The organism is Exiguobacterium sp. TNDT2 (assembly GCF_003331145.1).
Taxonomy (GTDB): domain Bacteria; phylum Bacillota; class Bacilli; order Exiguobacteriales; family Exiguobacteriaceae; genus Exiguobacterium.
Genome location: NZ_QLVE01000002.1, coordinates 224,212 through 270,960, shown reverse-complemented (window position 1 = coordinate 270,960; position 46,749 = coordinate 224,212). Strand labels below are relative to the sequence as shown.

The 46,749-nt window shown below is 51.7% G+C and carries 61 protein-coding genes and 1 riboswitch (1 of these 62 only partly in view); of the genes, 44 read left to right on the top strand and 17 right to left on the bottom strand.

The annotated features are described in order from the left end of the window. Positions 1 to 53: 53 nt before the first annotated feature. The 7 genes from DPV68_RS03080 (at position 54) to DPV68_RS03050 (ending at position 5,807) form a co-directional block, all read left to right on the top strand. Entirely contained in the window at positions 54 to 1,025 is a 972-nt protein-coding gene (locus DPV68_RS03080; RefSeq protein ID WP_232819470.1) for a tetratricopeptide repeat protein, read from the top strand. 135 nt (positions 1,026 to 1,160) lie between these two features. Next, positions 1,161 to 1,592: a MarR family winged helix-turn-helix transcriptional regulator gene (locus DPV68_RS03075; RefSeq protein ID WP_114165364.1), complete on the top strand. Its 432-nt coding sequence runs from the start codon at positions 1,161 to 1,163 to the stop codon at positions 1,590 to 1,592. A 40-nt stretch (positions 1,593 to 1,632) separates the two neighbouring features. Further along, positions 1,633 to 2,625, top strand: a complete 993-nt coding sequence (locus tag DPV68_RS03070; protein ID WP_114165363.1) for a ring-cleaving dioxygenase — start codon at positions 1,633 to 1,635, stop codon at positions 2,623 to 2,625. Beyond that, positions 2,622 to 3,251: an NADPH-dependent FMN reductase gene (locus tag DPV68_RS03065; RefSeq protein ID WP_034779702.1), complete on the top strand. Its 630-nt coding sequence runs from the start codon at positions 2,622 to 2,624 to the stop codon at positions 3,249 to 3,251. The genes DPV68_RS03070 and DPV68_RS03065 overlap by 4 nt, the downstream gene beginning before the upstream one ends. Before the next feature lie 89 nt (positions 3,252 to 3,340). Next, positions 3,341 to 3,817 carry a hypothetical protein gene (locus DPV68_RS03060; protein ID WP_114165362.1) on the top strand — a complete coding sequence of 159 codons (477 nt, stop codon included), beginning with the start codon at positions 3,341 to 3,343 and terminating at the stop codon, positions 3,815 to 3,817. A 60-nt stretch (positions 3,818 to 3,877) separates the two neighbouring features. After that, on the top strand, positions 3,878 to 4,945 hold the full coding sequence (locus DPV68_RS03055) for a saccharopine dehydrogenase family protein (RefSeq protein ID WP_114165361.1): 1,068 nt from the start codon (positions 3,878 to 3,880) through the stop codon (positions 4,943 to 4,945). 67 nt (positions 4,946 to 5,012) lie between these two features. Continuing rightward, positions 5,013 to 5,807, top strand: coding sequence for a GNAT family N-acetyltransferase (locus DPV68_RS03050; protein ID WP_114165360.1), 795 nt, complete (start codon positions 5,013 to 5,015; stop codon positions 5,805 to 5,807). Between the two features lie 32 nt (positions 5,808 to 5,839). On the opposite strand, the gene DPV68_RS03045 is transcribed toward DPV68_RS03050, so the two are convergent. Then, complete coding sequence (locus DPV68_RS03045) at positions 5,840 to 6,625, bottom strand: SDR family oxidoreductase (protein WP_114165359.1); 786 nt, start codon at positions 6,623 to 6,625, stop codon at positions 5,840 to 5,842. A gap of 85 nt (positions 6,626 to 6,710) precedes the next feature. After that, complete coding sequence (locus DPV68_RS03040; RefSeq protein WP_114165358.1) at positions 6,711 to 7,025, bottom strand: hypothetical protein; 315 nt, start codon at positions 7,023 to 7,025, stop codon at positions 6,711 to 6,713. Positions 7,026 to 7,171: 146 nt separating this feature from the next. Between DPV68_RS03040 and DPV68_RS03035 the strand changes: the two genes are divergently transcribed. Together DPV68_RS03035 and DPV68_RS03030 are read left to right on the top strand one after the other, a co-directional pair. Further along, positions 7,172 to 7,477 (top strand): hypothetical protein, encoded by a 306-nt coding sequence (locus DPV68_RS03035; protein ID WP_157964134.1) that lies wholly within the window; start codon positions 7,172 to 7,174, stop codon positions 7,475 to 7,477. Between the two features lie 137 nt (positions 7,478 to 7,614). Beyond that, positions 7,615 to 7,995 (top strand): GNAT family N-acetyltransferase, encoded by a 381-nt coding sequence (locus tag DPV68_RS03030; protein ID WP_232819469.1) that lies wholly within the window; start codon positions 7,615 to 7,617, stop codon positions 7,993 to 7,995. Here DPV68_RS03030 and DPV68_RS03025 read toward each other — a convergent pair. Further along, the gene (locus tag DPV68_RS03025) at positions 7,976 to 8,440 is read right to left on the bottom strand and encodes a GNAT family N-acetyltransferase (RefSeq protein WP_114165356.1); all 465 of its coding nucleotides are present in this window, start codon (positions 8,438 to 8,440) and stop codon (positions 7,976 to 7,978) included. The two genes, DPV68_RS03030 and DPV68_RS03025, sit on opposite strands and share 20 nt — an antisense overlap. A 70-nt stretch (positions 8,441 to 8,510) precedes the next feature. On the opposite strand from DPV68_RS03025, the gene DPV68_RS03020 reads away from it, so the two are divergent. From DPV68_RS03020 to DPV68_RS03010, 3 genes are all read left to right on the top strand, one after another. Continuing rightward, positions 8,511 to 9,311, top strand: a complete 801-nt coding sequence (locus DPV68_RS03020; protein WP_114165355.1) for a GNAT family N-acetyltransferase — start codon at positions 8,511 to 8,513, stop codon at positions 9,309 to 9,311. Next, positions 9,308 to 9,490 carry a hypothetical protein gene (locus DPV68_RS03015; RefSeq protein ID WP_157964133.1) on the top strand — a complete coding sequence of 61 codons (183 nt, stop codon included), beginning with the start codon at positions 9,308 to 9,310 and terminating at the stop codon, positions 9,488 to 9,490. Before DPV68_RS03020 ends, DPV68_RS03015 begins: the two co-directional genes overlap by 4 nt. A gap of 180 nt (positions 9,491 to 9,670) precedes the next feature. After that, positions 9,671 to 10,663, top strand: coding sequence for a M23 family metallopeptidase (locus tag DPV68_RS03010; RefSeq protein WP_114165353.1), 993 nt, complete (start codon positions 9,671 to 9,673; stop codon positions 10,661 to 10,663). Positions 10,664 to 10,701: 38 nt separating this feature from the next. On the opposite strand, the gene DPV68_RS03005 is transcribed toward DPV68_RS03010, so the two are convergent. Continuing rightward, positions 10,702 to 11,169 carry a helix-turn-helix transcriptional regulator gene (locus DPV68_RS03005; protein ID WP_114165352.1) on the bottom strand — a complete coding sequence of 156 codons (468 nt, stop codon included), beginning with the start codon at positions 11,167 to 11,169 and terminating at the stop codon, positions 10,702 to 10,704. Between the two features lie 121 nt (positions 11,170 to 11,290). Then, positions 11,291 to 11,833, bottom strand: a complete 543-nt coding sequence (locus tag DPV68_RS03000; protein ID WP_114165351.1) for a TraR/DksA C4-type zinc finger protein — start codon at positions 11,831 to 11,833, stop codon at positions 11,291 to 11,293. Between the two features lie 155 nt (positions 11,834 to 11,988). On the opposite strand from DPV68_RS03000, the gene DPV68_RS02995 reads away from it, so the two are divergent. Genes DPV68_RS02995 through DPV68_RS02985 form a run of 3 tightly spaced genes read left to right on the top strand, consistent with a single transcriptional unit; the run spans position 11,989 to position 13,228 of the window. Beyond that, positions 11,989 to 12,513, top strand: coding sequence for a GrpB family protein (locus DPV68_RS02995; RefSeq protein WP_114165350.1), 525 nt, complete (start codon positions 11,989 to 11,991; stop codon positions 12,511 to 12,513). 56 nt (positions 12,514 to 12,569) lie between these two features. Continuing rightward, complete coding sequence (locus tag DPV68_RS02990; protein ID WP_114165349.1) at positions 12,570 to 12,890, top strand: hypothetical protein; 321 nt, start codon at positions 12,570 to 12,572, stop codon at positions 12,888 to 12,890. Positions 12,891 to 12,925: 35 nt separating this feature from the next. Further along, on the top strand, positions 12,926 to 13,228 hold the full coding sequence (locus tag DPV68_RS02985) for a hypothetical protein (RefSeq protein WP_114165348.1): 303 nt from the start codon (positions 12,926 to 12,928) through the stop codon (positions 13,226 to 13,228). Positions 13,229 to 13,252: 24 nt separating this feature from the next. Here the strand turns inward: DPV68_RS02985 and DPV68_RS02980 are convergent, their stop codons facing one another. From DPV68_RS02980 to DPV68_RS02970, 3 genes are all read right to left on the bottom strand, one after another. Then, positions 13,253 to 14,110, bottom strand: coding sequence for a pirin family protein (locus DPV68_RS02980; protein ID WP_114165347.1), 858 nt, complete (start codon positions 14,108 to 14,110; stop codon positions 13,253 to 13,255). A 124-nt stretch (positions 14,111 to 14,234) separates the two neighbouring features. Next, positions 14,235 to 15,506 carry a hypothetical protein gene (locus DPV68_RS02975; protein WP_232819468.1) on the bottom strand — a complete coding sequence of 424 codons (1,272 nt, stop codon included), beginning with the start codon at positions 15,504 to 15,506 and terminating at the stop codon, positions 14,235 to 14,237. Between the two features lie 288 nt (positions 15,507 to 15,794). Then, entirely contained in the window at positions 15,795 to 16,691 is an 897-nt protein-coding gene (locus DPV68_RS02970) for an aldo/keto reductase (protein ID WP_114165346.1), read from the bottom strand. A gap of 153 nt (positions 16,692 to 16,844) precedes the next feature. Between DPV68_RS02970 and DPV68_RS02965 the strand changes: the two genes are divergently transcribed. The 4 genes from DPV68_RS02965 (at position 16,845) to DPV68_RS02950 (ending at position 18,900) form a co-directional block, all read left to right on the top strand. Next, positions 16,845 to 17,456 carry a protein kinase family protein gene (locus tag DPV68_RS02965; RefSeq protein ID WP_114165345.1) on the top strand — a complete coding sequence of 204 codons (612 nt, stop codon included), beginning with the start codon at positions 16,845 to 16,847 and terminating at the stop codon, positions 17,454 to 17,456. Positions 17,457 to 17,539: 83 nt separating this feature from the next. After that, positions 17,540 to 17,869, top strand: coding sequence for a four-helix bundle copper-binding protein (locus DPV68_RS02960; RefSeq protein WP_034779654.1), 330 nt, complete (start codon positions 17,540 to 17,542; stop codon positions 17,867 to 17,869). Positions 17,870 to 17,982: 113 nt separating this feature from the next. Beyond that, the gene (locus tag DPV68_RS02955; RefSeq protein WP_114165344.1) at positions 17,983 to 18,495 is read left to right on the top strand and encodes a GNAT family N-acetyltransferase; all 513 of its coding nucleotides are present in this window, start codon (positions 17,983 to 17,985) and stop codon (positions 18,493 to 18,495) included. Between the two features lie 66 nt (positions 18,496 to 18,561). Then, positions 18,562 to 18,900: a zinc ribbon domain-containing protein YjdM gene (locus tag DPV68_RS02950; RefSeq protein WP_114165343.1), complete on the top strand. Its 339-nt coding sequence runs from the start codon at positions 18,562 to 18,564 to the stop codon at positions 18,898 to 18,900. 45 nt (positions 18,901 to 18,945) lie between these two features. On the opposite strand, the gene DPV68_RS02945 is transcribed toward DPV68_RS02950, so the two are convergent. Beyond that, on the bottom strand, positions 18,946 to 20,403 hold the full coding sequence (locus tag DPV68_RS02945) for an aldehyde dehydrogenase family protein (RefSeq protein WP_114165342.1): 1,458 nt from the start codon (positions 20,401 to 20,403) through the stop codon (positions 18,946 to 18,948). Positions 20,404 to 20,571: 168 nt separating this feature from the next. Here DPV68_RS02945 and DPV68_RS02940 point away from each other — a divergent pair, with 168 nt between their 5' ends. From DPV68_RS02940 to DPV68_RS02925, 4 genes are read left to right on the top strand one after another with little or no spacing between them, the layout of a single operon-like run. Next, positions 20,572 to 20,937: a PadR family transcriptional regulator gene (locus DPV68_RS02940; RefSeq protein ID WP_114165341.1), complete on the top strand. Its 366-nt coding sequence runs from the start codon at positions 20,572 to 20,574 to the stop codon at positions 20,935 to 20,937. Further along, positions 20,900 to 21,655 carry an HAAS domain-containing protein gene (locus tag DPV68_RS02935; RefSeq protein ID WP_114165340.1) on the top strand — a complete coding sequence of 252 codons (756 nt, stop codon included), beginning with the start codon at positions 20,900 to 20,902 and terminating at the stop codon, positions 21,653 to 21,655. The genes DPV68_RS02940 and DPV68_RS02935 overlap by 38 nt, the downstream gene beginning before the upstream one ends. Next, positions 21,655 to 22,011 (top strand): hypothetical protein, encoded by a 357-nt coding sequence (locus DPV68_RS02930; RefSeq protein ID WP_114165339.1) that lies wholly within the window; start codon positions 21,655 to 21,657, stop codon positions 22,009 to 22,011. The genes DPV68_RS02935 and DPV68_RS02930 overlap by 1 nt, the downstream gene beginning before the upstream one ends. A gap of 59 nt (positions 22,012 to 22,070) precedes the next feature. Next, the gene (locus DPV68_RS02925) at positions 22,071 to 23,015 is read left to right on the top strand and encodes an alpha/beta hydrolase (protein WP_114165338.1); all 945 of its coding nucleotides are present in this window, start codon (positions 22,071 to 22,073) and stop codon (positions 23,013 to 23,015) included. Between the two features lie 10 nt (positions 23,016 to 23,025). Here the strand turns inward: DPV68_RS02925 and DPV68_RS02920 are convergent, their stop codons facing one another. Then, a complete protein-coding gene (locus DPV68_RS02920; protein ID WP_114165337.1) occupies positions 23,026 to 23,868 on the bottom strand; it encodes a GNAT family N-acetyltransferase in 843 nt (280 codons plus the stop codon). A 71-nt stretch (positions 23,869 to 23,939) separates the two neighbouring features. Between DPV68_RS02920 and DPV68_RS02915 the strand changes: the two genes are divergently transcribed. After that, positions 23,940 to 24,650: a YjjG family noncanonical pyrimidine nucleotidase gene (locus DPV68_RS02915; protein ID WP_114165336.1), complete on the top strand. Its 711-nt coding sequence runs from the start codon at positions 23,940 to 23,942 to the stop codon at positions 24,648 to 24,650. Here DPV68_RS02915 and DPV68_RS02910 read toward each other — a convergent pair. After that, the gene (locus tag DPV68_RS02910; RefSeq protein WP_114165335.1) at positions 24,621 to 25,067 is read right to left on the bottom strand and encodes an NUDIX hydrolase; all 447 of its coding nucleotides are present in this window, start codon (positions 25,065 to 25,067) and stop codon (positions 24,621 to 24,623) included. The genes DPV68_RS02915 and DPV68_RS02910 overlap by 30 nt on opposite strands. Positions 25,068 to 25,120: 53 nt before the next feature. On the opposite strand from DPV68_RS02910, the gene DPV68_RS02905 reads away from it, so the two are divergent. The 3 genes from DPV68_RS02905 to DPV68_RS14945 are packed head-to-tail and all read left to right on the top strand — an operon-like array spanning position 25,121 to position 26,759. Continuing rightward, on the top strand, positions 25,121 to 25,723 hold the full coding sequence (locus tag DPV68_RS02905) for a pentapeptide repeat-containing protein (protein ID WP_114165334.1): 603 nt from the start codon (positions 25,121 to 25,123) through the stop codon (positions 25,721 to 25,723). Then, entirely contained in the window at positions 25,720 to 26,559 is an 840-nt protein-coding gene (locus DPV68_RS02900) for an aminoglycoside 6-adenylyltransferase (protein ID WP_114165333.1), read from the top strand. The genes DPV68_RS02905 and DPV68_RS02900 overlap by 4 nt, the downstream gene beginning before the upstream one ends. Before the next feature lie 47 nt (positions 26,560 to 26,606). After that, positions 26,607 to 26,759, top strand: coding sequence for a hypothetical protein (locus DPV68_RS14945; protein ID WP_198662227.1), 153 nt, complete (start codon positions 26,607 to 26,609; stop codon positions 26,757 to 26,759). A 13-nt stretch (positions 26,760 to 26,772) separates the two neighbouring features. Here DPV68_RS14945 and DPV68_RS02895 read toward each other — a convergent pair whose 3' ends face one another. Further along, positions 26,773 to 27,168, bottom strand: coding sequence for a two pore domain potassium channel family protein (locus DPV68_RS02895; protein WP_198662226.1), 396 nt, complete (start codon positions 27,166 to 27,168; stop codon positions 26,773 to 26,775). A 108-nt stretch (positions 27,169 to 27,276) separates the two neighbouring features. On the opposite strand from DPV68_RS02895, the gene DPV68_RS02890 reads away from it, so the two are divergent. The 16 genes from DPV68_RS02890 to DPV68_RS02825 all read left to right on the top strand — a co-directional run bounded on the left by DPV68_RS02890 (position 27,277) and on the right by DPV68_RS02825 (position 41,584). Continuing rightward, entirely contained in the window at positions 27,277 to 28,104 is an 828-nt protein-coding gene (locus DPV68_RS02890) for a glycoside hydrolase family 191 protein (RefSeq protein WP_232819467.1), read from the top strand. A gap of 174 nt (positions 28,105 to 28,278) precedes the next feature. Next, a complete protein-coding gene (locus tag DPV68_RS02885; RefSeq protein ID WP_157964132.1) occupies positions 28,279 to 29,436 on the top strand; it encodes a GAF domain-containing protein in 1,158 nt (385 codons plus the stop codon). Positions 29,437 to 29,440: 4 nt separating this feature from the next. Further along, a complete protein-coding gene (locus tag DPV68_RS02880; protein ID WP_114165329.1) occupies positions 29,441 to 30,379 on the top strand; it encodes a tetratricopeptide repeat protein in 939 nt (312 codons plus the stop codon). Continuing rightward, positions 30,361 to 32,208, top strand: a complete 1,848-nt coding sequence (locus DPV68_RS02875) for a DUF2194 domain-containing protein (protein ID WP_114165328.1) — start codon at positions 30,361 to 30,363, stop codon at positions 32,206 to 32,208. Before DPV68_RS02880 ends, DPV68_RS02875 begins: the two co-directional genes overlap by 19 nt. Beyond that, a complete protein-coding gene (pelF, locus tag DPV68_RS02870; protein ID WP_114165327.1) occupies positions 32,205 to 33,623 on the top strand; it encodes a GT4 family glycosyltransferase PelF in 1,419 nt (472 codons plus the stop codon). The genes DPV68_RS02875 and pelF overlap by 4 nt, the downstream gene beginning before the upstream one ends. Continuing rightward, positions 33,604 to 35,052: an exopolysaccharide Pel transporter PelG gene (gene pelG / locus DPV68_RS02865; protein WP_114165326.1), complete on the top strand. Its 1,449-nt coding sequence runs from the start codon at positions 33,604 to 33,606 to the stop codon at positions 35,050 to 35,052. Before pelF ends, pelG begins: the two co-directional genes overlap by 20 nt. A gap of 61 nt (positions 35,053 to 35,113) precedes the next feature. After that, positions 35,114 to 35,218: riboswitch (TPP riboswitch) on the top strand. An 82-nt stretch (positions 35,219 to 35,300) separates the two neighbouring features. Next, positions 35,301 to 35,975, top strand: a complete 675-nt coding sequence (gene tenA, locus DPV68_RS02860; RefSeq protein ID WP_114165325.1) for a thiaminase II — start codon at positions 35,301 to 35,303, stop codon at positions 35,973 to 35,975. Beyond that, entirely contained in the window at positions 35,972 to 36,760 is a 789-nt protein-coding gene (gene thiM / locus DPV68_RS02855; protein ID WP_114165324.1) for a hydroxyethylthiazole kinase, read from the top strand. The genes tenA and thiM overlap by 4 nt, the downstream gene beginning before the upstream one ends. Continuing rightward, complete coding sequence (thiD, locus tag DPV68_RS02850; RefSeq protein ID WP_114165323.1) at positions 36,760 to 37,596, top strand: bifunctional hydroxymethylpyrimidine kinase/phosphomethylpyrimidine kinase; 837 nt, start codon at positions 36,760 to 36,762, stop codon at positions 37,594 to 37,596. The genes thiM and thiD overlap by 1 nt, the downstream gene beginning before the upstream one ends. Next, positions 37,568 to 38,206 carry a thiamine phosphate synthase gene (gene thiE / locus DPV68_RS02845; protein ID WP_114165322.1) on the top strand — a complete coding sequence of 213 codons (639 nt, stop codon included), beginning with the start codon at positions 37,568 to 37,570 and terminating at the stop codon, positions 38,204 to 38,206. Before thiD ends, thiE begins: the two co-directional genes overlap by 29 nt. Positions 38,207 to 38,229: 23 nt before the next feature. Then, positions 38,230 to 38,865, top strand: a complete 636-nt coding sequence (locus tag DPV68_RS02840; RefSeq protein WP_114165321.1) for an SDR family oxidoreductase — start codon at positions 38,230 to 38,232, stop codon at positions 38,863 to 38,865. 133 nt (positions 38,866 to 38,998) lie between these two features. Then, positions 38,999 to 39,412 (top strand): hypothetical protein, encoded by a 414-nt coding sequence (locus DPV68_RS15025; protein ID WP_232819466.1) that lies wholly within the window; start codon positions 38,999 to 39,001, stop codon positions 39,410 to 39,412. After that, a complete protein-coding gene (locus tag DPV68_RS15020; protein WP_232819465.1) occupies positions 39,297 to 40,007 on the top strand; it encodes a PAS domain-containing protein in 711 nt (236 codons plus the stop codon). The genes DPV68_RS15025 and DPV68_RS15020 overlap by 116 nt, the downstream gene beginning before the upstream one ends. Then, a complete protein-coding gene (locus DPV68_RS15015) occupies positions 40,004 to 40,564 on the top strand; it encodes a GGDEF domain-containing protein (RefSeq protein ID WP_232819464.1) in 561 nt (186 codons plus the stop codon). The genes DPV68_RS15020 and DPV68_RS15015 overlap by 4 nt, the downstream gene beginning before the upstream one ends. A 45-nt stretch (positions 40,565 to 40,609) precedes the next feature. Continuing rightward, positions 40,610 to 41,059, top strand: a complete 450-nt coding sequence (locus DPV68_RS02830; RefSeq protein ID WP_114165320.1) for an OsmC family protein — start codon at positions 40,610 to 40,612, stop codon at positions 41,057 to 41,059. An 87-nt stretch (positions 41,060 to 41,146) separates the two neighbouring features. Then, entirely contained in the window at positions 41,147 to 41,584 is a 438-nt protein-coding gene (locus tag DPV68_RS02825) for a GNAT family N-acetyltransferase (protein WP_114165319.1), read from the top strand. Here DPV68_RS02825 and DPV68_RS02820 read toward each other — a convergent pair whose 3' ends face one another. Continuing rightward, positions 41,585 to 42,031, bottom strand: a complete 447-nt coding sequence (locus tag DPV68_RS02820; protein ID WP_114165318.1) for a DUF4385 domain-containing protein — start codon at positions 42,029 to 42,031, stop codon at positions 41,585 to 41,587. It abuts the gene before it with no gap. A 67-nt stretch (positions 42,032 to 42,098) separates the two neighbouring features. Between DPV68_RS02820 and DPV68_RS02815 the strand changes: the two genes are divergently transcribed. Beyond that, complete coding sequence (locus DPV68_RS02815) at positions 42,099 to 42,656, top strand: GNAT family N-acetyltransferase (protein ID WP_114165317.1); 558 nt, start codon at positions 42,099 to 42,101, stop codon at positions 42,654 to 42,656. 39 nt (positions 42,657 to 42,695) lie between these two features. Here DPV68_RS02815 and DPV68_RS02810 read toward each other — a convergent pair whose 3' ends face one another. From DPV68_RS02810 to kynB, 4 genes are all read right to left on the bottom strand, one after another. After that, positions 42,696 to 45,212 (bottom strand): YfhO family protein, encoded by a 2,517-nt coding sequence (locus DPV68_RS02810; RefSeq protein WP_198662225.1) that lies wholly within the window; start codon positions 45,210 to 45,212, stop codon positions 42,696 to 42,698. A gap of 8 nt (positions 45,213 to 45,220) precedes the next feature. Continuing rightward, positions 45,221 to 45,532, bottom strand: coding sequence for a GtrA family protein (locus tag DPV68_RS02805; protein WP_232819463.1), 312 nt, complete (start codon positions 45,530 to 45,532; stop codon positions 45,221 to 45,223). Between the two features lie 25 nt (positions 45,533 to 45,557). Further along, positions 45,558 to 46,544: a glycosyltransferase family 2 protein gene (locus DPV68_RS02800; protein WP_114165314.1), complete on the bottom strand. Its 987-nt coding sequence runs from the start codon at positions 46,542 to 46,544 to the stop codon at positions 45,558 to 45,560. A 124-nt stretch (positions 46,545 to 46,668) separates the two neighbouring features. Beyond that, positions 46,669 to 46,749, bottom strand: partial view of an arylformamidase gene (gene kynB, locus DPV68_RS02795; RefSeq protein ID WP_114165313.1) — the 3' portion only. 543 nt of this gene lie beyond the right edge of the window; 81 of the gene's 624 nt are visible here — the last part of the coding sequence; the start codon falls outside the window, past its right edge — the gene reads right to left on this strand; its stop codon occupies positions 46,669 to 46,671.

The following is a 46,749-nucleotide window of genomic DNA, read 5'->3' as shown; positions in this document are numbered from 1 at the left end:
AGCTCCCACTTCAGGTTGCGAAGCAAGCAAGTGGTGAGTAGTTCACACTGTTCTTGTACGGTGCCGTCAAGACGGCGAACGCCATCCCGGAGCTTCGCTACCGAATCCGCGGAGACGAGGTCATCGAGCACGACGTCGTGCATCCATCGTTCACCGTCATGATGGACGATGACGTCTTCAATTTTTGTACGGCTACCTATAAAGACGCGTTCCAGGACTTCATGGGAGAAGTGACGGCCCGGATGAGCGGGGCGAAACGGGAAGTCGTCGTCGGCGATGATGAGCCGGACAGCCTGCTTTACATCACGAGCGTGCCTTGGGTCACATTCACGAGCATCAGCCACCCGACGAATGACCAACAACATGATACGGTGCCGCGCATCGCCTGGGGCAAGTTTACGGAGAATGGTGGCCAGATGACGATGCCGCTCTCGGTCCAAGCCCACCATACCCTAGTCGATGGCGTCCATGTCAGTCACTATTACGAGTTGTTGCAAGCGTGGCTCGATGACTTGAGTGACTTGGAAGTCCAAACCCCAGAAGAGAAGGGGCTCGACGAAGCGATTCGTCTCCGTGAGAACGGAGAGCTCGAACGGGCGAAGCAGCTGTTGCTCATGTTGCTCCGTCAAGACGAGAAGAATCCACGCCTACATGTCCATTGTGCCTGGTGTTATGATTCGCTCGGGGAAGAACGTCAAGCCGTCCCGCATTACGAACGGGCAATTCGGCTCGGACTCTCGGGTGAAGAGCTCCAGGAGACGTATATCGGACTTGGCAGCACGTATCGGGCGCTTGGCCGCTACGAAGACGCTGAGGCGTTGTTCGCCAAGGCGATTGAACAGTTCCCAGACATCGGGGCGCTCAAAGCGTTCCAGGCGATGACCCATTACAATCTCGGACGCCACAGTGAGGCGACCGGTACGTTGCTCGAATTGCTCGCAAGCTCGGAGCCGGATGACAGCATCAAACGGTATCGTCGCGCCATCGCATTTTATGCGCGGAATCTTGACGAGACGTACGACTGAAATGACGAGACGAGGCAACTCGTCTTTTTTTGAGTTAAATGGATTGACCAACAAAACTTGTCATGTTATATTTATCTCGAATTAAAGATATTTAAATTTAAAGTATTGTTTTCTCTCAGCAAAGGAGGGGAACACATGGAAGAACGGAAAACCTTAAAAGCGATCACAGTGTTGCTTCGAGCCTCGCAATCGATTCAAGACGTGGTCAAGCACGAAGTCGCCGATTACGGACTGAATCCGACCGAGTTCTCGGTCCTTGAACTGCTCTACCATAAAGGCGACCAACCGATTCAAATCATCGGGAAGAAGGTCCTTCTGTCGAGCGGGAGTGTGACGTATATCGTCGATCGGCTCGAATCGAAAGGTTACTTGATTCGAAAAGCGTGTCCGAGCGACCGTCGTGTCACGTATGCGGCACTGACTGAGGAAGGACAGACACTTATGTCATCTATCTTTCCAGCCCACGAAAAACGAATGGACGAGTTGTTCGATGGACTCGATTTAGATGAAACGATCACTCAATTGAAGACGATCGGCAAACGTGCTGAGGCGTCAAAAATTTTTTAATCAATTATCTCGAAATCAAGATTTTGAAGGAGCGATTCGAATGAACCATGTAAAAGGAATTCACCACGTGACGGCGATTACGAGCAGCGCCGAAAAGAACTACGATTTCTTCACGAACGTCCTTGGAATGCGTCTCGTCAAAAAGACGGTCAACCAAGACGACATTCAAACGTACCACTTATTTTTCGCCGATGACAAAGGCAGCGCCGGGACAGATATGACGTTCTTTGATTTCCCTGGCATCCCAAAAGGCGTGCATGGGACGAACGAGATCGCCAAGACGTCGTTCCGTGTCCCGACCGATGAGGCGCTCACGTATTGGGAACGTCGCTTCGACCGCCTCGGCGTGAAGCATGAAGGCATCGCCGAGCAGTTCGGCAAGAAGACGCTTTCGTTCGTTGACTTCGACGAACAGGCGTACCAGCTCATCTCAGATGAGTTTAACGTCGGCGTCGCGTCAGGCGAACCGTGGAAAAATGGCCCGGTGCCACTTGAGTACGCCATCACGGGTCTCGGTCCAATCTTCATCCGCATCGCGGACTTTACGTATTTCAAACAAGTGATGGAGCAAGTCATGTTGTTCAAAGAAATCGGACAAGAAGGCGACGCGCATCTCTTTGAAGGAGGTGAGGGTGGAAACGGAGCGCAAGTCGTCGTCATTCATGACGAGACGTCACCAGTCGCGCGCCAAGGGTTCGGAACGGTGCATCACGTCGCTTTCCGTGTCGATGACCGCAGTGTCCTCGATGAATGGACGGCACGATTGCAACAGTTCGGGTTACCGACGTCAGGCTATGTCGACCGCTTCTTCTTCGAATCGTCTTATGCCCGGGTCGCGCCGCAAATCCTGTTTGAATGGGCAACAGACGGACCAGGATTCATGGGCGATGAGCCGTATGAGACGGTCGGTGAAAAATTGTCACTCCCGCCGTTCTTAGAACCGAAGCGGGAACAGATTGAAGCAATGGTCCGACCGATTGATACGGTCAGAAGTACAAAAACGTTTGAGAAAGAATATGAGGGCATGAAATGAGCTTTTTGAATCGTTTATTCGGTAAACAAGAAGAACCAACCAACTCACAAGGAGGAACTAACATGTTGAAAATTGGAATCGTACTCGGATCGACTCGTGAAGGACGCGTCAGCCCGCAAGTCGGAGAATGGGTCAAAGAACTCGCGGACAAACGCGGTGACGCCAACTATGAAATCATCGATATCGCAGACTACAGCCTCCCGCTTCTCGGCGAGCCAGGCGGCGACGCAACAGGTGCCGGCGCGTGGTCTGAGAAAATCGCGGAGATGGACGGCTTCGTCTTCATCGTCCAAGAATACAACCACTCGATTACAGGTGCGCTCAAAAACGCCCTCGACTACTTACGCAACGAATGGCATAACAAAGCAGCCGGCATCGTCTCGTACGGTTCGGTCGGCGGCGCACGCGCGACAGAACACTTACGCGGCGTGTTGAGCGAACTTTTGATTGCCCACGTCCGTGTCCACCCAGCGCTCTCGCTCTTCACAGACTTCGAGAACGGCACACATTTCGCACCGAAAGACGTGCAGGTCCAATCGGTCAACGACATGCTCGATCAGCTCGTCCCATGGACAGAAGCGATGCAGACGGTCCGTACGAAAGCGGCAGAAGCTGCGAACAACTAAGTATTTGGCCAGCCTTTAAACAGGCTGGTTTTTTGCGCGCTTTTTTTATGGGTCATGTAAAGTTGGAGTAGAAGAAGGGGGGAATGAGCATGTGGGCTCGGAAAATTGTCGTGGCCTCACTCACGGCCCCGATTTATGCACTCTTGTTGGCGTGTTGGGTAGTCATCCCGCAATATCCGGATAGCGGAGGGGTAGCGGACACGGTGAATGGGCTATTGATGTTGTCGGCAACTTATTTAGCAGTTAGTTTCCCGGTCATCGTCACGTACGGCGTGTTCACGTCGGTGTTCAGCGATTGGGTGACACGCCGGATGTCGAAGCGGTTCGGGCCGCTCGTTTCGTTTGGGTTACATATCGGGTTCGGGCTCGTCTTGCTCTGGCTCAGTTTAGGGGCGGCGCTATTATATTGGGCGATTGATCGCTACTTGACATATAAGGGCTGTCGGTTCGGAACAAGGCAGGTGTGGTCGAGTCTCGTCATCCCCGCCGGTGTCATAGTGACGGCTGTTGGCGTCGTTTATTTGATTGGTGTGATGCAAGACGTGATGCATCGGTTACACGGGTGAAAGTTGACAGGATAGGGAACAAAGAAAAGGTAGGTTTACAGAGTTGAAGGAGGAATCGTGATGAAATGGATGATTTATGGGGCGAACGGCTATACGGGGGAGCTGATCGCGCGGCAAGCGGTGAAACTAGGGATGACCCCCGTGCTCGCGGGTCGGCGTGCGGACGCGATTGCAAAGCTCGGTGAGGAGCTTGCTTGTGAGACGCGTGTCTTCAGTCTGTCACTCGATCAGGCGAAAAGAGAGTTGGTTGACATCGATCTCGTGTTACATTGTGCCGGACCGTTCGTCGACACGAGTCAGCCGATGGTCGAAGCTTGTGTTGCCACGAAGACACATTACTTAGATATTACCGGGGAAATCGAAGTGTTCGAATACATCCACTCGAAGAAACGGGCCAAACTCGCGCAAGAGGCGGGCGTGTTGCTCTGTTCGGGCGTCGGTTTTGACGTCATTCCGACGGATTGTGTGGCACGCAAGTTGAAAGAGCTGATGCCGGACGCGACGAATCTAGCACTTGGCTTCTCGGCGGCCGCCGGTATCTCACGCGGGACGCTGAAAACAGCGATCCGTGGACTCGGGTCGAGCAGTGCCGAACGGAAAGATGGCGAACTGACACCGTTCCCGCTGGGCGAGAAGCGTCGTCACATCGATTTCGGACGCGGCAAGAAAACGGCACTTGCGATTCCATGGGGGGATGTCTCGACCGCCTATTATACGACGGGCATTCCGAACATCACGACGTGGGTCCCGGTCCCGAAGGCTTACGCTTACGGGGCGCGTCTCTTGTCTTGGTTCGGTCCGATTCTCGGCAGCGACGCGGTGCAAGGGAAACTGCTCCGTTATGTTGATGAACATGTGAGCGGACCGGACGAGTCAGAACGGGAACGCTCCTCGACGTATGTCTGGGGCGAGGCGACGAACGTCTCAGGACGTAAAGTGATCGTCCGCATCAAGACGGCGAGCACGTATGCCTTCACCGTGTACGGGGCACTCGAGGTCGTGAAACGTCTTGTCGAATCGGGCCGCGTCATCCCAGGTAGCTTCACGCCGGCGATGCTGTTCGGGTCGCACTTCATCGAAGAAATCGAAGGATCGTCGTCGTTTGTCGTCGATGAAGTCCGGCTGTAACGGAAACATAATCTGTTCACAATTGAAGTGTGGTAAACTCAGGGAAGATTAGTAGGGAGGGAACGAGATGAGACGCTTAGAACTAGCCAGGCGGATCGAACGCATCAAAGCGGAAGGGACGTCTGCCTATATTCGGCATCGGAAACAGACCCCTCCCTATGAAGGTTCGGAATTGATCGTCGAAAACAAGGGCCACGTCTTCCGGATGGGCAATACGAGTTTTGCGGTCGGCTTTGGGTTGAATCGACCGACCAGTTTTTACGATTTGCACCAAATGGAGAAGTGGGTGCGCGGGAAGAACGTGTCCCGCCTCCATGTCGAGGTCTGTCCGCTCGCGGACATGTCGCTCATTCGGTTGTTGCAAGAGCGAAACTATACGCTTGATCACTTCCTTGACGTCTGGTTGCTCGACGTGAACACGTTCGTGTTCCCGGATGTAGAGTATGCGGTCGAACGGGTGAATGCCGAGAACGTGAACGAATGGGCTCGGTCCATCGCGGCCGGTTTCGCCGAGACAGGGACGATTTTACAAGAGACGATTGAGACGGCAAAAGGGTTCTATGCATTACCCGAAAACCAGGCGTTTCTCGTCCGTGAAGGTGAGATGGCCGTCGCCGGTGGCATTCTTGCTATCCAGGACGGGATGGGCGAACTGTTTTTGACGAGCACGATTCCCGCTTACCGTGGCAAAGGCTATCAGACGCAACTCATCTTGGAACGGATTGCGGCCGCGAAAGCAGCCGGTTGCCAGTATGTGACTGTGACGACAAAAGTCGATACGGCCTCGGGCCGTAATATGGAGCGTTTAGGCTTCGTGCCGTTTTATCAGAAATCCGTCATGAAAAGCCCGATTCTCAAATAAACAGGTCGCCTCGCGGGGCGACCTGTTGTCCGTTAAAGTAACGATTCTGCACCGTCGACGTACACTTCAGAGCCGGTGACATGGCTCGACATGTTGCTCGCGAAGAACAACACGACGTCCGCGACTTGTCTGGCCGTTCCTGATTTGCCGGCGAGCGGTTGGTTCCCTTCCGGGTACTCGATCGGGATGACAACTTCTTCAAGTAAGGCGTCGTCTCGGTTCGTCGAGTCATCGATGTTCGTGTCGATTGCTCCGGGACAAATCGAGTTGACGCGAATGCCGAATTGAGCGAGCTCGGCTGCTGCCATTTTAGCAAATCCGGTCTGTCCGGCTTTCGTCGTCGCATAGCCGCTAAAGCCGAAGTTTTTAAAGTAACGGTTCCCGTTGATGGATGAGGTGATGATGACGCTGCCTCCTCGCTCCTTTAAGTAAGGGATAGCATGTTTCACGGTCAAGAACGTGCCGGTCAAGTTCGTCTCGACGACACCGTTCCAATCCTCGAGCGACAAGTGCTCAATCGGCGTAATCGTCCCATTCCGGCCCGCGTTCGCGAAGACGATATCGAGGCGACCAAATCGTTCGATTGTTTGTTCGTACGCCCGTTTCATCTCATCTTCATTCCCCACGTCGGCGCTGATACCGATGGCACGCTCTTCTCCAATCAGGCTCGCAAGTTGCTGGGCATCTTCCAATTTTAAGTCGACGATGGCGACTTTCGCTCCTGCCTGGACAAATCGGATGACGGCGGCGCGTCCGATTCCGGATGCAGCCCCTGTGATGAATGCGACTTTACCTGATAGCAATGTATTTGAAATCATTCAATTCGCTCCTTTCAGCTTCCTGTTCTCATATTCCACCATTCCCAAAAAACTAAGCTTGTTTTCTAAAAAAATGTGAAACGACTCAATCTGATTCGACATGAATCGATACGGCAATTTTAAGCTTGGCGTCCCGGTCGAGTTCTACTGTGACAATTTGTCCCACCCGAAGTTCTTGTATGTCATCTGCGCTCCCAGTCACTTCTGTCTGGTCATTGACTAACACCGTGCGTAATTTGTGTTCGTTCTCTGAGAGCTCGTTTGGACCAATCATTAACTGAGGAATATCAATTCGTTCAATCCGCCCCTCGATTTGATGATCGTTCCACATACTGATCCAATAGACAGCAACTAAAAAAAGACCGATAAATGTCAGAGCAAAGATGAGTCGGGTTCTCATGGTGTTCCTCCTCTGTGTCATTCCGGTAGGATGGTTTCCAATAGTTATTTACCCGGATTGCAGGAATTGTACAGGGTCCTTTTACAGGAATTTGAATCCATGATGCGGAATAAAGCAAGACAACGTGATGAGTGGAGGCGCTGACGATGATCCTGGTCGGGGTGGGCGGTTTGATGGTCTTAGGATTGGTGGCGTTCGGATGGTGGACAATCGGGTTCCCGCGACGGCGAATAAGGGGCGGACTAATGATGTTAGGTGTCGCATTCACCTGCTCGCCATTCATCCTCGTCATGAGCGGAGAACGCTTCGGATTTGATGGCGTCGTCGCAGGATTGGTCGGACTGTTTTGTGTCGTTGCGGGCGGCTTCTTCTTTCTTGCGCTCGGTTGGATCGGTCGGCCGCAGAAAATTCGAAAGGTACGGACACTCTCGGAGGACCCTGATTTGTTTTAAGGCGGGTTGCCAGCCGACGCCTGAACCCCGTACAGTGAATGAAACGAATGTGAAGGAGCGATGATGTTGGGGACAAGGAAACAACCGCCGGCGTTACGGGAAAGAGACAAACACGCAACGTTCAGAAGCATATTTATGTGACAGGCGAGAGTTTTCGGTATCTCATCTTTTTACGGGAGACGGGGACGTTCGTCGGGACGGTCAGCCTGTTTGGGATCGACTGGGACGTGCGAAAGGCTGCCGTTGGCTATTGGCTTCACACGGCATATACCGGTCACGGTTATATGAGCGAGGCGGTCGAGGCGATCGTCCGTTTCGGATTCGCCCACTTCGGCTTCAATCGGATTGAAATCCAATGCGAGTCGACGAACGTGGGAAGTCGAATGATTCCAGAACGACTCGGCTTTCAGTTGGAAGGCACGCTCCGAAACGAGGACTTGTCTGCTGACGGAAAACGCTTGACGGACACGGCCGTCTACAGCATCTTACCCGGCGAACTTATACCTGCAGCGACATGATGCGTTGAGGTCCGACCGGTCCGTCGATCAAGCGGCCGGTGTCGACGAAGCCGACAGTTTGATAGAGCGAGAAAGCTGGCTCATTTTTGAGATTGACTGACAGGACGACCTCGTGTTTATCGGTGAAATGCTCCCGGACATAACTCGGTAAGAGACGGAGCGCCGCTTTGGCATGCCCGTTTCCTTGAGCCGAATGATTGATGGAAAACATCGAGAGCAATAACGCATTTCGCGCCTCCGTGTAAGAAGCGACCCGTTCTGTGTCGTGGAGCAAAAAGAAGCCGACGGGCTCATCGGTCGTGATGACGACAGGGTACACCCCATCTGGCAACTGCGAATCGAGATCTGTTGGGAGCGTCGTATACTTCTCTTGGTCGAGCGGTAGAGAAAATGTCTCCAAGACAGGCCAATGGGCGTCACGGAGTGGTTCGAGTCTGATTGACATCCGGATTCCTCCTCGGTGTAAGTTGTCTCTACTAGTATACTGAACTTTAACTCGAAAGGAACTGAGCACGATGGCGAGACCATTCATTTCTTACGTTCAAAATCCACCACTTACGGATTTATACCATGCCTTCATGGACGGTTTTTCCGATTATATGATTCACTTTGACATGGATGAGGCACAGTTTGAGGCGGTGTTCCTCGTCCGCGATCAAAACCAGCCATCCCGTTCTGTCGTCGCCTATGCGGACGATCGTCCTGTTGCCGTCATGTTGAGCGGCGTGGCGCACCTCGATACGGGGTGGGTCACTCGTTGCGGGGGGTTAGCGGTCGCGCCAGATTATCGACACCTCGGCATCGCGAACGAGTTGATGCGCCGCTTCGATGAACAAGCGATGGGCACACGTCTGCTTGAAGTCATCCAAGGGAACGAACCAGCGCTCGCGCTTTATAAACGGCTCGGCTATGAAACAGTTCGAGAAATTATGTACTTCCAATCTGTACCGACCGAGACGGATGCGTCGCTCGAACCGGAACCGATCACCGAGCTGTTTGATACGTATTATCCATCCGCAACCCACCGACCGATTTGGCAAGTTGACGTCCGCACGACCCAACAACAGACTAAACTCGTTCGAGTCCGTGAGGGCGAGACTTCAGGGGCGCTCCTTTTCCGAGGCGACCTGCTCCTTGATGTATTTGGTCGGGATGAAGATGCGGAATGGTTGTTGCGAGCGGCAGTCGCGGGTGGTCCGATTAAACTGACGCTCACTTCGGATCGTCCGGCCTTGATCGAGGCAGCCCGCCGACTCGGATTCGTGCAGGACGCCATCGCTCAATTCGAGATGGTCAAACCGGGAGGTATCGTGTGATGCATCGTTTCTTGCCCGTCCTGATGGTGTTGCTGATTGTCGGGAATTTGTTCACGATCCTCGGGCTGACGACGAACTTGTCATCAGGCAGTACGCGGTTCTTTCTAATCGGTGGGCCGACCTTGACCGTCTTCGCCGCCATCAGCATCGTCGTGATTGTATTGAAACGAAAACGATGACAAGGATAGGATGTATGAAGTTTGAGTGAAGTTTGTAGAAGAGCGATTCACCGTTTTGACATGTTCGACATACAAATGAAATGCTTCATATATTGAACTTTTCAAACGTGGATGCTATATTCGCCTTTGTAGCTTTTTATATAGCTAGCGAATCATCCTATTTGGAGGTTTTATCAATATATGTGGAAACAACTTCTCGTCACCGTCGGTACAGGCGTCCTGGTTCTGTCAGGAACTTCAGCCGTATCCGCGGATCAAATAACCCCGCAAGATCTCGTCAAAACGACGAAATCGCTTCAACAGACCGAACAACGGCTTCACACCTCGCAACAAGCGGTCGCTAAAGCCGAGCGCCGCGCTGAAGCGACTGAAGCAAAAAGAGACGCGATTCAAAAGAAAATCGATTATGCCCACACGCAACTCGCGTCTTACGAGACGGCCCTGAATTCAGAGACAAATGACCCATCCCTGTTCAAACAAGTTCTAGCGGCCGTGCTCCCGATCGCGAAAGCGGAAGCGGCGGTGTCTGAAAAGATCGAGACCGACTTGAAGATGAAAAAAGCGGCGACGATTCGGTCGTTAGAAAAACTAGAGAACGAACAGGCAGAAATAGAGGCGGAGCACAAAAAGGCCCGCTCATCCCATTCAGCCGCCTACAAACAATTGCAAGGCCAAGCAACGCAATTGAAGGATTTGAAACGACAAACGGCAGCGATGGCACCCGAGAAGTTTATGATGCCGGCAATCGGTCGTCTGTCACAAGGCTACGGTGCGGCGAGCGGTCAGTTCGGATATACGTTCCATAACGGCCTCGATATCGCGGCAAATATCGGCACACCGATTTACGTGGCCGCGGCCGGAACGGTCACCGACGTCAAAGCGGGCGGCCCTTACGGAAAGCACGTCTTCATCGAGCATGAAATCGATGGGCAAAAATGGACGACCGTGTACGCCCATATGCATAAAATCGAAGTGAAAAAAGGACAGGCGTTGCTCCAAGGCGAAGGCATCGGCCAAATCGGCAACACCGGCAACTCCTCAGGCCCTCACCTCCATTTCGAAGTGCATCAAGGTAAATATGCCTATTCATCGAGCTCGGCCGGCAACACGGTCAACCCGATGGATGTCGCCGAAGTGCTCGGTGGCGCGTCGCCCATCAAAACGACGTATTGACGCAACGAAATCGTTGCGTCATTTTTTGTGTCAGTCCATCACATCTGCTCGTGATGGGTCGTGCGCAGTTCAAACAATTTCCGGAACGCCTCATCGCGGTCGAACGTGCTGAACCAGCGGAAGTCGTCGTGGTCAAGAATCCGGTAATGTTGACTGACCATATTCTGTTGAATCCGGTATTTTCCTTGGTGTTCAATCGTCGTCCACCAGACGTGTCCACCCAGCGTCTTTGTCGCGAGGCTAGAGTCAGTATGCGCGACGAGGCGGATAAATTCGATTGGATCGTCTCCAATCAATGAATGCAGATAGGGACTTTGATTGAACAAGGCACAGATGGCGACGGTCGTCGTCCAGTTCGCGTTCGAACGTCGCTTCTCGATTTGAATCAACGTCTTTTTTGAGATGCCGATGAGCGTACATAGTTCTTCTTGCGATAACTCTTGTTCCGTCCGAATTAGTTTGAGTTTGCTAGAAATCAGTTCGGAAAACGTCTCTTTTGTATGCATACCTGCTCCTAAAGTGTATTTTTACACAGTGTATCATGAGGGTTCGAAAGATGGAAGATATCGGATGGGAAAAACAAAAAGCGGAAGAAGTTGGACTCCTTCCGCTCTCGCGATGCCGACCTTATTCTCGTGTCGGGTCGTGATTGCCTTCGCTGTCGGCAATCGTGTCTGAACTCCCGAACTCCTCAACTTGGCTGAACGCGTCGGTGCTTTGGCCAGGCTCATCCGTCCCATCTAGCTGTTTGCGGGCAGCTGTCTCAGACGGATTGAGTACGTCTTCTTCCACAGGACGTTCACGATCAGTCAAGTGCTCGTTCTCTTCTTGCTCACGTGCATGCGTAATACAGAGCGTCGCCTCGGGGATGATTTCTAGACGGTCTAACTCGATATCTTCCCCGCACACTTCACACGTTCCATACGTCCCGTTCTCGATGGCGAGCAGTGCCTTGTCGACGTCATTCAAAAAATCTTCGTCAAGCTCCGTGAGTGCTTGATCGCGTTCACGCAAAAAGAGTTCTTCGCCGGAATCGGCTGGGTGGTTGTCATAGTGTGACAGCTCCCCTTCGTCGTATACTTCTTCCCGATTTTCCATATATCCTTCGGTCTTCGCTTTTTCTTTTAATAGACGTTCTTTGAACGTATCGATTTGCTTTTGTGTCAACATACGGTTCACTCTCCAGTTCTGTTTTCATTAGTATTAGCATTTCCCATTTTGGGTCGTGACAAACCTTCCCTTCGGCGGGGACGGTTTCTAAACGATTCGGAAAACGGGTATGATGAAAGAGAAGAAACGAATTAGCCGAAGGAGGGATTAGGACGATGAGAAAAGTAGAGGTCGTCCCATATGACTCGATATGGGCGACGAAATTTGAAGAAGAGGCGGCCAAGCTCCAGCGATTGTTCGAAAGCGAACTCGTCGCGATTCATCACATTGGCAGCACGTCGGTCCCCGGGCTCGACGCGAAGCCGATTATCGACATCATGCCGGTCGTGCGGCAAATCGAGCGAATCGACGACTGGATCGGTCATATGGAAGCGCTCGGTTATCGGAGTTTTGGCGAACACGGCATCCCGAGACGCCGTTTCTTTGCGAAAGGCGAGGAGGTTCGGACTTTCCACGTCCACATGTTCGAAGACGGGGATGACGGTGTCATCCGGCACCTCGCGTTTCGCGACTACTTGAACACGTTCCCGGACGTGCGTGACGAGTACGCGGCGCTCAAACAGCAGTTGGCACGCCAACATCCGGATGACATCGAAAGTTATATCCAGGGTAAACAAGATTGGGTGTCAGCAACGGAGCGGGCAGCGACAATGTGGTACACGTCTCGTCAACAAATTTGAAACGTTTTTCCGTTTCCTCTCGTAAAGGAAACTAATCAGTTGAAGGGGGTTACGAGATGAAACGATTTCTCGGGAAATGTATCGAATATGCGTTTGTCGCACTTTTATTTGCCGGCTTATTTTTTGGATTGCGCTCTGGCGTCAATTACTTCGTCGGTACAGACGAGATGCATGCCTACGCCTACCTGTTTCTAGGCACCGCCTTTATCATTTTCCCAGTCTCCTTGTTCGGCGGTTACTTCTTGGCCCGTCCGATTCAGCGCCGTTTGAGCGGGAGAGAGGAAGTCAGTTCGAACCACACGTTGCGCGGGTATGAAAAACCGCATGGGGTCACGGAGACACGAGACTATGGGAACGAGGGATCGGGACCGCTATGATGCGCAATTTTTGAAAGGGGAATGAGGATAATTTGATGGAAACAGTCATTTTAGTCATCGGTGTCATCGGGACGATTTCGCTCATGTTATTCATGTCGAACCAATGGCTGGGTTATGGCAAAGGCAACATCGTCATGACGCTAGACGAGCATTATACGAATTTGAATGAGTACGTGCCGGCAATTTTGACGAAGCTGTATGAAGACGGGAAGTCGGCCCATTATCTCGGCGACCGAAAGTTTGAAGTGGACGGGAAACGATATACCCTCGTCGAACGGACCGTCCCGATTGGTCGGATCCCGACGCAACAGACGGTGCTCATGCCGGACAAACAATAAGCCACGCCTCGGGCGCGGCTTATTTTATTTGACGGCTGGGGGACCGAACACTCCGGCGTGATAGTCGCGGAACGCTTGGCGAATCTCATCCTCGGTGTTCATGACGAACGGGCCGTGGGCGATATAGTCTTCGCGAATCGGTTTACCCGAATAGACAAGCAATTTCGTGCGTGACGTCGCTTTTATGCGGAGACTACTCTCACGCTCGGTCGTCTCGTCAAACGTGAGCGTCGCCACGTGCGTCTTCTCGAGCGAAGTCGCAGACGTTCCGAGCTCGACTGAACCGGCGAGGATGTAGATGAAGGCGTTATGGTTCGCCGGGATGACGTGCTCATAGACTGTACCTTCCCGTAAACGGACTTCACTCATCGTGATCGGGACGAGACTGTCCATCGGGCCTGTCGCACCGGCGATCTCACCCGAGTAGACACGGATTTGTCCACCGTCAATCGGAACGACCGGGGCGTCTTCGACGTACACGTTTTGATAAGACGTCGACGTCGTTTTAAGTGCTTTCGGTAGATTGAGCCATAGTTGCAACGTATGGATCAAGTCATCAGCAACGGCCTCCTCGGCGTGTCGGGCCGCCCAGCCCGCGTTCATGTACTGGACGTCTCCGGCATCTAAAATCGAATGGCCGCCATGGTTGTCGATATGTTCGAGTCGTCCGTCAATGACGTAGGTGATCGTTTGGAAACCGCGATGCGGGTGGTCCGAGAACGTGCCACGTTTGAACCAGTCCTCGGCCATCAAGATGAACGGGTCGAACTCGCCTTTTCGCTCAGGGGGCAAGACCCACCCTTGTTGCACGTGTGGATATCCGGGTTGCTTATAGGCGACTTGCCAATGCGTGGCGACGTCGCGCTCGAATCGTTTTGTCATCAAATCCTCTCCTTTACACCGTTTGCTGTCATTGTCGCATAGCGAACGAGGGATGCTTCCTAATTTTGCCTAGAAAACATGCAAAGACAGACTGGCGTGAACCAGTCTGTCTTGAAATTGGGCGTTAGCCCTCTTGTTTATTGAAGAGGTCGTGCCAGCGCTCAGCATCGCTGCGGAGCAGCTTGAAGTGTGACCCTGTCAACGTATTTGTCAAAAAGACATCGTCCTCTTTATAGCTGACATCGAACGTCTGCGCACAAATACCTTCGAAGACAGTTAAATAAGGAATCGGGGCCGGGTTACCGGCCGTGGCGACAGCTTTTGATCGATCGATCGCTTGGAACACGAATTGGACGGTCTCGGCATTGGCGTGATGTAAGAATGGTGCATCTTTGGACTCCGTACCGAGTAGCGCCAAGTCATGCGTCACGACATGCCGGCGATGGGCGAACTGTTGGCGCATTTTCATTTTCAATCGATCGCCGTGAAGCAACGTTTCATCTCGATAAGTGACCGAGACGACTTGTTTGTACGGTTTTCCGTCACGAATGAACGAAAAGCTGAACAAGGGATAGCGCTCATTCGGGATGAGTGTCGTCGGGAGCGCACTTGCCTGGCGAGCGCCAAGCATACGGTCAAAACTCGCATCTTTCGGTCGAAGGACGTCTTCATACAAGGTTTGGTTAGGTGACAAATGAAGTCCGTACTGTTTCGCGTCTTGAGTCACCTCGGTGCCTAGGCCGAGGGAGAGGAAAGGTTGGCGCGATGCTTCGTCAATCGGCAACGTGATCGTCTCACGAGATTCCGGTGATTCGAACGTGAACTCAAAAGAACCGTTGAACGGCATCGTCACGTGAACGAGCGTCTGTTCGAAGGCGCTCCGTTTTGGATACGGCTCATTACCGACGGGTTTGGCCATCTCTTCTGTGAAATGAATCCGTTCGTGCGGTTGGGCGTTTCGTAATTTTGACGTCTTGGGAGAAGGGACGGCTTGGTCACGATACGGAATAAGACTATTCGGTAACGTGTCGATTTGCTTCACATACGTAATCGTATCGGCTTGGCACTGGACGAAGGCTTGATTGTCCACTTCAAAAAAAGTAGCGGTCGGAAATACATCGGTCGAGGATGTCGTGATCAGCGGTTGGGTCAAGGTGACCGTCCCGATCAATTGACGTTCTCCGTCCGGAACTTGGATAATCGCGTCTTCTGGATAGCAGGCATCGAGGACGTTCGTCCGATCGGACTCGGTCATCTCGATTTGTTGCCCTGACGGCAGGGTAGCGCGACCTTGATAGTACTCTGGAGCTGTATGTAAACGAAATGCATGTTCTTCTTCACATCCGAAAAGGAAGAACAACATGGCAATCGTACTAAAAATCAAGTACTTTTTCACGAGAGTGCACTCCTTTGATGATTAACTTTCATCATTTTAGCACCAATTTTTTGTGACTTTAGTCTTAGGAAAATTAATGTGTTTTTTTAAGAAAAAATCAAAAAAACCGCTCAACTTGAACTGAGCGGGCTTGTTTTACACTTATGGATATGAAATGGAATTTCAGGATTTTGAACATGTCGATTTTTGACGAATAAACGTTGAAATGGACATGTTCTCAAAAATGAGGAAACTATTCAAAAAAATCATTGATGGAACTAATCAGGGTTTATTTGTTTATTTTTCCCTTTAATCAACGTCGTGTCCGCGGGCCGCCTTCAAAATTTCGAACCATTCTTCACGTGTGAGCTCGATTCCGAGTGCGTCGACGGCAGTTTTGACTCGGTCAATTTTCCCAGATCCGACAATCGGCATGATCTTGGCCGGGTGCTTTAAGAGCCAAGCGTAAACGACTGCATCGATACCGCCTGCTTGATGCCGCTCGCTAATTTCCTCCAATTTTTCACGAAGCGGTGCATACTTTGACTCGGTGAACAGTTGACCGCCGGCGAGCGGACTCCATGCCATGAGCGGCATCCGTTTCTCGTGGCATAGGTCGACAGAACCATCTTCGAAGTGTTTCAGTTGCATCGGTGAAAGTTCAAGCTGATTCGTCACGAGTTGGAACGGCAAACGTGACTGGAGCAACTGTTGGGTCGCCGGTACGTGGTTCGAGACGCCAAACGTCCGGACTTTTCCGCTTCGTTGCAACGTGATGAACGCCTCGGCAACTTCGTCCGGGTCCATGAGTGGGTCGGGACGATGAATCAACAGCGTGTCAATCTGGTCGATGGCGAGTTCTTTGAGTGAACGTTCGGCTTGACGGATGATATGCTCTTTCGTCGTGTCATAATGGTTGATCGTTTGGCCTGGATTGAAAGAACCCGTTAATTTGATGCCAGTCTTCGTTACAATCTCGATTTGATCGCGAAGTGAAGGATTGAGGCGAAGTGCTTCCCCGAATAGTCCTTCACATGTATAGCCACCGTATATATCGGCGTGGTCGAACGTCGTGATCCCAAGCTCGATACATTGCTCGATGAACGTGAGACGTTCCTGTGGGCTCATGTCCCATTCAGCGAGACGCCACATGCCGTGGATAATCCGTGAGAATGATAGGTCTTCTGTCAGTTCGATGCGTTGCATGATTGATTCCTCCCCATTGTCTGTCGCTTCCATTATAGAGATAATCGTAGGATGCGTCACTTATTGGATGAAGTAGAAGGGCACGGACTGAGTCAAATGTCAGTGGTATCAGTTATTATAGAAAAGAGATGAACCGAAAAAGAGGAGTGCCCAATGAATCATTATAAACAATATGCGAGCGTCACGTTTGAGCGACACGGTCAAGACATGCGTGTGACCGCCTATCATCCTGACCTCGAACTGCACGGGATCGGGCGTAGCGCCGCCGTGTTCCGCATAAAATCTACACGACTCGTCATTAAAGTGTTTTTCCCTGGCTATACGCACATCGCGGCTGAGGAAGCCGTGATTTATCGGAAGCTCGAGGGATTGCCTCAATTCCCGGGTCTGTACGAAGCGGGTCCGACCTATATCGTCATCGACTATATCGAAGGGAAGACACTGTTTGAATGTTTGATTGAAGGCATTTGGATCGACCCCGCGTATATCAGGCAAGTCGATGAGGCGCTCATAGCGGCCCGGCGGCTCGGGTTGACCCCGTCCGATGTCCATTTACGCAACCTCATCCTCACGCCGGACGGCCGCATTTATTTGATTGATTTGGCGCGATTCCGACAAGGGCAGCAAGTCGATCACCAATGGGAAGATTTGAAGCGGATGTATCGGCTCTACCGCCTCCGTTTCATGCCGAAGCGGTATTCGGAGCGCTGGTTGAACGGTGTCGCCTACCTATATCGTACGTTCGTGAACGACCCGAGACGTTAGTCGACGGTCGTTTTTCTTTTGAAGATTAGGGAATAACAGTAACGTATTGTCGTTGTGTAGTCATTCAAAAGGAGGACGAATACATGGCTCATCGAATTTATGCGAACGAACTGGAAACGTTGCACGATTGCGTGGAGACGTGCAATTACTGTCTGGAATCTTGTCTCGAGGAACATGACGTGAAGATGATGGTCGACTGTATCCGACTCGATCGTGAGTGCGCCGCAATCTGTTCATTCCTCGCGGAGGCGATGACACGGGATTCGGCGTTCGTACCGGAACTCGCCCGGGCTTGTGCGGTCGTCTGTAAGGCGTGTGCCCAAGAGTGTGAAAAACATAAGCATGAGCACTGCCAAGAGTGTGCGCGCGTCTGTTTCGAGTGCGCGTCGATGTGTGACCGTTTGGCAGCCTAAGGTAAAAAAGTCAGTCGACACGGCTGACTTTTTTTGTGGAACCAAATCGTTACGTGTATTTTGAAATCGAGATACGTATAATAAAGAAAACGTATAGAAAGTATGGTGTCCCCATGATTCGCAACTGCCGTCGAGACGACCTTCAAGCCGTTTTACATATTTACAATGACGCAATCGTCAACAGTACAGCTGTTTACCATTACGAGCCGGTGACGCTTCAAAATCGTGTCGCGTGGTACGAAGACAAAAAAGCGTCCGGGCTCCCAATCATCGTGTGGGAGGAAGGCGATGTCGTCATGGGCTTCGCCACGTTCGGACCGTTCCGTCCATGGCCGGCCTATCAGTATACGGTCGAACACTCGGTATACGTGCATCCCGGCTATCGGGGGAAAGGGATCGGGAATAAATTGCTCTGTGAAATCATCCGCATCGGTGAAGAACGGGAAGTGAAGACGATGATCGGCGGAATCGATGCCGCCAATATCGCGAGTGTCAAAGCACATGAAAAGCTAGGGTTCGTCCATTCTGGCACGATTAAACAAGCTGGTTATAAGTTTGGCAAATGGCTGGACTTATCGTTTTATCAGCTTGATTTGAAAGGCCCCGAGACTCCGCAAGAAGGCTGACCGCTAGCTGTCGAACTTCTAAAATTGCGGTATACTGGGAACAGTGTATCGAATGGAGGAATCAGTATGACAGAACTACCGAATTGCCCAAAATGTCAGTCGACTTATGTATATGAGGACGGGAGCTTGCTCGTCTGTCCGGAATGCGCCTACGAGTGGTCGCCGAGCGAGGTAGCCGAAGCGGAAGCAGACGCGCAAATCAAAGATGCGAACGGAAATGTGCTCCAAGACGGAGACACAGTCACGGTCATCAAAGATTTGAAAGTGAAAGGGACGTCGCTCGTCGTCAAACAAGGCACGAAAGTGAAAGGGATCCGTCTCGTCGACGGGGACCATGACATCGACTGCAAGATTGAGGGCTTTGGCGCGATGAAACTCAAGTCGGAGTTTGTGAAAAAAATCTAAAAAAAGCGTGTTGATCCGTTCGCGGACCAACACGCTTTTTGCTGTTTAAGAGAAAAATGGTTTGTATTCCCGGCGTTCGTGCATGACGGACACCCATTGGAGCGTCGTGAACTCCTCGAGCACCCACTCGCCGTTGAAGCGGCCTAGACCAGAATCTTTTTCCCCGCCGAACGGCAAGTGCGGCTCGTCGTTCACCGACTGGTCGTTGACGTGAATCATCCCCGTCTCGACTTGGCGTGCGAACTCGGTCGCGCGATAGATTGAACCGTGAACGGCACCGCTCAGTCCGTATGGCAACTCGTTCGAGAGTTTCAGCGCCTCGGCGTCGTCCTTGAACGACAGAATGACGGCGACCGGTCCGAAAATCTCATTTTTCGCGAGTGGCATGTCATTCGTGACACCGCTCACGACGGTCGGCTCGAGCACGTTCCCGTCAGCGTTGCCGCCAGTCTCAAGCGTCGCACCGGCTTCGACCGTCTGATTGATTTGGTCGAGGATGCGGTCGACTTGGTCGTGATCGATCAGCGGTCCGACTTGTGTGTCCGATTCGTTCGGATTGCCGAACTTCAAGGCGCGGACCCGTTCCACAAATTTTTCGAGGAATTCATCGTGAATCGACTCGGCGACGAGGATTCGGTTCGTCGACATACAGATTTGCCCTTGGTGATAGAATTTCGAATAGACGGCCGATTCCACAGCACGGTCGATGTCGGCGTCGTCTAAGACGACGAAGACGTTATTCCCGCCGAGTTCGAGCGCAGTCTTCTTCAACAGGCGTCCGGCTTTCTCGGCAATCCCTTTGCCGACCTCGGTCGAACCGGTGAACGAGATGAGTTTTGGCACCGGGTGCTCGACGATGGCGTCCCCGATCTCAGAACCGCGACCGACGACGATGTTCAAGACGCCTTTCGGAAGGCCCGCCTCTTCAAATAGCGAGGCGAAGAGGAGACCTCCTGTGACCGGCGTCGCCGTCGCCGGTTTAACGACGACGGTATTGCCCGTTGCGAGCGCAGAGACGATCGAGCGGACCGCGAGGTGGAACGGGAAGTTCCATGGGCTGATGACGCCGATGACGCCGAGCGGTTTCCGGTAGACCCGATTCTCTTTGTTCGGGACGATCGACGGTTTGATGAGCCCGTCCATGCGGAACGGGAACGTCGCCGCTTCCTTGATGATCGCCATCGAGGCTAAAAATTCGCCTTCTGCTTTGATGCGCGTGCTACCCGACTCTTTGACGAGCCAGTCGATGATGTCATCTTTATACTGAAGCGTCAGTTCAGCAAATTTCTCGATCAAGGCGCGTCGGTTTTGTGGGAGCATCGTCGCCCATTCGGCTTGTGCTTCTTTCGCAACGGCATAAGCCTTGTCGAGATCAGACTCGTCGGCCGACCGGATGGAGAACAACGTCTCGTCCGTGAACGGGTTAGTGTTATCGATTGATTTGTCACTCGACCCTTCGACCCATTGGCCATCAATGTACATCTTCGTAAAATCGGTATGCATATTCAAACACTCCTTTATTTTTTCTTCACCTTAAGAAGTATTCACTTGATTTGAAAAAATAAACCTCTCGATGCGCAACTAACTTGTTTTACAAAGTAGTTGCAAATGGTAGCTCCTTCCATTACTATTATGTATAACAAGTTAGTTCAATGAAAGTGAGGTCACGCCATGGCGATGAGTCAAATGTTGAAAGGACTGCTTGAAGGTTGCCTATTGGCCATCATCGATAAAGGCGAGACGTACGGCTACGAGATGTCGGAGAAGCTACAGGCGTACGGATTCACGATGGTGAGCGAGGGCAGTATTTATCCGGTCCTGTTACGGATGAAGAAAGACGGTTGGGTCGAGACGATTCAAAAAACACTGCCGTCTGGAGGGCCGAAGCGAAAGTATTACATTTTGACAGAGACGGGGCAGCAAGAATTGCTCGCCTTCAAACAACGTTGGGCGGAAGTATCAAGCGGCGTCGACCGCGTACTCGGAGAGGAGAATGAAGATGGAACTTTCAAAAAAGAGTCGGGATTTTTTGGATGATTTAGCGGTCTATCTCATGTCGAGCGGGAAGTCGGAAGGTGAAGTGAAAGACGTCGTAGAGGAGTTGAAAGATCACCTTGAGGAAGCGGAACGGGCAGGGAAAAGCGTGGACGATGTCATCGGCCAAAGCCCGAAAGCCTACATGCAACACCTCGGGAGCGAGATGGCGTTTGATGTGAAAGGATTCGTCAAAATCGTCGCGATAATCATCCCAAACGTGTTCGCCTACATCATCATTTCCAACTTCATCCAGGAAGAAATGACGTTCTCAACGATCCAGTTGATTGGATTCCCGCTTGTGTCCATTCTATTTTTACTTGCCGTCTCACAAGCGTTCCGCAACATGTCGGGCCGCACTAAAGCAGGGAAAGTCAAAAATGGTGTGACGTACATGGCGCTTGCTGCGCTACCGATGACGTTGTTCCTCGGGCTGATGGCACTCGACATCTTCGTCGAGACCCCAACGATCGTGTTCGGCCTAACCGGTCAACTCGTATTGCTCGGCCTGGCCGTCGTCACGTTGCTCGTCTTCTCGATTTGGATGAAGACATGGATTAATGTGATTGTTCCGCTACTCTTATTCGGGCCGCAATCCGCGTTGGCCCAGACAAGTTTGCCACTCGAGCAACAACTGATCTTCTCGATGTTGATTTTATTCGTCGGGATGGGAATCTTGTTGTTCGTTTTGTGGAAAAAGAATCAACAGGGGCAAGCGTGATGATCAAACGAATCATTTTCGTCGTCCTCTTGTGTCTGCCGTGGGGCTTTTTCGTGACAGCGGCAGACTTTCTATGGGGGAATGCGCTCGGTTATCTCGTGATTCCGGCCATCACGTGGTGGAGCGTGTGGCGGCTTGGTCGACATGCAAGGTTACGCTGGCTCGTTTTCGGGCTCATCGTCTCGTATATGCTATCCATGACGATGACCGGGTACATCGATGGGGCATGGGATTACTTCTTCAAGCCGTTCAACCAGTCAATCGTGATGAACATATGGACCATCGTGTTCGCGAGTGGGGTCGGGGTGGCGTACGTGTATCGGTGGGCGTTTGAAAAAACACGTATGCCCGCTTAAAGACGGACAAGGCTGGGAATAGGAAATTGTACGCCTAAAAGAGAAAGAAGGGATTCCCGTTGCCAGTCAATCCGACGATTCAATTTTATTTGAACCAGTTTCAAAACCAGCTCTCGACCACATATGACCAATTGGATCCGCTCGAATTAAGACGACAAGAAAACGCAATGATGACCCGGTTTCAACATAGAGAGCATGTGCTTGATGTCGAGAATCGCTCGATTACGCTTCCGAATCGCTCACTGCCAATCCGCATCTATCGGTCGAGTCAGACGGTTGCGCCAGCACTCGTCTATTATCATGGGGGCGGATACGTCACAGGCAGTCTCGACACCCATGACGCGATATGCCGGACGATCGCGAACGAGGCCGACTGTACCGTCATCTCGGTCGATTACCGACTCGCGCCGGAACACAAATTTCCGACGGCCGTCTACGACAGCTATGAGGCGCTCGTCTGGATTGCGGATCACGCCTCGGAACTCGAAATCGATGCCGAGCGCATCGCCGTCGGCGGTGACAGCGCCGGAGGGACGCTCGCCACGGTCAGCGCTTTGATGGCGATTGAACGAGGTCGCCCCCTCGTCATGCATCAGCTGCTGTTTTACCCGGTTACCGGGACCGAGGAGAACTTGCCGCTGTCATTGATTGATTACGCGAACGGTTATCTGCTCGATGAAGGGCTCATTCGATGGTTCCAGCGACAATACTTCCATGATGAGTCGGAATTGATGCATCCGTACGCCTCACCGATTTTTTCGGACTACTTGGGGGAGCTTCCCCCGACGACGCTGTTGACGGCCGAGTATGACCCGCTCCGCGACCTCGGACGTGCGTACGCCAACAAACTGATTAGCCTCGGTGTCCCGGTGACATATCAAAATTATGAAGGTTTGATTCACGGCTTCGTCAACTATTATACGTACGTCCCGGAAGCGAGACGAGCCGTACTTGAAGCGGCGCATGCGCTCGGAGCGGCGTTCATCAAAAAAACTCGTCCGTGAGGCGAGTTTTTTATGCATTCGACAAATAAGGGAAGCGACAACCTTCCGGGAAAAGCTGTCCTTCATTCATGCGAATCATCCATTGCCCGTCCCGGGATGGGCGCTGTTCCACACCGTCCAGCTCAGGCGTGAATTTGAAGACGATCTCTGTGATGCCTTCGAAAGAGAGTCGGGCCACGACGTCACGCATGTCGACAGGCCGCGGCGACAGCACGGCATACAAGTTTAAGCGCGAGCGCTCGACCATATAAATGACATGGACGTCATCGAAACGATATACGTCCTCGTCCATCCCTTGATAGTAATGGAACATCCAAATGTGCATATCGTCTGTCGTATACAGACGCGGTGAAAACGGGAGTGACTCCAGTTTGAAACGCCGCCACTGTTCGGCATCGACGTCGACATGTTCGAGTGGGGAAGCCGATCCCGAAACGCGGATAAACAATTCTGGTTCTGCTTGAGCCGAAAAGCCTTGTTGCTCGTAAAACGGTGCAACCCCTTCGTTACAAGCCAAAAAATAAGGCAACCCATCCGTGTCATGCTGCTTGAACAAGTGCTTAAAGATGCGGGTGGCGAGTCCTTGTCCTTGTCGGATCTCGTCTGTCATGACCGTTCCGATTTGATACGCTTCGCGCGCGGTTCCGTCCATCATCAATGTCATCCGGCTCATCCCGACGTTCGAGATGACATTCCGATAGAACGTCAATGAATAACAGCGATAGTGGTCAGTCCATTCGCCAGCTTTGTACCACTCGCGAAAATCGATGCCGAACGTCTCGTCGGCTAAGTAAAAAAACGATTCGAGTTCTTTTTCTGAATACTCGAGGTTGGTGATTGGCTTTTTTGGCATAGGGCTCGCTCCTTTTTTGAACTTCTATGTCTGTTCCTGTACATTAGAGGCAGAGAGGGGTAATACAGATTATGAAACGATATGAAGCAATTTTATTCGATGTCGACGATACGTTGCTCGACTTCAAACAGAGCGAGCACGTCGCCTTAGAGCAGTTGCTCGCGGCACATAACGTTCGGATGACGGATGAATTGAAACAACAGTATGTGACGATCAATAACGGATTATGGCGCGCCTTCGAGCGCGGCGAGGTCGGACGGGAAGACGTCTTGATGGGCCGGCACACACAACTGTTCGATACGCTCGGCATCACGATCGATGCGCATGAAGTCGAACAGCGCTATCGCGACCATTTGCACGCCGGGGTGCACATCATCGAGGGGGCACTTGAACTCGTGCAAACGCTCAGTGAACAGTATCCGCTCTATATCGTCACGAATGGTGTGACGGAGACGCAGTTCAAACGGCTTGAAGCGTCGGGACTGCTCCCTTATTTCAAGGACGTGTTCGTCTCCGATGCGACCGGATCGCAAAAGCCGATGAAACCGTTCTTTGATTATGTGTTCGACCGCGTGCCGAACGTGGCACCGGAACGCGGACTCATCGTCGGGGACTCGCTGACAGCAGACATCGCCGGCGGGCGCATGTATGGGCTCGACACGTGCTGGTACAATCCGCACGAGATTGCGGCGACGGTCGAGACGACGTATGAGATTCAAGACTTGCACGAGTTGAAGTCGATTCTATCAAACTCAGCGATCGATAAAGTGGGGCGGCAGTGATTGCGGCAACGCATAGAGCGTCTCCGGAAAGAGTTTCAAGTCCCGGAGCGCGTCGAGCGGCTGCCAACGATAGATGAGGTGATCGCCTTCCGGTCCGTGGAAGTCTCCATGCCGGAGCGGGAGGTCACCCGATACATAAAAATATAGGCCAATCTCGTGGACCGTGCGCTCTAAGTATGTGAAGAAGTTTTCGGACACGAACGCGAACGTCGTTCCCGTCAGTGTCGTGTCGAGTTCTTCTTGCAGCTCACGCGTCAAAGCGAGCTCGGCTTCTTCGCCGATGCCGACCCGACCGCCCGGTAACGCCCAAAAGTCATCGTTCACGTTCCGATGAACGAGCAAATGACCGTCTTGGACCCAGATGCCGGCAACGCGATAATTGAACGTGCCGTGCTCGGTCGGAAATACGATATCCATTGTCATCACTCCAATCCTTTAGCTACATCAAGTATACGTCAAGGAGGTAGGCCATGTTTCAATCAAATGCAGTCTATGAAGGAGAAGATTTTCGAGACGAGTCGCTCCGTGACGTTCAACTCATGCAGACGACGTTCGAGAACTGTCGCTTCACGTATATCGATGCGACCGAATTCGAGACCGAGCAGTGCCGTTTCATCAACTGTGACTTCACCGATTCGAAGTGGAACGCCTCACGCCACAGCGGCAGCTCGTTCCTGAATTGTCAGTTCAATGGGGCGAATCTGTTTTTGAGCGAATTCGACCAATGCAAGATGACGGGCTCGTCGTTCGAGTCATGCACGTTTGAAGGGGTCGTCGTGCGCGAGGGGGATTGGTCGTTCGTCAATCTGCGTCACGCTCCGCTCCGGAAGATGGATTGGTCGGGCGTTCGGATGACCGAGGCGGACCTATACGGCGCGGACTTGAAAGAATCACGTTGGACGAACACCGTCTTGTCACGTGCCGTCTTGCAGCACGCGGATTGCACCGGTGCCGATTTTGTAGGAGCCGAGATGGATGGGGTCGATTTCTCGGACGTCATCCTGAAACAAGCGACGATCGATGTGATGCAGGCCGTCCAAATCGCCCGCTCGCTCGGGGCGAACGTCATATGACCAATGAGCAAGTGCTTGAGCACTTGACGGCCATGGCCGCGGAGCGGGAAGACGTCCGCGTCCTCGTCTTGAACGGGTCGCTCGTCAATCCGCACGTAAAACCAGACCGTTTTCAAGACGTCGATGTCACTTGTTTCGTCGAAGACGTGATCGCGTTCATCGAGGACCGCTCGTGGATGGCGCCGCTCGGGGACGTCTTGATTATGCAGATGCCGGACGAGGTGCCGGGAGGCGACAAATATGAGCGTTTCGCGTTTCTCGTCCAGTTTGCAACCGGTCATCGCGTCGATTTGACCGTCCGTCCTATGCGTGACGTGCAGGAAGCGATTCACGCTGACTCACTCAGTCTCGTCCTCATTGATAAAGACGAGATTGCCGGTCAAACGATTCCATCTGATGACACGTACCGCATCAAACGACCGAGCCGATTCGACTATGAGCAGTGTTGGAACGAGTTTTGGTGGGTGTCGCTTTACGTCGTCAAAGGTATCAAGCGGGGTCAACTGTTATACGCTTTCGACCATGTGACGATCATGCGAACGATGCTCCGGCAGATGCTTGCATGGGACGTCGGCTTTGCGACAAACTTTACGGCGAACGGAGGAAAGTCTGGGGATGGGCTTGAGAAGCATCTGGCCCCTGAAGTATGGCAGGCTTATCTCGATACATACACTTTGGTCGAAGTGACAGCGATGGAAACGGCCCATGCGACGTTGGTGGAACAATTTGAGCGGGTCAGTCGCCGCGTGGCCGACCGAGCCGGATATCCGTTTGCGGACATGGAAGCCCGACGAATTCGTGACGCCTTTTCGACGCTTTGGTGTTCAAACGGTTAGTTTTCGGTCGAGTCGGGAAAGCCCTTCTATAGAAGGGGGAATGACGCTTGAATCCGTATACGACGTTCATCGCGCTCCTAGTGGGGAGTTTACTTTTATTTGTCGGCATCCGGACGAAAAAATGGCCGATTTTAGTCGTGGCCTTATTTCCGCTTGGACTGGTCGCCTTTAACTTGTACTTGCTGATTACCGGACGATAGGAGACTGTTTTCTTCAGTCTTCTTTTTTGTACATCGATTTTACAAAAAACGCTGTCGGCAGTAAGAGTCCAATGATGGCTTCGAGCAAGGCGAACAACCGGGCCGGACCGATTGGCAACAAGTCACCGAACCCGATGGAGAGCAGCGTGACGCCGCTAAAATAGAACAGATTACGCCAGCTCGGTTCGACTGCCGTCATCGTCTCGAGGGAAGTCACTAAGATGACACCATCGCGAGACAACGCGTAGTAGATTAAAGTGAATCCAACCATTACGCCAAGCAAACTGATGAATAAGTGACTGAATAAGCGTGAATCAAAACCCGTTTGCCTATAAGTTTTTCGCTGAAAGAAGGTAAACACGTTCAAGCCGACGAATAACAGGGCTATCGTCAACAAAATGGAGTTCACACGCCTGTCCCCCTTTCTATAAGTCAGTATTATCTTGTTCCCTAATCGTTCACCAATAAACGGACCAATGTTCATCAAGATGGATTCATTCAACAAGGAGGTGTCCGCGTGCGACGATGTTTAGTGAGCGGCGTCTTACTCTTCTTCTTTTTAGGAGGATGTACGATGAAAGAGCCGTTTGATTTTGATGAGATTCATTCTTACAAAATTTTTTATAACATGCCGACCGAGGCGATTATTGACGACATGGCTCGATATGACCTCGTCATCATCGAACCCATTTGGTATACGCCAGAACAGATCGAAACAATCCGGTCGAACGGGACGAAAGTGCTCGGTTACATTAACGTGATGGAGGCGGACACGTGGAACCGGGCACTGATTGGCCAAATGGATAAAGACGATTTCTTCTATCGAGATGGAGAACGCATTTATTTTCCGAAATGGGATTCGTATTTGACAGATATCAGCTCAGCCGATTTCCGAAAAATTTTGATCCGCGAAATTCAAAAACAAGTCATCAATAAGCACCTAGACGGCATTTTTTTGGATACGGTCGGTGATATCGATGATGTCCACCTCGACTATCCGGACGACTTAGCAGAACAATTGGCTGGGCTCGAGACTTTTCTACAAGCGATTGAACAAACCTATCCAGGTGTCCCTGTCGTCCAAAATTGGGGTATCGAGACGCTCGAACGAACGAGCGCACCTTATGTGGAAGGCTTCATGTGGGAAGGTTTTAACTACACGGAAATCACGTCCGACGCTTGGTCGATGGAAATGCTCGATCGTATAAACGCGATTCAAGACGAATATGGCATCGCTGTTCTCACCGTCTCCGATCAAGAAGAGTCGACAAGTCGCGATATGGCTGAAGCGAACGGATTCATCCATTATCACGAACCAACTTATTACAATACATGGGATTTTTAGGTTATAATTAATTATAAAAGTGATATGGGACGATTTATCCCGCAGATAGGTGTAAATCATCTCGTATCCAAACTGAAAAGCACGAGTTAAATCAACGAGGAGGGGATTATCATTCTGTATGCTCAAGACCGTCCGTGGCTCAAATGGGTCGAGATTCTTGTCGTGTTCGCCCTATTGATAGCAATCGATTTGTTTTTTGATTTAGGTACGATTCAAAATGAACTGAACTTGTTTTATGTGGCCGCCATTTTATTCGCCTTACGATATGGGACCATTTTCGGCTTAATCAGTTTCGGTATATTGCTGCTCTACAAAGTGATATACACCGGCTTGGTAGGGGGAGACATCTTCCTATTGTTCTACGATACAAACTCACTTCTTACATTGTTTTACTATTTCGCCATCACGGTCATCGTCGGTTTATTCAGTACGTCGTTTCGAGAACGGCACGAAATCACTCAGTTCCGCAATGAAGAGCTGAAAGATGAAAATACCTATTTGAAAGAGACCGTCGATTTACTCAACACTTCGCAAACCACACTTCGTCAAAAACTACTTCAATCCGAGTACAGTTTGAACCAATTGTATGAACTTGCCGTATCGCTCGATTTGCCGCATCCAGAGTTGATTCGGAGCGAGACAATCCGTTTGTTGAAAAAAACGTTCTTAGCAAGCGACGTTGCTATGTATCACGTTGACCGTTCTCAAAAATCGATGCGTCTTTTAATTCGTCAAACGGACAAGAAAGAGTTTCCACAAACGATTTTTCTTGATGAGGCGTCGAGCATGTTCAAACGATTCTTCCAAGTCCAAGAAACGACACTCCGTCAACTCGATGACGAGGATACAGACCCGATGTTGCTCGCGCCGATTATCATCGACGGAACGACTCGTGAAGTCGTCGTCATCAAGCGGTTGCCGCTTCGAAAATTGACGACTGATGACTTGCATGTCCTCAATATCCTCTTCTCTTGGATTGGAACACGCATTCAAAACGCCGAGAACCTGATTCGTAAAGAGCAGCACGAGAAGATGCATAAAGGCACATCGTTTTACAAGAAAGAGGCGTTCATGGAACTTGTCGCCATCCAGGAACAAAAGAAAATTCACCACGGGCAGCCATACATCGTGCTCGACTATCCGCTCGGATATGAACCCGTTTCGCTCGAGAGCATCGAGGCCATCGTTCATTCGTATTTGCGCGAGATTGATGTCGTCGGATATGACCCGGAAGAGAACAAGCTGTTGCTCTTACTCCCAGGAACGAGTGAAGATCATCGACAACGAATCTATGATCGAATCGAAGGGATTTTGATCCAGAAGGGGGTGTGACGATATGGACGCTACCATTCGTCTCCTGATCATCGGAATTTATGTCGTCCACGCGCTGGTCGCTTTCCTCTTATTGATTGGGTTGAAACAAAAAATGAAAGCACCTGACTATGGGGTTGCCGTCGCTGCGCTCAGTTTCGGTCTGTTCTTACCGTTTCTAGCCGAACTTGCCGTCTATGTGGTGTATCGGATTGCTGCACGATTCGGACGAAGCGGGCTGATTGAAGACTATGACGATTACATCGATTTCAAGGTCGTCAACTATGAACAAATTCGTCATGAAGCAAGCAACAGCACCCATCTGTTGCCGCTCACCGATGCGATCAACTCGAAAGATCCGGCCATCCGCAAACATTCGATTTTGACCCACGTCAATCAGTCGATTGACCAGCAAGGGAAGTATTTACAGATGGGGCTCGAAAGTACCGACAGTGAGACGGTCCATTATGCCGCGGCGACGATGAATATCTTAATCGATCAATATGAACAGGAATTAAAGCTTGCGAAACGTGAGTATGATTTAGGGAAGCCCGACACGATTCATCGGCTTGCGATGGTTTACAAACGAATGATCCATAGCGAACTCATCACCGAGGTCATGTTGAAAGACAAACGGGACGCTTGGCTCGAGGAGTTGTTGAAAGCGAAAACGCTCTATCCGCCGACGCCATGGATCTATGAGGACTTGAACGAGATTTATCTCACGTTACAGCGTCCGAAAGAGCAATTGAACATCCTGAAAGAATACGTCCATCATTTTCCAGAACGGATCGAATCCCATCTCATGCTCATCAACTACTATTATGAGCGCGAGCGATGGAATGAAGTGAAGGCGGTCATGTTTATGATGCAGACCCAGTTCACACTCGAGGATGTGCCATATGAGTACCGACTGTTGTTTGAAGAATGGAGTGACACGACATCATGGAAAAACGAACTATAATCTCATTCTCGCTCTTCATCGTCCTATTGTTAGTCATCGTCGGTGCGATTCAATACGTACGGATTCATTCGCTGCATACGTTATTGCCGAACGTCACCGAGCAAAAGGTAAAGATTGACCAGTTGAAGAACAACGCCTCAGCGAAAGCCGGAGAGCATCAACTTCAAATTTATCTCGTTCGGGATGAGGGAGATTTGGCCGTTAAAACAGCGGACAATCTCCTGCACGGTCTACAGTATGCGAAGCTCGACGTACGCGAAGTGACTCCTGGCGACGTCGGCTCGATTGCGCCTTCTCCATACACCATTATTATTTTCACGGGTGAACGCACTGCCGAATGGCCATTTGCGGAGATGAAACGTTATGTCGAACAAGGCGGGAACATCGTCTTTGCAAACCGATTCAAAGACCCGGCGTGGAACGAGTTGACCGGGATTGAAGAAATTGGCGAATTCGTGCCAGACGTATACGGCTTGAATTTTGAAGAGACGATTTTTCCTGGATATATCGACTTGAACCCGCCGGACGATTTATTTGTCCATAGTCTAATTGATTTCGCGATTGCAGATGATGCCAACGTCTTACTATCAGCCGAAGATTTCCCGATTCTTTGGGAATATAGCGTCGGTGACGGGAATGTCCTTTACTGGAATACGACAATCACCGACCAAAAAATGATACGCGGCTTGTTCGTCCAAACGCTCGGCACGATGCCACCGGCGTTCGTCACGGCACAAGCAGCCATTAAACTCATGTACATCGATGATTTTCCGGCACCGGTCATGGACGGGAAAATGAAAGACGTCTCCGCCACGCCGCTTGATAAATCGGTCAAAGATTTCTTCGCTGAGAATTGGTGGGAAGACATGGTCGACCTAGCAGAAGAGGAAGATTTGATTTATACAGGTGCCATGATCGGGACGTATGAGGAAGAGATGGAACTCGTCGATGAGCAGTTGATCAAACGTGGTGAATTTCCGATGCTTTACTTCGGACGTAAACTGATTGCTCACGGCGGGGAGATCGGCCTTCACGGCTATAACCATCAATCACTGGTCACAGCTGATGAACCGATTGATCCGACGTATGAATATATTCCTTGGAAAGATAAAGAAGAAATGAAGCGTTCATTATTACAAGCCGAAGCCGTGTTCGCCAATTATTTCCCGGCTGAGACGCTTAAGTCATACGTCCCGCCCTCGAATGCCCTCAATCGGACCGGTGTCGATGCGATTGCTGAAGCGTTGCCGGAGCTTCGTACGATTGCATCCCTCTATACAGGGGAACCTGAAAACGGAGACTTTATACAAGAATTTGAATTTGATGCGACGCATTCACATCTCTATCATTTCCCGCGCGTCACGAGTGATTACGGAGAAGAGCGCGGGTCGATTTTCCAGATGGTTGATGCAATCGCCAACTTCGGCGTGTTTTCACATTTCATTCATCCGGATGATGTCATCGACCCAGACCGGGCGTTTGGACGCGACTGGGATACGATGTTCGTGAGTCTGCGTAAAATTGTGCGCGATGTAAATGACGATTACCCACACCTCGAGGCGTACACGCAACATTATGCGACTGAAAAGATGATTACGTATCAACAAGCCGATTTAAATGTCACGTTTGATGAGTCGACCGTCTATTTGGCTGGAGAAGGGCTTGTCAACCCGTCCCATTTCATCGTTCGTTTGAAACCAGGTCAATCACTTGAGACCGGAGAGTTTGATTTTGGGACGGTCGAACAGTGGGAGGCCGACCGACCGCTCTATCTTGTCAAGCTGACATCGGCGAATGCAGAAATCGCCATCAAGGGGGAGGCGCAATGAAAATTGGACTCGTGTTAGAGGGAAGTTATCCGTACGTCAGCGGAGGCGTTTCGAGTTGGACACAGACATTGATTGAAGAAATGCCGAATGTGTCGTTTGAAATCATTTCGATTCAGCCGAATGAGAAACGTCCGGAAGAAATGAAGTATCCGTTACCGCCCAACGTCTCAGGAATCACCCATTTGTATTTACATGATGTGGGCGAGCGCGCAAAAGGACGGATCAAATGGGATGCCGAGGAAGAGGAGCATGTATCCGACTGGCTCATGTTGAAAAGTCCGAATCGGCAAGCACTTCGCTTACTTGGAAAAAAGGTACCTTCGAGTCAAGTGTTTTTTGCAAGCGAGTTCTTTTGGAAAAACGTGAAATCGGCTTACTCCGAAGAGATGAACGGTGGGTCGTTCATCGACTACTTTTGGATGTGGCAAAGTATGTACACCCCGATCTTACGGGTGCTCCATCAACCGCTTCCGAAAGTCGATCTCGTCCACTCCGTATCGACGGGCTATGCCGGCGTGGTCGCCTCTTACATGAAAGAAACGCAAGGAATCCCCTTCATCTTGACGGAGCACGGCATCTACTCGCGGGAACGTGAAGAGGAAATTTTACAGTCATATTGGATACCGGCACCGTATAAGCCGAGATGGGTCCGCTTCTTCCATCACTTGTCGCGTGAAGCGTACAATGCGGCCGATGAGATTATCGCCTTGTTTGAGCGGAATCGTGAATATCAAGAATGGATTGGCGCCCCGAGCGAGAAGACGAAAATCATCGCTAACGGCATTGCGGAGCGACAAATTCAAGAAGTCGTGGAGCGCCCTCATAACGATCTCTTTCAAATCGGTGCCATCGTCCGCTTAGTCCCAATCAAAGACTTAAAGACAATGATTTACGCCGCCAAGATTTTGCAGGAGCGGCATCGTCTGTTCAAGCTGACAATCATGGGGCCGCTCGATGAAGATGAGGATTATGCGGAAGAGTGCCGTCTGCTCATTGAACAGAGTGGATTGACCGATTACGTCGAGCTCGTCGGGAAAGTGGACGTCCAAGCCTATTTGCCGACCTTCGATTTATTGCTCCTGACGAGCATTTCGGAAGGTCAGCCGCTCGCGATTCTTGAGGGAATGGCGGCCGGCATTCCGTGGGTCGCCACCGATGTCGGGGCATGCTCCGAGCTCCTGTACGGCCGAGCAGACGACCCGTTCGGACCGGCTGGTTTTATTGTGCCCCCGGTTCATCCGGAAGCAGTAGCGGACAAGGTCGAGTGGATGATGGATTATCCGCAGGAACGAATGCGTTTCGGTAAGAACGGGCGAGAGCGCGTCCGCCAATATTATCGTCTCCAGCAGGTCGTGGACCGCTACAAGGCCATCTATGAAACGAGGAGGGAACAGTATGGCGGGCATCGGGTTTAAGTTGCAGAAGTTGTTCCAAGAAGACTACTATTCGTCCAGGTTGAAGGCGTATACGTTCTCAGGCCTCGTCACATCCGGCCCGTGGTTAATCGTCATCTTGGTCGTCGGGACGATTCAATGGTTGGCATTTCAAATGCCGGCGTTATCGCTCGCCGAGAGGACGCTCTTCATGATCTCGGTCTCGTATGCGTTCATCTTCTCGCAAATCTTGTTCAGTTTCCAACAACTCGTCGTCACCCGATACGTGGCGGACTTGTTTTACGAGAAGAAGGCGCACGAGATTTTCCCGGTCTTCACCGGGATGCTTAAAGTGACGATTCTCGCCGCGACAATTTTGTATAGCATCTTTTGGCTATTGTCTCCGCTCGACTTCTTTTACAAATTGACGCTGTTCGTCTTGTTCATGACGATCAACGTCATCTGGGTCATGTTCTTGTTTTTAAGTGCCGCTAAATATTATCAAGCGGTGGCCTATAGTTTCTTGCTAGGCGGCCTCATCTCGGTCGTAAGCGTTTATGCGATCAGTCGTCTCATGACCGATCCGTCGAGCCTCGAGTTGTTGCTCGGCTTCACGGTCGGGATGATTGTAACGTTGTTCGGCCTGTTCTTCGCGATGCTTCGGACGTTCCCTCTTCGCTACGCGGTGAAAGAGTTCTCGTACTTCAAGTACTTCGACCGCTATCCGGATTTGTTTGCTATCGGGGTGTTGTACGTGCTTGGGATTTGGGTCACGAATTTCATCATCTGGTTCGGCGAAGGGCGTGTCGTCATCGCGGACTCATTCTTGTTCAACCCGTATTATGATACGGCCATCTTTTGGTCGTACTTGACGATTATCCCGACGCAACTATTGTTCGTCGTCGCTGTCGAGACCCGGTTTTATGAGCGCTATCGCACATTTTATGGGTTGATCAATTACGGCGGAGCGCTCCATCAAATCGAAAAGGCGAAACAGACGATGACGACAGTATTAAAAAATGAGTTGATTCGACTCGCGCGGAGTCAAGGTGTTGTGACCCTGTTCGCCATCCTCATGGCGAGCGCCTTCGTCGGTTGGATCGGTGTCCCGGATGAGATCGGCCAAATTTTTCAGATGACGACGCTCGCGGCGTTCTCGAACGCGATGATTCTTATCTTGACGCTGTTGTTGCTCTATTTCGAGGACCGGCGCGGGGCACTGTTCATCAATCTGTCCTTCTTCACGCTGAACGCCTTGTTCACGTTGTTGCTCTTACCGCGCGGCATCGACTGGTACGGTGTCGGCTTTGCTATCAGTACGACGATTACGTTCTTCTTGGCCGGCCTGCGCTTGATTTACTACATGGGCAAAGTCGATTATTACGTGTTCGCCGCGTCGAATCGGCGCAAACTCGGTACCGAACGGTTCTCCCAAATGGGGACGTTGTTGAACCGTCACTTCTCGCGATAAAGGGTTTTCAACAAAGATAAAGACTGATATGATGTGGTCGTAGACGACCGAATTTCATAATGTTTACCACTAGGGGAGTCGCGTGACGCGGCTGAGATGGACGAGGTCCAGACCCTTTGAACCTGATCTAGTTCACGCTAGCGTAGGGAAGTGGGCGAACCGATTGTTCTCGTACACTTTGTGTAAATCCGACGCCGCTTCCGTTATGGGAGGCGGCGTCTTTTTTTATAACAAAGGAGGAGACATGAATGACATTCACCGCACATCTTCGACAAAAGGCCGATGCCTTGTTTCAAGCCAGCTTTGACCATCCGTTCGTCCGCGAGCTCGGAACGGGTGAACTCGACGAGGCGAAATTTCGGCATTACGTCATGCAAGACTCATATTATTTGAACCAGTTCTCCAAAGTGCAGGCGAAAGGCGCGACCCTCGCCCCGAACATGGAAGTAGCGAGCCGTTTTTTGACGCACGCGCTTCATACGATTGAAGCGGAGCATGCGTTGCACCGTGAGTTCTTCACGTTGCTCGACGTGACAGAGGCGGAGTGGGCGACGTTTGAGCCGGCCCCGACCGCTTATGCTTATGCGCTCCATATGCAACAGGCAGGTCCGACGCTCGGTGACGTGCTCGCCGCGATCTTACCGTGCTACTGGGTCTATTATGAAATCGGAGAGCGATTGAAAGACGCGACACCCGATCATCCGATTTATGCGACGTGGATTGCGACGTACGGGTCGGAATGGTTCCGCGACCTCGTCGAAGAACAGATTGAACGGCTCGACGTGCTCGCCGGACAAGCGACAGCGGAAGAACGGGTCCGGTATCAACAGCTGTTCTTGAAGAGTTGTTATTATGAACATGCGTTTTGGGAGATGGCGTGGACGCTCGAGTCGTGGACGTTACCATCGGGGGTGAGACGATGAAACGCGATCTATGGGACAAAGTCAGAGCCGAACGGCCACTCATCCACAACATCACGAATATCGTCGTCGCCAACTTTTCGGCGAACGGATTGCTCGCCATCGGGGCGGCCCCGGTGATGGCGTCAGCTGTCGAAGAAGTGGCCGAGATGGCGTCTGTGAGCGATGCGCTCGTGCTCAATATCGGTACGCTCGATGCGATGACGGAACGGACGATGATTCGAGCTGGACAGGCAGCGAATCAAGCGGGTCGTCCGATTGTCTTCGATCCGGTCGGGGTCGGAGCGACCTCGTTTCGACGCGACGTCGCCGAGGCGATTCTACAACACGTCGGCGTGACGGTCATCCGTGGCAATGCCGGAGAAATCGCGACGTTAATCGATCTCGACGCGACAGCGCGCGGTGTGGACGCAGGGGAAGCGCGAGATGATTTGAATCAAATCGCTCGTGCGGCGGCCCAGCGTTATAACTGTGTCGTTGCCGTGACCGGCGAGACGGACGTCGTCAGCGACGGGGACGTTACGATTGAAATCAAAGGCGGCACTGCAGTGATGGCCCGGACGACGGGGACCGGCTGTTTACTCAGTGCGGTCGTCGGTGCGTTTCTCGCAGTCGAGGGTGACGTTGTCGCGGCCACGGCGACAGCGCTCGCCGGGTATGCCCGGTGCGGGGAACTCGCCACTGTTTTGGCAGACGGGCCGGGCGATTTCCCGGTCCATTTCTTGAATGAGCTTGGCAAGATGACGGCTGTCGAGTTGCCGAGTGATCGCATCGAGGTGGTGTCATGATGCGGCCGCAAGTATTGACGATCGCTGGTTCGGATTCGGGCGGTGGTGCAGGCATTCAAGCTGATTTGAAGACGTTTCAAGAACTCGGTGTGTTCGGCACGAGCGTTGTGACGGCCGTTACAGCCCAAAACACGCGTGGGGTGCATGGGGTCGAGGCCGTGTCACCGGAACTCGTGACGCAACAACTTGATGCGATTGGCGCCGACTTTTTGATTGCGGCGTGCAAGACCGGGATGTTATTCGATGCAGAGCGCATCGAGGTGGTCGCTGCCGGGGTGCGGCGTCACGCGTTAGGCCAACTCGTCGTCGACCCGGTCATGATTGCGAAAGGCGGGGCCTCGCTTTTACAGGACACGGCGGTCGATGCGCTCAAGACATCCTTGTTGCCGCTCGCGACCGTCGTCACACCGAACGTGCCGGAAGCGGAAGTGCTGACGGGAATGACGATTCGGACGTTTGAGGACCGCATCGAAGCGGCATGGCGGATGCTAGCATATGGTGTGCGCGCGGTCGTCTTAAAGGGCGGCCATCTCGAAGGCGAATCTGCGGACGACTTGATCATGACGGCGTCCGAGACGTTTATCTTGTCGGCTCCGCGCATCCAGACGAGTGACACGCACGGCACCGGTTGCACGTTTTCAGCGGCACTCACGGCGGAACTTGCCAAAGGGCATTCCATCCTGGAGGCGACGGTGACCGCCAAGCGATTCATTCAAAGTGCCATCACGTATGGACTCGATATTGGTGCCGGACATGGGCCGACGAACCATTGGGCACATGCGGCGTATGGAGAGGAGGGCGTGACGATTGAATCCATCACAACGAACCATCGCTGATCAGTTGCGGCTCTACTTTATTTGTGGGACAGCGAACACGGATGACATGCTCCAGACGGTTGAAACAGCGCTCCAATGTGGCGTGACATGTTTCCAATTTCGTGAAAAAGGTAAAGAGGCACTGTATGGGGATAAAAAAGAAGCGATGGCGAGAGCGTTGCAAACACTTTGCCGCTCGTATGACGTCCCGTTCATCATCAATGACGACGTCGCACTAGCAGAACGCATCGATGCGGACGGCGTGCATATCGGACAAGACGATGCCGAGGCCGCAATCGTTCGAGCGCGGATTGGTCCAGACAAATGGCTCGGTGTCTCGGTCCACACGCTCGAAGAAGCGACAGCAGCTATCGAGCATGCGGATTATGTGGGCATTGGCCCCATTTACCCGACGACTTCGAAAGAAGACGCCGGGGCCGTCAACGGGACGGTGCTTATCCGTCAAGTTCGAGCCATGTATCGAGAGCTGCCAATCGTGGGGATTGGTGGCATTTTACCGGAACACGTCCCGATGATTCTGAACGACGGGGCGGACGGCGTCGCCGTCATCTCGGCCATCGCTTCTGCACCGAATGTGGCCATAGCCACACGGCGTTTCGCTTGTCTCTGAATTCAAATCGAGGAGGAAGACAGATGAACGTATTTGTAATAGGCGCGAATGGACAGATTGGAAAACAGCTCGTGGAACGATTGCACGAGGAAGGGAAACACCGAGTCACGGCGATGGTCCGGAAACAAGAGCAACTCGACGACTTCACATCGAAAGGCTATCAAGCCGTTTTAGGTGACCTCGAAGGTGACGTGTCGTCACTTGAACAGGCGATGTCCGGCATGGACGTGGTCGTCTTCGCGGCCGGTTCGGGCGGCAGCACCGGAGCCGATAAAACACTGTTAATCGACCTTGACGGCGCGGCGAAAAGTATTGAGGCGGCTCAGGCGAACGGGAATGTGAAACAGTTCGTCATGGTTAGCGCTTTGAAATCGGAAGATCGTTCGGCATGGCCGGAAGAGATGAAACCATATTATGTCGCGAAGCATCACGCGGATCGCTTGCTTGAATCGAGCGGATTGACGTACACGATTGTTCGCCCAGGCGCTCTCACAGATGACGCCGGTACCGGCAACGTGAAGATTGGGGATATCGACACGGGCGAAGTCCCACGTGCGGACGTCGCAGCGTTCCTCGCTCACGTAATTGGGCACGATAACGCGAAAAATAAAGCGATTGACCTCGTCAAAGGCGACACGTCAATCGAAGACACATTATAAACGAGATGACGACAGCGAGCGGACTTGGTTCCGCTCGTTTTTTCTGTGGATGTGTCCGCACACTCGAGAAAGGATTCGCTTTGACCGATAGAGAAAGTAACACCTGGATTTGTTTGAAGAAAGGGGTCTATCCGTGACCACACTATTTCTCTATATGGCCGTTTATTTACTACCGGCTTTCTTATTGAGCCACCTTGCCCTTGATGTGTTGCTCCGTAATCCGCGCCAAGTCGAGCATCGGCTGCTCAGCCTGTTCGTATTTGGCTATGCGATGTTGTTCTTGGCTGAGTTCGGGCGGCATTTGTCCCCCATCGAGGCCAGTCCCGCTTTTGTCACGTATTGGTTCGGCAACGCCGGCATTTTGATTTTTGTCTGTTCCGTCCACTTCATCGTTAAAGTGACGGGAGTCGGGGACGAAACTGCCAAAATGGATGTATCCGTATGCGATTTATTTACCGCTCGTGCCGGTCGCGTTGACGTTCATCCGTCAAGAGAACATCTTGAACAGCCAACGCTTCGACCAAGTCGGCGTTTGGATTTACCCTGAGTTCAACACGTCCTATTTGACGACGATGACCGTCGGTAACCTGTTTCATTTTCTTGTGATTCTATTATTGATGTACGCCCTTAAGCGGTCCGAGCGCTCCGAACATGAGCGCGTCTTGCGCATGCTCATTTGGACGGCCGTCGCCGTTCTCATCTGGGACATCATCTTCGGTTATATCCAGCTCCGCGGAATCATGCCGCCGTATGCGTATATGTACGGGGGGCTCGTCTGGGCGGTCGCTCTCGTCGTCGCGATGAATCGGCTCGATTTTCTTGCGTCTTACGCCAAGCGTTATGGCACGCTCTACAACTTGAACCCGTCGGCGATTTTGCTCCTCGATGACACCGGTTGTATCGAGAGTGCGAACCCGGCTGCGCGAACATTGTTTCATACGGTCCGTGTCGTCAATGAACGTTTCGTCGATTTGTTGCCCGAGAAAAAACGGCAAGAGTGGTGTGAACACTACAGTCAACATTTCCATGCGCAAAAGAAGTTTCTCGAGTTTGAGACAAAGATTCAGACGAAGTCGGGCAAGAACGTTATGTCGTCATCGATGGGGACTTCGTCTATATCGATCAAAAAATACACGGCATGATTTTGATTCGGGACGTCCATTCGTTCAAAGAAGCCGAACAGTCGATTCGTTTCTTTGCCTATCATGACCCGCTCACGAAACTTGCGAACCGTCGGGCGTTTTATGAGCAGGCCGACCAGGCACTGCTAAATGCAGATTCGGTCGCCATTATCGTTGTCGATTTGGATGGCTTTAAAGGGATCAACGACACATACGGCCACCAAGTCGGCGATGATTTCCTCATTCATCTCGGTGAGTTGCTTGAGATGGCTACGCTGGAAGCGGGACTGGCCTCGCGTGTCGGCGGAGACGAATTCTATATGTATTTGACGGACATGGGGGAAGAGGACATCGTCACGTTCGTGAAGCGGCTGCGGAACACGTTAGCGGAACGACCGTTCAAATTAGGTCACGAAACCATCCCGATTCGTGCGAGCATCGGCGTCAGCGTCTCACCGGATCAAGGCTCAGATTTAGACACGCTCATTCATAAAGCCGATCAGGCGATGTATCAAATCAAACAACAGGGAAAAAACGATTATGCGATATATGACGAGGTGTTACACGGACCCACATAACGGGAACGAGAAGAAAGATGGCCATCTGATAGAGGAGGAGACAATATGACTGAAAAACCGTTAGTGACGATGCGCGCCGAAGGGGAAGCGACAAGTGTGAAGACGACGGTTTATGTGCATGACCATAAACCGTTCGTCGTCGATGAACCGGAACGTCTTGGCGGGACGGACGCCGGTCCGAACCCGCTCGAGTATTTGCTCGGGGCGTTGTCGTCGTGCACGACGATCATGATCGCTTACGTGGCGCAAGACCAAGACTTCAACTATGATGGGGTGACATTCGTGACCGAAGGGACGCTCGACCCGCGTGGGTTCCAAGGGGTCGAGGGCGTGCGGACATACTTCGAGAAAGTACACGTGAATATCGTCCTTGATACGACCGAGTCGGATGAACGGATTGCAGCACTCCAGAAAGGCGTCGAGGCACGTTGTCCGATCCATAACTTGATGCATGCGGCCGACGTCGATATCACGGCGACATGGACGAGAAAGTGAGGATGGGGCGCCCCATCCTTTTTTGATGCAGACAGGAATGTCTGTTAGCAAGCACGAACAAAGAGAGATGTGAGAAAGGAGGTTGTCATGGAAATTCGTCCGATGACACAGCAAGACGCCCACGCGATTCAAGCGTGGACGTACGAGGCACCGTATGATTTCTATAACCAAGAAGTTTCAGCGGAAGGACTCGATGAACTGATGGCGTATCAAGCCGTCCATGACGGGGCGTTGATTGGTTTCTATTGCCTCGGCACGTATGCACAGGTGCCGAACGATACATACGTCTATGAGGACACCCATACCGACATTGGTCTTGGGTTGCACCCAGACCGAACGGGACGGGGACACGGGCGTCCGTTCGTCCGATTGGTGATGCAAGAAGCGGCGCGCGAAGGCAAACCGCTTCGGTTGACGGTGGCCGCGTTCAATCGGCGGGCCATCCATCTCTATGAGCAGCTCGGGTTTCAACACGTCGCGTCGTTTGAAAAAGGTGAGACTCGCTTTCTCGTCATGAGCCAATGATTAGCCGTACTGCTTCTGATGGGCTTTCTTTCGTTTCAAATAGTCTTCATCTGCCCGAATCTGGTCCCACCGTTCTTTGAAGATGCGGGCCGATTCCGCCTTCTCCTCGTCGATTTGACGATCGTGGATGTCACCATCTTCTTTATATTTCCGTCCGCCTTTGTAGTTGGCGTAACGTCTCGCCCGGGTATAGCCCATCTGGATGAATTTACGGGCCATATCCATTCCGACGAAATCATCGGCGGTCCGATACGCCTCAAACAGTTCCATAATCTCATCGGCGGACTTGCGGGCGATGTCCGGTGTCTTGAAACGCCAGTGCGGAAGAATCTCACTTTTATACGGTTCGACGAGCAGGACACCTTGCTCGCCGCGGCCGACTCGATACAGTTCGGGTTGCTCGCGGAAATCAATCGTTTCAAAATCTAAATCATAATCAAATGGCATCGTCATCCCTCCTCATGGACTCATTCCCGGAATGAATCCGAGGGAAACGACAGAAAGGAAGAACAAGATGATTCAATTGGATACAGACCGACTCCGGCTACGCGCCTTTCAGCTCGAGGACGCTGAACAGATGTTTCACTATGCAAAAGACGAGCGGGTCGGACCGAAAGCGGGCTGGGCACCGCACCAGTCGGTCGACGAGACCCGCGACGTCATCCGGTTGTTCCAACAAGACGAAGACGTCTGGGCCATCACGTTGAAAGAGACAGGTGAGGTCATCGGAAGCCTCGGGTTGCACGACCGTCGGCCGGACCCTGAGATTCAGCATGACCGGCAACGTGAGATCGGCTATGTCCTCAGCCCGGACCATTGGGGGAAAGAGTATATCCCAGAAGCCGTCCGCGAAGTGTTGCGCTACGGATTTGATAACCTCGGACTCGAACGCATCTGGTGCGGCCATTTCGACTTCAACGACCAGTCGCGCCGCGTCGTCGAGAAGACCGGGTTCACGTACGCGTTCACGACGTCTCAACAGTTGACGCGCTTGGACGGACGTACCGTCCAAAGTCTCGTCTACGTCGTGACGAAAAAAGAATACATTGAAAAGTTGACTCTTGATGGATGATAAAAAGCTAGCGTGACTTAGAGAAATTAGAGCCTCCGTTCATGTGAGCGGAGGCTCTTTGCGACGTACATAAGCAAAATAGCTGACGAACAAGATAAGACCAAGCAGTGTCATTGCCGTCGTCATGCCAAAGAAGGGCGGACGATACGTCAGCTCGACCTCGTTTCGTCCTTGATCGAGCTGGATTGCACTGAACGCATAATTGGCCTGTAAGACGTCGCGCTTCTCTCCGTTGATGGAAGCGCTCCAACCGCGTTCAAATGGGACCGGGAGAACGGCGTACGTTCCTTGTGTGGCTTCCTCGACAGTGAAGTCTAGATTAGGGCCATCCCAGGTGACGGGGATGTCTGGACGCTCTTGCGTTTCCTTGACTACCGAGTCAAGCGTCGAATAATCTTCCCATTCGATGGTCATGTCTTCAAGGGCATATGTTCCTTCGGGTAAACGGAATGGCACGCGCTCAGACAATGGGGTACGGAGTGTCATTGAGGTGAGACCGGTCCGGTAAATGGACGCCTCAGGTTTTCGTGTCGTTCGGTACCCACCTAGTTTGATGAAAAACCCGTCGCCTTCGAGTTTTCGGATATCGAATGAGACGTACAAGTCTCCCGTTGCCGTCGGCGGGACGTCAGGAATCAAGTCGATGCCACCTTCATCAGAGGTCACATGAAGCGTATCACCATCTAACACGGCCTCGACCTCTTCTGTCGTAAAGTCGACGGTCTGAGCCGGAATCGGCGTTTCACTTCCAGCTTCTAAGATGACACCCGAGAGCATCGCCTGCTCACGGGTCAATATCGAGGCGTCGTCAAGATCAGCTTGGCGATAGGTAGACGTCGTCGTCCGGACGAACGGGAGACGTGTCTCGCTTTCATAGACAGCATACCGGTCACTCTCGGCGAGCAAGGTAAAACCGTAAGGCGCTTCGCTCGAAGCGTTTTTATTGCGCATCCAGTATGGACTTGATAATACGTGATGCAGGTTGGCACGATTGCCGAGCGTCCCGTATCGACTTACGCTCTCCCGTCCCATATCGATTTCAAGGTCGCTCCAATAAAGTGTCAGCAGATGCCCGTTCAATATGCTTGAGTACAGGCTTGTTCCGAGGAACGATTGGACGATTGGTGTATTGTTGCGCAAAGGGACCATCCAATCGAGCCGTTCGAGCGGGGCAGCTTCTTTTTGTACGAGTTCAACAAGTTCACGGTGTTCGGCGCTGTCATAATTGGAACTGTTCACGAACGATTCGTTCGTGTTAAAGATTGTTTGATCGTGAAGCATGAATTTCGTGTAGCCGATAAAGAGAATCAAGTACGAGACAGTGATCACGTACGGTGCGAACATCGGTTTCCGCCAAAACGACACGACCGTTATCAGCATCATTCCGAAGATGCCGAGACCGACGGACCATACTACATTCCCGAACAAACCAAAAAGGAGATAGAGCATCATTGTACCGACAGTCGCATGGAGGAAAGCTTGTCTTTCAAAGCGCCAATGTGATAAACCGACGGCCACCGCACCCCCCATCGTAAAGCTCGCGAGATATTCCCAGCGATATTGGGGAGCCGAGAAACCGTTAAAGAAGCTTCCAACATGCGGACTAAAATGAAAGACGATGAACAGAAGGCTCATCGTCGCAAACAGACGAAACGCTGTCTGACGATAGAGCGGGCGATAAAACACGAACAAAACAAAGCCAGCCGAAAGGATGAGCAGGCGGCTGTCGTACAACACGTTGTCGAACTCGAACCAGTCAATCTTTTGGTCGAAAGACGGTCGTTCATTTTGCAGAAACCCGAATATTGCCGGGACGAAAGCAAACGCGCTGAGGAGCAGGGCGAGCACCCCGGACCCACTATAAAGTAGCCATTGTTGCCGGCGTCTGATCTGGTCTTCTGGGAAGCGGATGAACTGACGGAACACGACATAGACAAAGACGAACACCAAGTTGATATACGCAAAATAGAAGTTGTTCACGAGCATGAGTGCGCTGATAACGATGAAAATGTCAACGCGGCCGAGCCGGATGATTCGTTCGAGTCCGATGACAAGGAGCGGGACCCAAAGGAAGGCGTCGGCGAAAAACTCCCAAAATGTCACGTGACGGATGTACATGACGGACGCGCCGTATAGGACTGCGCCGATGAAGGCATGAAACGTTTTGACGTGGAACAGCCGATACGCGTACGTCGCAAACAAGAGGACGATGGCGAGACGGACAATACTCACGACGAGGGTGAGCTGTAACCAAAGCTCGAGGTCCGACGTGACGAGTCCGGTCACCTCAAGCAAGGAGATGATGGCCACCGTGATCCAAAAGACGATTGATGTCGAAAAATAGTAGGCAAGTTGCGTGATGGTGCCGCCACCTAAGCCGAAGTCCTCCGCATAGACAAGATTTCCGTCATGGACCGTATCGTACAGAAAATGCTTGAAGGGCACCATCTGTGAGAGCCCGTCGTTCGGTCCGGCGATGTAACCGCCTTGGGACTGATAATAGATGAAAAAGGAATGGGCGATGATGGATACGAGGAAAGCTGCGGCGATGAGCATGACTTTTTTCATACGGCGGAATGTCCCTGTTTCAAGATTTTACTCGTGACGATAAACGTCGCCGGAACGGCGATAAAGATGGCGAACAGCGGAGCAAGCGAAGTCGACATGCCAAACTGTTCGACAAGCAGGTAAATACAGATGGTCGTGACCGTGAAGTTGACGACTTGTGTCAGCGGGAACTGGAAAAACTTGCGCCATGTCGGTTTGACGTGGAACGTGAAATAGCTGTTCAAAAAGAAAGAGGCGACCATGCTGAGCGTGAACGCCACCACATGAGAGACCCCATAACTGACTTTCCATAAGTGATGAACGACCATGTAAATCGCATAATAATTAAGGGTGTTAATTCCCCCGATGACGATGAATCTTATAAACTCTGCCTTTCTTTTGTTCATTCACACTCTTCCTTTGCACATTAGTCTCTTGAATCAAATAGGCGGGACGTTGTTTTGTCTCGAAGTAGATTCGGCCGACATATTCACCGATAATCCCGAGACTGACGAGTTGAATCCCGCCAAGCAACAGAATCGCCGAAATTAGTGTGAAATACCCCGGCGTCTCCACACCATCTTGGACAATGCCGAACAAAGTGAACAAGATATAAAGCATCGACAACATCAAAATCGACACCCCTGTGTAAAAACAGAAGCGGAGCGGCTTCGAGTTAAAGGAAATTAAACCGTCGATTCCATAGTTGAACAGTTGAGTGAATGACCATTTCGTCTCACCGTTTTGACGCAGAACGTTTTGATAAGTGATGGTCTTTTGACCCATGCCGATCCAAGAGAACAATCCTTTTGAGAAGCGCTGATTTTCGTTCATTCGAAGAATCGCGTCGATGGCATCCCGGCTCAGTAACCGGAAGTCACCGACACCGTCTTCAAGTTCGACATCAACGATTTTATTGACCAACTGGTAATACGTCTGAGCCGCCAATTTTCGGATTCTGCTTTCGCCTGTACGATCCCGCTTGGCAATGACTTGATCGTATCCTTCTTCGTAACCGGCTATCAGTTTTGGAATGAGCGCCGTCGGATGTTGCAAATCGGTGTCCATCAAAATCATCGCATCTCCGGTCACATGTTGCAGACCAGCTAAAATGGCCGCCTCTTTCCCAAAATTTCGTGAGAATGAGATATAACGGACTTCAGGGTGGCGAACCGCTAAACATTTGATCGTCTCGAGCGTGCGATCGGTGCTGGCATCATCGACAAACAAAATCTCGTATTGATAGGTGCTATTGACAAATTGTTCACGGATGGCCTGAAAGATGAGCGGAATGTTCGCCTCTTCATTGTAAGCCGGGAGGACGAAGGAAATAAGACTCATAAGTTAACTCCTTTCGAGCGTGACACATACATCTCCTGTTCCCGTGTGAGTCCAAACTCATGCCTGATTTACAATATGCTTGAAAAAATAAAACATCTACCCAATGAAGAGTAGATGCTTTTGCTCAGTCTAATGAACGTAGAAGCGCGCGCACCGGACTGCCGTCGGCTTTGACGATCGGGAGCGGTACGGCATTCAATTCGTA

Excerpts from the sequence above, each read along its gene's own strand:
- DPV68_RS02880 (WP_114165329.1), top strand. The coding sequence starts at position 29,441 with ATGGACGCTACCATTCGTCTCCTGATCATCGGAATTTATGTCGTCCAC.
- DPV68_RS02905 (WP_114165334.1), top strand. The coding sequence starts at position 25,121 with ATGTTTCAATCAAATGCAGTCTATGAAGGAGAAGATTTTCGAGACGAG.
- DPV68_RS02800 (WP_114165314.1), bottom strand. The coding sequence starts at position 46,544 with ATGAGTCTTATTTCCTTCGTCCTCCCGGCTTACAATGAAGAGGCGAAC.
- pelF (WP_114165327.1), top strand. The coding sequence starts at position 32,205 with ATGAAAATTGGACTCGTGTTAGAGGGAAGTTATCCGTACGTCAGCGGA.
- DPV68_RS02985 (WP_114165348.1), top strand. The coding sequence starts at position 12,926 with ATGGAAACAGTCATTTTAGTCATCGGTGTCATCGGGACGATTTCGCTC.
- DPV68_RS03010 (WP_114165353.1), top strand. The coding sequence starts at position 9,671 with ATGTGGAAACAACTTCTCGTCACCGTCGGTACAGGCGTCCTGGTTCTG.
- DPV68_RS03055 (WP_114165361.1), top strand. The coding sequence starts at position 3,878 with ATGAAATGGATGATTTATGGGGCGAACGGCTATACGGGGGAGCTGATC.
- DPV68_RS02900 (WP_114165333.1), top strand. The coding sequence starts at position 25,720 with ATGACCAATGAGCAAGTGCTTGAGCACTTGACGGCCATGGCCGCGGAG.
- thiM (WP_114165324.1), top strand. The coding sequence starts at position 35,972 with ATGAAACGCGATCTATGGGACAAAGTCAGAGCCGAACGGCCACTCATC.
- DPV68_RS02955 (WP_114165344.1), top strand. The coding sequence starts at position 17,983 with ATGATTCGCAACTGCCGTCGAGACGACCTTCAAGCCGTTTTACATATT.
- DPV68_RS03000 (WP_114165351.1), bottom strand. The coding sequence starts at position 11,833 with ATGTTGACACAAAAGCAAATCGATACGTTCAAAGAACGTCTATTAAAA.
- DPV68_RS02820 (WP_114165318.1), bottom strand. The coding sequence starts at position 42,031 with ATGCCATTTGATTATGATTTAGATTTTGAAACGATTGATTTCCGCGAG.
- DPV68_RS03060 (WP_114165362.1), top strand. The coding sequence starts at position 3,341 with ATGTGGGCTCGGAAAATTGTCGTGGCCTCACTCACGGCCCCGATTTAT.
- DPV68_RS03045 (WP_114165359.1), bottom strand. The coding sequence starts at position 6,625 with ATGATTTCAAATACATTGCTATCAGGTAAAGTCGCATTCATCACAGGG.
- DPV68_RS02930 (WP_114165339.1), top strand. The coding sequence starts at position 21,655 with ATGATCAAACGAATCATTTTCGTCGTCCTCTTGTGTCTGCCGTGGGGC.
- DPV68_RS02805 (WP_232819463.1), bottom strand. The coding sequence starts at position 45,532 with ATGGTCGTTCATCACTTATGGAAAGTCAGTTATGGGGTCTCTCATGTG.
- DPV68_RS15020 (WP_232819465.1), top strand. The coding sequence starts at position 39,297 with ATGTATCCGTATGCGATTTATTTACCGCTCGTGCCGGTCGCGTTGACG.
- DPV68_RS03020 (WP_114165355.1), top strand. The coding sequence starts at position 8,511 with ATGGCGAGACCATTCATTTCTTACGTTCAAAATCCACCACTTACGGAT.
- DPV68_RS02910 (WP_114165335.1), bottom strand. The coding sequence starts at position 25,067 with ATGGATATCGTATTTCCGACCGAGCACGGCACGTTCAATTATCGCGTT.
- DPV68_RS03050 (WP_114165360.1), top strand. The coding sequence starts at position 5,013 with ATGAGACGCTTAGAACTAGCCAGGCGGATCGAACGCATCAAAGCGGAA.
- DPV68_RS03065 (WP_034779702.1), top strand. The coding sequence starts at position 2,622 with ATGAGCTTTTTGAATCGTTTATTCGGTAAACAAGAAGAACCAACCAAC.
- DPV68_RS02815 (WP_114165317.1), top strand. The coding sequence starts at position 42,099 with ATGATTCAATTGGATACAGACCGACTCCGGCTACGCGCCTTTCAGCTC.
- DPV68_RS02830 (WP_114165320.1), top strand. The coding sequence starts at position 40,610 with ATGACTGAAAAACCGTTAGTGACGATGCGCGCCGAAGGGGAAGCGACA.
- DPV68_RS03005 (WP_114165352.1), bottom strand. The coding sequence starts at position 11,169 with ATGCATACAAAAGAGACGTTTTCCGAACTGATTTCTAGCAAACTCAAA.
- thiD (WP_114165323.1), top strand. The coding sequence starts at position 36,760 with ATGCGGCCGCAAGTATTGACGATCGCTGGTTCGGATTCGGGCGGTGGT.
- DPV68_RS02935 (WP_114165340.1), top strand. The coding sequence starts at position 20,900 with ATGGAACTTTCAAAAAAGAGTCGGGATTTTTTGGATGATTTAGCGGTC.
- tenA (WP_114165325.1), top strand. The coding sequence starts at position 35,301 with ATGACATTCACCGCACATCTTCGACAAAAGGCCGATGCCTTGTTTCAA.
- DPV68_RS02960 (WP_034779654.1), top strand. The coding sequence starts at position 17,540 with ATGGCTCATCGAATTTATGCGAACGAACTGGAAACGTTGCACGATTGC.
- DPV68_RS02950 (WP_114165343.1), top strand. The coding sequence starts at position 18,562 with ATGACAGAACTACCGAATTGCCCAAAATGTCAGTCGACTTATGTATAT.
- DPV68_RS15015 (WP_232819464.1), top strand. The coding sequence starts at position 40,004 with ATGATTTTGATTCGGGACGTCCATTCGTTCAAAGAAGCCGAACAGTCG.
- DPV68_RS02965 (WP_114165345.1), top strand. The coding sequence starts at position 16,845 with ATGAATCATTATAAACAATATGCGAGCGTCACGTTTGAGCGACACGGT.
- DPV68_RS03075 (WP_114165364.1), top strand. The coding sequence starts at position 1,161 with ATGGAAGAACGGAAAACCTTAAAAGCGATCACAGTGTTGCTTCGAGCC.
- DPV68_RS02875 (WP_114165328.1), top strand. The coding sequence starts at position 30,361 with ATGGAAAAACGAACTATAATCTCATTCTCGCTCTTCATCGTCCTATTG.
- pelG (WP_114165326.1), top strand. The coding sequence starts at position 33,604 with ATGGCGGGCATCGGGTTTAAGTTGCAGAAGTTGTTCCAAGAAGACTAC.
- DPV68_RS02810 (WP_198662225.1), bottom strand. The coding sequence starts at position 45,212 with ATGCTCATCGCCGCAGCTTTCCTCGTATCCATCATCGCCCATTCCTTT.
- DPV68_RS02995 (WP_114165350.1), top strand. The coding sequence starts at position 11,989 with ATGAGAAAAGTAGAGGTCGTCCCATATGACTCGATATGGGCGACGAAA.
- DPV68_RS03035 (WP_157964134.1), top strand. The coding sequence starts at position 7,172 with ATGATCCTGGTCGGGGTGGGCGGTTTGATGGTCTTAGGATTGGTGGCG.
- DPV68_RS02840 (WP_114165321.1), top strand. The coding sequence starts at position 38,230 with ATGAACGTATTTGTAATAGGCGCGAATGGACAGATTGGAAAACAGCTC.
- DPV68_RS02915 (WP_114165336.1), top strand. The coding sequence starts at position 23,940 with ATGAAACGATATGAAGCAATTTTATTCGATGTCGACGATACGTTGCTC.
- DPV68_RS02990 (WP_114165349.1), top strand. The coding sequence starts at position 12,570 with ATGAAACGATTTCTCGGGAAATGTATCGAATATGCGTTTGTCGCACTT.
- DPV68_RS02980 (WP_114165347.1), bottom strand. The coding sequence starts at position 14,110 with ATGACAAAACGATTCGAGCGCGACGTCGCCACGCATTGGCAAGTCGCC.
- DPV68_RS03070 (WP_114165363.1), top strand. The coding sequence starts at position 1,633 with ATGAACCATGTAAAAGGAATTCACCACGTGACGGCGATTACGAGCAGC.
- DPV68_RS02945 (WP_114165342.1), bottom strand. The coding sequence starts at position 20,403 with ATGCATACCGATTTTACGAAGATGTACATTGATGGCCAATGGGTCGAA.
- DPV68_RS02940 (WP_114165341.1), top strand. The coding sequence starts at position 20,572 with ATGGCGATGAGTCAAATGTTGAAAGGACTGCTTGAAGGTTGCCTATTG.
- DPV68_RS02825 (WP_114165319.1), top strand. The coding sequence starts at position 41,147 with ATGGAAATTCGTCCGATGACACAGCAAGACGCCCACGCGATTCAAGCG.
- DPV68_RS03040 (WP_114165358.1), bottom strand. The coding sequence starts at position 7,025 with ATGAGAACCCGACTCATCTTTGCTCTGACATTTATCGGTCTTTTTTTA.
- DPV68_RS02920 (WP_114165337.1), bottom strand. The coding sequence starts at position 23,868 with ATGCCAAAAAAGCCAATCACCAACCTCGAGTATTCAGAAAAAGAACTC.
- DPV68_RS03025 (WP_114165356.1), bottom strand. The coding sequence starts at position 8,440 with ATGTCAATCAGACTCGAACCACTCCGTGACGCCCATTGGCCTGTCTTG.
- DPV68_RS02970 (WP_114165346.1), bottom strand. The coding sequence starts at position 16,691 with ATGCAACGCATCGAACTGACAGAAGACCTATCATTCTCACGGATTATC.